This is a genomic window from Pyxidicoccus trucidator, from assembly GCF_010894435.1.
Taxonomy (GTDB): domain Bacteria; phylum Myxococcota; class Myxococcia; order Myxococcales; family Myxococcaceae; genus Myxococcus; species Myxococcus trucidator.
The window spans coordinates 127,164-184,834 of sequence record NZ_JAAIXZ010000018.1; the positions used below are offsets into that span (position 1 = coordinate 127,164).

General features: G+C 70.7%; 43 protein-coding genes (1 of these 43 only partly in view). 23 read left to right on the top strand and 20 right to left on the bottom strand.

Annotated features, from left to right (window positions below; translation table 11 throughout):
- Positions 1 to 470 (bottom strand): hypothetical protein (locus tag G4D85_RS37590; protein WP_164018933.1); only part of this gene is annotated, 470 nt, incomplete at its 3' end.
- Between the two features lie 146 nt (positions 471 to 616).
- A complete protein-coding gene (locus G4D85_RS37595; RefSeq protein WP_338052930.1) occupies positions 617 to 1,342 on the bottom strand; it encodes an RNA polymerase sigma factor in 726 nt (241 codons plus the stop codon).
- A gap of 90 nt (positions 1,343 to 1,432) precedes the next feature.
- Between G4D85_RS37595 and G4D85_RS37600 the strand changes: the two genes are divergently transcribed.
- Complete coding sequence (locus G4D85_RS37600) at positions 1,433 to 1,570, top strand: hypothetical protein (protein WP_164018935.1); 138 nt, start codon at positions 1,433 to 1,435, stop codon at positions 1,568 to 1,570.
- Positions 1,571 to 1,600: 30 nt separating this feature from the next.
- Here the strand turns inward: G4D85_RS37600 and G4D85_RS37605 are convergent, their stop codons facing one another.
- The 4 genes from G4D85_RS37605 to G4D85_RS37620 form a co-directional block, all read right to left on the bottom strand.
- On the bottom strand, positions 1,601 to 3,013 hold the full coding sequence (locus G4D85_RS37605; RefSeq protein ID WP_164018936.1) for a glycosyl hydrolase family 18 protein: 1,413 nt from the start codon (positions 3,011 to 3,013) through the stop codon (positions 1,601 to 1,603).
- Between the two features lie 32 nt (positions 3,014 to 3,045).
- On the bottom strand, positions 3,046 to 4,311 hold the full coding sequence (locus G4D85_RS37610) for a family 16 glycosylhydrolase (RefSeq protein ID WP_164018937.1): 1,266 nt from the start codon (positions 4,309 to 4,311) through the stop codon (positions 3,046 to 3,048).
- 118 nt (positions 4,312 to 4,429) lie between these two features.
- Positions 4,430 to 6,046 (bottom strand): CotH kinase family protein, encoded by a 1,617-nt coding sequence (locus G4D85_RS37615; protein ID WP_164018938.1) that lies wholly within the window; start codon positions 6,044 to 6,046, stop codon positions 4,430 to 4,432.
- A 190-nt stretch (positions 6,047 to 6,236) separates the two neighbouring features.
- Entirely contained in the window at positions 6,237 to 7,484 is a 1,248-nt protein-coding gene (locus tag G4D85_RS37620) for an MFS transporter (protein ID WP_240359730.1), read from the bottom strand.
- 68 nt (positions 7,485 to 7,552) lie between these two features.
- Between G4D85_RS37620 and G4D85_RS37625 the strand changes: the two genes are divergently transcribed.
- On the top strand, positions 7,553 to 7,798 hold the full coding sequence (locus G4D85_RS37625) for a hypothetical protein (protein ID WP_164018939.1): 246 nt from the start codon (positions 7,553 to 7,555) through the stop codon (positions 7,796 to 7,798).
- Here the strand turns inward: G4D85_RS37625 and G4D85_RS37630 are convergent.
- The 6 genes from G4D85_RS37630 to G4D85_RS37655 all read right to left on the bottom strand — a co-directional run bounded on the left by G4D85_RS37630 (position 7,795) and on the right by G4D85_RS37655 (position 12,503).
- Positions 7,795 to 8,001 (bottom strand): hypothetical protein, encoded by a 207-nt coding sequence (locus tag G4D85_RS37630; protein WP_164018940.1) that lies wholly within the window; start codon positions 7,999 to 8,001, stop codon positions 7,795 to 7,797. The genes G4D85_RS37625 and G4D85_RS37630 overlap by 4 nt on opposite strands.
- On the bottom strand, positions 7,998 to 8,618 hold the full coding sequence (locus tag G4D85_RS37635) for a hypothetical protein (RefSeq protein WP_240359731.1): 621 nt from the start codon (positions 8,616 to 8,618) through the stop codon (positions 7,998 to 8,000). Before G4D85_RS37635 ends, G4D85_RS37630 begins: the two co-directional genes overlap by 4 nt.
- Positions 8,619 to 8,738: 120 nt before the next feature.
- Positions 8,739 to 9,887: a S1 family peptidase gene (locus G4D85_RS37640; protein ID WP_240359732.1), complete on the bottom strand. Its 1,149-nt coding sequence runs from the start codon at positions 9,885 to 9,887 to the stop codon at positions 8,739 to 8,741.
- Between the two features lie 5 nt (positions 9,888 to 9,892).
- A complete protein-coding gene (locus tag G4D85_RS37645) occupies positions 9,893 to 10,486 on the bottom strand; it encodes a toxin-antitoxin system YwqK family antitoxin (RefSeq protein ID WP_164018941.1) in 594 nt (197 codons plus the stop codon).
- On the bottom strand, positions 10,486 to 11,241 hold the full coding sequence (locus G4D85_RS37650) for a hypothetical protein (RefSeq protein ID WP_164018942.1): 756 nt from the start codon (positions 11,239 to 11,241) through the stop codon (positions 10,486 to 10,488). Before G4D85_RS37650 ends, G4D85_RS37645 begins: the two co-directional genes overlap by 1 nt.
- Before the next feature lie 254 nt (positions 11,242 to 11,495).
- The gene (locus G4D85_RS37655; RefSeq protein ID WP_164018943.1) at positions 11,496 to 12,503 is read right to left on the bottom strand and encodes a hypothetical protein; all 1,008 of its coding nucleotides are present in this window, start codon (positions 12,501 to 12,503) and stop codon (positions 11,496 to 11,498) included.
- 141 nt (positions 12,504 to 12,644) lie between these two features.
- On the opposite strand from G4D85_RS37655, the gene G4D85_RS37660 reads away from it, so the two are divergent.
- The 9 genes from G4D85_RS37660 (at position 12,645) to G4D85_RS37700 (ending at position 22,089) form a co-directional block, all read left to right on the top strand.
- On the top strand, positions 12,645 to 13,280 hold the full coding sequence (locus G4D85_RS37660) for an RNA polymerase sigma factor (protein ID WP_205525878.1): 636 nt from the start codon (positions 12,645 to 12,647) through the stop codon (positions 13,278 to 13,280).
- The gene (locus G4D85_RS37665) at positions 13,277 to 13,870 is read left to right on the top strand and encodes a PH domain-containing protein (protein WP_164018945.1); all 594 of its coding nucleotides are present in this window, start codon (positions 13,277 to 13,279) and stop codon (positions 13,868 to 13,870) included. Before G4D85_RS37660 ends, G4D85_RS37665 begins: the two co-directional genes overlap by 4 nt.
- Positions 13,867 to 14,430 (top strand): hypothetical protein, encoded by a 564-nt coding sequence (locus tag G4D85_RS37670; protein WP_164018946.1) that lies wholly within the window; start codon positions 13,867 to 13,869, stop codon positions 14,428 to 14,430. Before G4D85_RS37665 ends, G4D85_RS37670 begins: the two co-directional genes overlap by 4 nt.
- Positions 14,427 to 16,235, top strand: coding sequence for a tetratricopeptide repeat protein (locus G4D85_RS37675; RefSeq protein ID WP_164018947.1), 1,809 nt, complete (start codon positions 14,427 to 14,429; stop codon positions 16,233 to 16,235). Before G4D85_RS37670 ends, G4D85_RS37675 begins: the two co-directional genes overlap by 4 nt.
- Before the next feature lie 183 nt (positions 16,236 to 16,418).
- Positions 16,419 to 17,063 (top strand): (2Fe-2S)-binding protein, encoded by a 645-nt coding sequence (locus G4D85_RS37680; RefSeq protein WP_164018948.1) that lies wholly within the window; start codon positions 16,419 to 16,421, stop codon positions 17,061 to 17,063.
- The gene (locus tag G4D85_RS37685) at positions 17,063 to 19,540 is read left to right on the top strand and encodes a xanthine dehydrogenase family protein molybdopterin-binding subunit (protein ID WP_240359733.1); all 2,478 of its coding nucleotides are present in this window, start codon (positions 17,063 to 17,065) and stop codon (positions 19,538 to 19,540) included. Before G4D85_RS37680 ends, G4D85_RS37685 begins: the two co-directional genes overlap by 1 nt.
- Positions 19,541 to 19,556: 16 nt before the next feature.
- Positions 19,557 to 20,546, top strand: a complete 990-nt coding sequence (locus G4D85_RS37690) for an FAD binding domain-containing protein (protein ID WP_164018949.1) — start codon at positions 19,557 to 19,559, stop codon at positions 20,544 to 20,546.
- A gap of 9 nt (positions 20,547 to 20,555) precedes the next feature.
- Positions 20,556 to 20,813, top strand: coding sequence for a hypothetical protein (locus G4D85_RS37695; protein ID WP_164018950.1), 258 nt, complete (start codon positions 20,556 to 20,558; stop codon positions 20,811 to 20,813).
- A gap of 79 nt (positions 20,814 to 20,892) precedes the next feature.
- Positions 20,893 to 22,089: an alpha/beta hydrolase gene (locus G4D85_RS37700; RefSeq protein ID WP_164018951.1), complete on the top strand. Its 1,197-nt coding sequence runs from the start codon at positions 20,893 to 20,895 to the stop codon at positions 22,087 to 22,089.
- A 27-nt stretch (positions 22,090 to 22,116) separates the two neighbouring features.
- Here G4D85_RS37700 and G4D85_RS37705 read toward each other — a convergent pair whose 3' ends face one another.
- Entirely contained in the window at positions 22,117 to 23,952 is a 1,836-nt protein-coding gene (locus tag G4D85_RS37705; protein WP_164018952.1) for a S1C family serine protease, read from the bottom strand.
- Positions 23,953 to 24,158: 206 nt separating this feature from the next.
- Positions 24,159 to 27,719, bottom strand: a complete 3,561-nt coding sequence (locus G4D85_RS37710; protein ID WP_164018953.1) for an endopeptidase — start codon at positions 27,717 to 27,719, stop codon at positions 24,159 to 24,161.
- A gap of 367 nt (positions 27,720 to 28,086) precedes the next feature.
- Here G4D85_RS37710 and G4D85_RS37715 point away from each other — a divergent pair, with 367 nt between their 5' ends.
- Genes G4D85_RS37715 through G4D85_RS37745 form a run of 7 tightly spaced genes read left to right on the top strand, consistent with a single transcriptional unit; the run spans position 28,087 to position 37,824 of the window.
- Complete coding sequence (locus G4D85_RS37715; RefSeq protein WP_164018954.1) at positions 28,087 to 28,278, top strand: hypothetical protein; 192 nt, start codon at positions 28,087 to 28,089, stop codon at positions 28,276 to 28,278.
- Between the two features lie 32 nt (positions 28,279 to 28,310).
- A complete protein-coding gene (locus tag G4D85_RS37720; protein ID WP_164018955.1) occupies positions 28,311 to 29,066 on the top strand; it encodes a ferritin-like domain-containing protein in 756 nt (251 codons plus the stop codon).
- A gap of 42 nt (positions 29,067 to 29,108) precedes the next feature.
- Positions 29,109 to 30,350, top strand: coding sequence for an enterochelin esterase (gene fes / locus G4D85_RS37725; RefSeq protein ID WP_164018956.1), 1,242 nt, complete (start codon positions 29,109 to 29,111; stop codon positions 30,348 to 30,350).
- Position 30,351: 1 nt separating this feature from the next.
- Positions 30,352 to 31,542, top strand: a complete 1,191-nt coding sequence (locus G4D85_RS37730) for an HlyD family secretion protein (RefSeq protein WP_164018957.1) — start codon at positions 30,352 to 30,354, stop codon at positions 31,540 to 31,542.
- Positions 31,539 to 34,358, top strand: a complete 2,820-nt coding sequence (locus G4D85_RS37735) for an ATP-binding cassette domain-containing protein (protein WP_164018958.1) — start codon at positions 31,539 to 31,541, stop codon at positions 34,356 to 34,358. The genes G4D85_RS37730 and G4D85_RS37735 overlap by 4 nt, the downstream gene beginning before the upstream one ends.
- The gene (locus G4D85_RS37740) at positions 34,355 to 36,559 is read left to right on the top strand and encodes an ATP-binding cassette domain-containing protein (protein ID WP_164018959.1); all 2,205 of its coding nucleotides are present in this window, start codon (positions 34,355 to 34,357) and stop codon (positions 36,557 to 36,559) included. The genes G4D85_RS37735 and G4D85_RS37740 overlap by 4 nt, the downstream gene beginning before the upstream one ends.
- A gap of 11 nt (positions 36,560 to 36,570) precedes the next feature.
- Complete coding sequence (locus tag G4D85_RS37745) at positions 36,571 to 37,824, top strand: cupin domain-containing protein (RefSeq protein WP_164018960.1); 1,254 nt, start codon at positions 36,571 to 36,573, stop codon at positions 37,822 to 37,824.
- Here G4D85_RS37745 and G4D85_RS37750 read toward each other — a convergent pair.
- Both G4D85_RS37750 and G4D85_RS37755 read right to left on the bottom strand, forming a co-directional pair.
- Positions 37,818 to 38,696 carry an alpha/beta hydrolase gene (locus G4D85_RS37750; RefSeq protein WP_164018961.1) on the bottom strand — a complete coding sequence of 293 codons (879 nt, stop codon included), beginning with the start codon at positions 38,694 to 38,696 and terminating at the stop codon, positions 37,818 to 37,820. The two genes, G4D85_RS37745 and G4D85_RS37750, sit on opposite strands and share 7 nt — an antisense overlap.
- 169 nt (positions 38,697 to 38,865) lie before the next feature.
- The gene (locus G4D85_RS37755) at positions 38,866 to 44,316 is read right to left on the bottom strand and encodes a hypothetical protein (protein ID WP_164018962.1); all 5,451 of its coding nucleotides are present in this window, start codon (positions 44,314 to 44,316) and stop codon (positions 38,866 to 38,868) included.
- 274 nt (positions 44,317 to 44,590) lie between these two features.
- On the opposite strand from G4D85_RS37755, the gene G4D85_RS37760 reads away from it, so the two are divergent.
- Together G4D85_RS37760 and G4D85_RS50445 are read left to right on the top strand one after the other, a co-directional pair.
- The gene (locus tag G4D85_RS37760) at positions 44,591 to 46,507 is read left to right on the top strand and encodes an alkaline phosphatase family protein (RefSeq protein WP_164018963.1); all 1,917 of its coding nucleotides are present in this window, start codon (positions 44,591 to 44,593) and stop codon (positions 46,505 to 46,507) included.
- Between the two features lie 65 nt (positions 46,508 to 46,572).
- Entirely contained in the window at positions 46,573 to 49,944 is a 3,372-nt protein-coding gene (locus G4D85_RS50445; protein WP_164018964.1) for a protein kinase domain-containing protein, read from the top strand.
- Here the strand turns inward: G4D85_RS50445 and G4D85_RS49025 are convergent.
- Positions 49,910 to 50,446 carry a hypothetical protein gene (locus G4D85_RS49025; RefSeq protein WP_205525879.1) on the bottom strand — a complete coding sequence of 179 codons (537 nt, stop codon included), beginning with the start codon at positions 50,444 to 50,446 and terminating at the stop codon, positions 49,910 to 49,912. The genes G4D85_RS50445 and G4D85_RS49025 overlap by 35 nt on opposite strands.
- A 32-nt stretch (positions 50,447 to 50,478) precedes the next feature.
- Entirely contained in the window at positions 50,479 to 52,101 is a 1,623-nt protein-coding gene (locus tag G4D85_RS37775; RefSeq protein ID WP_164018965.1) for a sigma 54-interacting transcriptional regulator, read from the bottom strand.
- Positions 52,102 to 52,299: 198 nt separating this feature from the next.
- Between G4D85_RS37775 and G4D85_RS37780 the strand changes: the two genes are divergently transcribed.
- A complete protein-coding gene (locus G4D85_RS37780) occupies positions 52,300 to 53,385 on the top strand; it encodes an acyl-CoA dehydrogenase family protein (protein WP_164018966.1) in 1,086 nt (361 codons plus the stop codon).
- Between the two features lie 18 nt (positions 53,386 to 53,403).
- Here the strand turns inward: G4D85_RS37780 and G4D85_RS37785 are convergent, their stop codons facing one another.
- Positions 53,404 to 54,333 (bottom strand): LysR family transcriptional regulator, encoded by a 930-nt coding sequence (locus G4D85_RS37785; protein ID WP_164018967.1) that lies wholly within the window; start codon positions 54,331 to 54,333, stop codon positions 53,404 to 53,406.
- Positions 54,334 to 54,436: 103 nt separating this feature from the next.
- On the opposite strand from G4D85_RS37785, the gene G4D85_RS37790 reads away from it, so the two are divergent.
- Positions 54,437 to 55,075 carry a glutathione S-transferase C-terminal domain-containing protein gene (locus G4D85_RS37790; protein WP_164018968.1) on the top strand — a complete coding sequence of 213 codons (639 nt, stop codon included), beginning with the start codon at positions 54,437 to 54,439 and terminating at the stop codon, positions 55,073 to 55,075.
- Positions 55,076 to 55,219: 144 nt separating this feature from the next.
- Here G4D85_RS37790 and G4D85_RS37795 read toward each other — a convergent pair whose 3' ends face one another.
- Positions 55,220 to 57,040 carry a hypothetical protein gene (locus G4D85_RS37795; RefSeq protein WP_164018969.1) on the bottom strand — a complete coding sequence of 607 codons (1,821 nt, stop codon included), beginning with the start codon at positions 57,038 to 57,040 and terminating at the stop codon, positions 55,220 to 55,222.
- Between the two features lie 483 nt (positions 57,041 to 57,523).
- On the opposite strand from G4D85_RS37795, the gene G4D85_RS37800 reads away from it, so the two are divergent.
- A protein-coding gene (locus tag G4D85_RS37800; RefSeq protein WP_164018970.1) for a Vps62-related protein crosses the window boundary here: on the top strand, positions 57,524 to 57,671 show its start. Its footprint extends 455 nt past the window's final position; the window shows 148 of its 603 coding nt (coding positions 1-148); it begins with the start codon at positions 57,524 to 57,526; its stop codon lies beyond the right edge, outside the window.

The following is a 57,671-nucleotide window of genomic DNA, read 5'->3' on the forward strand; positions in this document are numbered from 1 at the left end:
ACGTTGCGCACCAGGCCCACGTAGATCTTCGGCGTGAGGCCAAAGGAGGCCTGGTCCCCGAAGCCCACGCCCGGCTGCTTCATCACCGGCTGGCCGTCCTTGATGAGCGTCACCTCGATGCCGCCCGGCGTGTGGATGTTGTTGGCGACATCAATCTCGTTGGACTCGGTGCTCAGGCCCGTCTGCATCAGCTCGTAGTCCTGCTCGATCTGGTTGAGGGCGTAGATGCTGCCCTCGTTGACGCTCATGGGCAGCACGCCGCTGGCGCCGCCGCCCCACGACACCGCCACCTCCGTCTCCACCGTATAGGTGAAGTTGTGGTAGCCATTGAAACCCACCCGGCTGATGACCTGCCACGCGGTGGGCGGCAGGGCGGTGAGGTCGGCGCGGCGGTTCTTGAGGAACACCAGGACGCTGCCGTCCTTGTTGTCCGAGAGGTTCTGGTACGTCACCTTGATGTCATTGGCCATGGGTCTGCTCCTCGTGTGGTGTGATTGGGAATGATTGCGCCAGGCCTGCTGGAGGAACCGTGAATCCCCCGCCCACGGCCCGTTGCACTCTCTTGGACTCGCGCCGGAAACCCGTGTGATTTCCGGAAAGCTTTAGCGGCGTGGATTCATCGCCGACGCTTGCCGCCGCGGGCCGGGGAGCCGCGCCGCGACGAGCTCTTCCCGCGGCCGGCCCCGGTGGTGGACCGCCTGCTCCTCAGCGTCACGCGCAAGATGCTGTAGGCGTGCTGGATGCGCTTGCGGACGTTGCAGTTCGTCAAGCCCAGGTGCGAGGCGATGTCGTCATAGGGCATGTCCTGCAGGAAGCGCATCACGGCGGGCTCACGCAGGTGCGGAGGCAGCGCCAGGATGTTGCCCCGCAGCTGGCTGCCCAGCTCTCCCATCAGCAGCGCGACCTCGGGCGAAGACGCGCCAGGCAGGAGTCCACCGGACTCGGCCCACGCGTCTTCCTCCAAGGAGGGAGTGTCCTGATAGCGCCGACGGACACGGTAGACGTCCACGCAGACGTTGTGGAGCACCCGCCCCAGCCAGGCCTTCTCATTGGCGATGTGACTGGCATGGCGTGGAAAGCTCTCACACGCACGGAGCATCGCGGCGCCGAGGGCGTCCTCCGCGTCGACCCGGTTGCCATTCATCAACCGCAAACTCTGACTGAAGAGGTAGTCCCGGTGGCGCTGCCAGATCGCCCAGAAACGTTCACGCACATTCGCGGTTACGAGGTGCAAGGCAGAAACCCGGGGATGGCCGAAGATCCGGCTGTATCCCCAGGACGAAGCATCCCGGAAACCGTGAATCCTTTGACAACTGGTGTACGGGCCCCTCTGGCGGCTCACAAATCCGCGCGGGCGACGTCTACTGGGAGCCCCGGCAACCCGGCGCGCTCTTCCTACTCCACCGCGCGGTCAACGAAACGAGACAAGCCAATGTCCATCCCCCTCATCTGCGGCCTGGGCGCGCTCATCCTCGCCATCCTCCATGCCATCAACGGCCGCTCGTCGCTGTGGCTGGCCATCGGCCTGCTGGCGCTCGGCATGGTGCTGCCCTCCGTCCGCTGGCGGTAGGAGGGCAGCACCCGGCTCCGGAGCGAGTGACTACAGCGGCTCCAGCAGGAACTGCTGGCAGTCGTTGTTGGACCACACCCACTGCTGGAGGATGGTGCCGTTGCCGCTGCTCCAGCAGTTGGCCACGTCCAGCACCTTGCCGCTGTGCCGCGCCTCCAGCCGGTGGTAGCCGTTGCCCAGCGACACGGCCCGGAACTGCTGGTTGGCGCCACCGCCATAGCCCCACTGGTGCAGGCGTGCGCCGTCGGCGGTGCTCACCTCGGCGATGTCCAGCGCCTTGCCGCTGTAGCGAGAGATGAAGCGCGCGTAGCCGCTGTCCGTCGGCTCCATCACCCACTGCTGGCTGGTGCCGGAGTGGCAGTCCCACTGGTGGATGGTGGCCCCGTCCGCGCTGCTCGGGCCGTCGATGTCCACGCACCTGCCGGTCAGCTTGTTCACCAACCGGTACGCGGTGCCACCCGACGACTGCAGCACCTGGGCGATGGCGCTCAGCAGCGACGTGGCCCCCTGCGTGTCCTGGGTCAGCTCCCAGATCATCACGCCCCCGCCCTGCTGGAGCCCCAGCCGCGCCTTCGCCTGGAGGGTGGGAATGCCGTTGTAATAGACGTCGCCGACGTTGTCCTTCCACGGCGCCTGCGAGTCCCACGCGACGAGCTGCGAGTAGGCGACGTAGGACGACGGCGAGCGCCCGTAGAACGGAACGCCCAGCACCGCCTTGGACCGGGGCAGCCCACGGCCCACCCAGTAGTTCAGCGCCTGGACGGCGAAGTCATACGTCGAGTGGGGCTGGCCGCCGTCGTAGGCCATGATGTTGAGGAAGTCCAAGTCGCCGAACGCCGACGCGGGGATGCCCTCGCCGTAGTAGCCGTTGGCGACGACGGCGGCGGTGAGCAGCTTGCCCCGGCTGTGCATCGCGGCGCCCAGCTCGCGCGCCAGCGCGCCGAAGTTCTGCGCGGAGGCACCGGGCTCCGGGTACTCCCAGTCCAGGTCCACGCCGTCCAGCCCGGCCGCGTTCACGAAGGCCACCAGCGTGTTGACGAAGTTGGTGCGCGCGCCGGCGTTGGCGGCCATCTGCTCGAAGGCGCTGTCGTTGCCGTCGTTCCAGCCGCCCACCGCGATGAGCACCTTCACGCCCCGGGCATGCGCGGCCTGCACCAGCGCGCGCAGCCGGGCATCGCCGCTGCTCACCCCGGTGAGCCCGCCCTGCGCCGTGGGCAGCGCGAAGGCGTAGTTGATGTGGGTCAGCTTGTCGTACTGGATGGCGTTGACGTCGCCGGCCCAGGTGGGGAAGTAGCCAACCACGCGCGTCGCCAGCGCGTCGCCTTCCGCCGTGCCCACCGGCTCGTCGGCGGAAGCGTCGGGCGGCCCGGAGCAGGCCAGCAGGGTGGCGAGGCACGCGGCCCCGAGCGACAGCGGCTTCCAATGAGAGGCATTGAGGGACATGGGGGATTCCTTCCAGCGGAGGGAGGGGAGCATCAGCGCCACTGGTAGACGCGGACCCAGTCGACTTCCAGCTGCTGCGGCGTCTGGCGGATGAGGTCCAGCGTGGACTGCGGCACGCCGTAGTAGGGCGTGGCCGCGCCGTTCGCGCCGAACGGGTAGGTGCCGCCGACCGCCAGGTTCAGGATGATGAAGTAGGGCCGGTCATACACCCAGGCGCCGTACCGCTCGACCTCGGCGCGCGTCACCGTCTTCACCAGCGCGCCGTCGATGAACCACTTGATGTCCGCGGTGGAGAACTCCGTGCGGTACACGTGCCAGTCGCTGACGGGGCTGCTCGGGAAGAACTGGCCGTTGATGGGCGTGTTGCCGGAGTACCCGGGGCCATGCAGCGCGCCGGAGGTCCAGTTCCCGTAGCCGACGTTCTCCATGATGTCGAGCTCACCGCAGGCGGGCCAGCCCACCTGGCCGATGTTGTTCCCGAGGAGCCAGAACGCCGGCCACAGGCCCGGGCCCACCGGCATCTTGAGGCGCGCCTCGATGCGGCCGTGGCCGAACTCCCGCAGGCCAGCGCTCTCCAGGCGGCCCGAGGTGAAGGGATAGCCGTTGTTCCACTCGTTGCGCGCGATGAGCTTCAGCGTGCCGTTGCTCACCTGCACGTTGTTCGGCGAGCTGGTGTACTGCTGCTGCTCGCTGTTCACATGGACGCCGGTGTTGTGGGACCAGTTGGACGTGTTGACGCTGTTGCCGTCGAACTCGTCACTCCAGACCTGCACCCAGCCGCCACCGCCGCCGATGGCGGCCCAGGTGAACGACTCCCAGCACCCGCCGACGGCCGCACGGCTGGCATACAGCGGCGCGGAGGCGCCACGCTCCAGGTCCGCGGACACGAACAGCCCGTTGCTCCGGGCCTTCAGCGCGATGGAGCCATTGCCCAGCTCCACCCACTCGAACCGCTCCCAGTCCTGGATGCCAGGCCGGTTGGCGACGAGCTGTCCGCCCAGGTTCGTGTCTGCCGACACGTACAGGCCCGAGCCGGTGGCGCGCAGCGCGATGGAGCCGCTCCCCGCGTCCACCACCTGGAACTGCTCCCAGCCCTGCACCGTCGCGCGGTTCGCCACCAGGGGCGCGGTGGCCCCCAGGTTCTGGTCCGCCGACACGTACTGCTGCGACGCGCAGGCCCGCAGCCAGATGGTCTGCCCGACAGGCGCCGCCACTGCCTCCAGACTCAGAAGAAAGCACCCGGCGGCGAGCGCCAGCATCCAGCGGCTCGCAGCCACACTCCTCGAATTCGAGGCCATTCAGTCCTCCCCGTGGCCCACGATGCGAGCCAGGGGGTTGGCGCGGCACGTAGGCGTGGAACTCCGTTAGCACGGGGAAAGCCTGAATTGGCAATCTTTGTTTCTCTTCTGGAGAAAGTCAGGGCGCGGTGGACAGTTGTGCGTCGAGGAAGACCCAGCGCAGGGTGAGCCACTCGCGCAGGTACGTCACCTCCTCGTCGAAGGTGGTGTAGTCCGTCCGGAAGGACCAGAGCGGAAAGTTGCGGTACTGCTCCCCCCACCGGAGCTCGTCCCTGCGGGCGCTCGGGCCCACCTCCTGGGCCATCGCGTCGAGCCGCGCGTGGAGGAGCGCCGGGGCCAGGTCCGTGTAGAGGGCGGCCTTGAGCCGGGCGCGGAGCGGCGCGGAGAAGGTGGGCTCGGCGAGGATGCGCCCGAACATCCCGTTCTCCGCGCCCGTGTCGAGCGCGGCGGTGGGCCTCAGACGCTGCGTCTTCCACGTCTGTCCGAAGGTGCCGTCCAGGTCCCAGGGGATGTAGCGCCAGGGGCCGCCCTGGGGGTCATGGTAGTGGTAGGCGTTCTTGATGTCCGAGTCGATGGCCACCAGCAGCGTGACGAAGGCCCACCAGTCCGCGTAGTCGCGCAGGCGGATGCGCTGGGGCCCCTGGGCGCGGAACTCCTCGTCGCTGGCGGTGGCGACGAAGGTGACCAGGGCATCCAGGTCGTCGAACGCGCCCGGCTCTCCCGCCTCGGGCTTGCCGTCCTGCTTCTCGAAGCCGAGGTGCGGGTTGCGCTTGGGCACGCCGTCCGCGTCCACCAGCTTGAAGTTCGCGGCCCCCGTGTCCGCCTTGTAGAGGTTGCCGTTCCGGCTCAGCCCCTGCGCGGCCATCAGGTGTTTGTTCACATGGTCGGCCACCGTGTAGAGCCCGTGGTAGGCGCCGTCGAGGAACACCACCGCGCTGAAGGTCTTCACCTGGAGGGCTTCGGGTGAGAGCCGACCCCACAGCTCGAAGCCCAGCCTCGCGCGCAGGTAGGAGTTGTCATTGAAGGTGTTGATGAGCACCAGCGAGCGCCGCTGCGTGAAGCCGCCCCCCAGCTCGGGCTCGTTGAACAGGTCCTCCTCGGTGAACTTCACGGTGTAGCTGTTCTTGGGGAAGGCCAGCGAGCTGCTCCCGCGCAGCTTGCCCTCGGCGGCATGCGTGTGGCCCCGGTACGTGACGGCGATGGGGACATGCGCGTCGGGATTCATCTGCGAGGCGCCCTGGATGTGGACCACCGGGAGCCCGTACTCCTCGGTGTAGCGGCTCAGGTCCACCACCGGGACGTTGCCGGGGTCCGCCCAGTTGTCCGCCACGCCAATCTTCACCGTGCCCTCCTCTCCTCCGGGCGCGCGGAGCTTGAGCGTGTACACGGCGGCCTGGTCCAGCGCTGGCGTCCAGTGCAGCGTCGCCGTGTGCTTGTCGTAGCGGGCCCCACGCGGCAGCGACTCGATGCGGAAGGCCGCGCCGCGAGCGCGCCGGCCGGAGGCGCAGGAGACGGTCAGCGTGAGGGGCTCGCCCTCCTTCAGCCAGTGCGGGCCTCCCGCTGTTGGAGTGCAGCGTGGCTTGTCACGCTTCTGCTCGGCGCCGTCCGGAGCCGCGTCCTCCGCGGGGAGGACTTCCTCCGGAGCGTCCAGGACACCGGCCTCCTGCACACCGCACCCGGACCCTCCCAGCAGCAGAACGGCCACCAACCCGCGCACCACGCTCGCTCGCGCCATCAATTCCTCCCAGGGCAGGGAGGGTGGGCGTGGGAAGTCTCACCAGCCATTGCCCCCAGGCGTGTCGGGCCTGTGCTGCCGCGCACAGGCCCGGGACACGCACGCGGCGCACACCTTTGAAGACAGGTGCGTCTGGAGTTCAGCGCCGGGACAGCCCGTGGAGGGACATGAGCCGCTGCTCAGTGCCGGGTCAGGACTTCACCGTGGAGGGAGGCGGACTGCCTGCCGGTTGACGCCCGCGCAGCGACGCCGCCACCACCAGGGACAGGCCCGCGGCGGCGACGCCGCTCACGAAGGGCGCACCCGGAGAGATGGACGAATAGAGGAAGCCGCTCCACACCGGACCCACCACCCGCGCGAGTCCCCCCGCGGACTGGGCGATACCCAGCACGCCGCCCTGCATGTCCGGCCCGGCCAGCGCGGAAGCCAGGCTCGCGAGCACCGGCTGGAGCATGCCCATGCCCGTGCCCACCAGCAGCATGGCGACGACGAGCAGGGCGGGATGGGGCGCCAGGGCAATGCACGCCAGCCCCGCGCCCATGAGCGTGGCGCCCAGCAGCACGAGCGTGAGGCCTCGCGCCACGCGCGTCAGCCAGCCGATGGCGAAGGCCTGCAGCACGAAGGTCATCAGCCCCATCAACGCAAACAGACGCCCCACCTCGCGCTCCCCCCAGCCGAACCGCTCCTGGGCCAGCAGCCCGAAGGACACCTGCAGGTTCGTCATCCCGAAGAAGGTGAGGAAGAAGAGCGCGAGCACCGGGGCGATGCCCGGCTGGGCCAGGGCCTGGACCAGCCGCACCCGGGGCCGGCCCGGTGTGGCGGGTTCGCTCGCGAGGCCATGGCGCGGATGCGTCTCCGGGAAGAGGAGGAAGACACCCAGCATCGCCGCCGCCGCGAGCACCGCCGCGGCGAGCGGAGGCGCCCACTCTCCCCAGACATGGAGCTGGCTGCCGATGACGGGCCCCAGCACCATGCCCAGTCCGATTCCGGCGCCCACGCGGCCCAGCCCCGCGGCCCGGGACTTGGCGTCCGTCACGTCCGCCACGGCGGCCTGGCAGGCGGCCAGGTTGCCCGCGGTGGCGCCCGCCAGCAGCCGCGACGCGAAGAGCACGGGCAGCAGGTGGACGTGGGTGGCGTACGCGAAGAGGGCCATTGAAATGGCGTTGCCCAGCAGGCTCAGCAGGATGACGGGGCGGCGGCCCACGCGGTCCGACAGGCGCCCCAGCACGGGCGTGGCCACCAGCTGCGCGGAGGAGAACAGCGCGAGCAACACGCCCGCCGTCGTGGCCGAGCCACCCATGGACTCCACGTAGAAGGGCAGCAGCGGGATGATGAGCCCGAAGCCCACCAGGTCCAGGAACACGGTGATGAAGACGAGCGCCCGCACCCGGCGCTGGACGGCGATGGGCACGGGCTGCGCTGGCGAAGGCACGTCCATGTGGCGATGATTGACGCCAGCGGGCGCCCAGGGAATTTCTAATCGCGCGCGAGCGGGGCGACTGACCGATGAACCTCATCGAGCCGATGATGCTGGCCGGGGCGGTGCTGGGCGCCGCGGTGGGCGCGACGCTGGGCTTCTCCGCGGGCGCGCTGTGGGGCCTCGGCGGGTTGGTGGCCGGCGTCGTGCTGGGGGCCCTGGCAGGCCCCTTTCTCTTCATGTTCCTGGCGCTGCTCTTCGTCACCCTGCGCTACGGGCCGCGCCATACCCTGGGCCTGCTGCGCGAGCTTCGAGGCCCGCGCCCCAGGAGCTAACCAGGACGGCTCCAGCTCTTCGGCCAGTCGTCGAAGTCGCTGACGGCGTTGCCGTCGATGAGGAGCGAGTACATGGACTCCTCGGGGAAGTCGTTCAGGCGGATGGTCAGCGTGTGCCCGTCCACCTGCGCCCGGAAGGGGTGGAGGGGGTCACTCGCCTTGGCCCAGCTCAGCTTCCGGGTCATCAGCTCGTCGGCAGTCATGGGGTGGCTTGGGTGTTTCCGAGGATGTGCTGGTTCACGGTCTGGTTGGTCCGGTTCGAACTGCCCAGGAGCTCCTTCCAGACCTCATCGCCCTGGAGTCCCTTGGCCTCGGCCTTCTTCACCAGCTGGTTGAAGCTCGGTCCGTTGATACTACCGTACGTGAAGAAGTCCCGGGCGCGGAGCAGCGCGACTTCCAGCGGGTTCTTCATCATCTTCCGCGCCTCGAGCCGGGCGTCGTGCCGGATTTCCACCGCGCGCCGGGCCCGCTCCTGCAGCGGAACGCCCTCGGCGGCCCACTTCTTGTCCAGCTCGGGGATGGTCTTCACCTTGTCCAGGTACCACTTGCGGATGTCCGAGTTGCTGGTCGGCTTCTTCGCGCCGCTCGCGTCCGGGCCCCGCACCTGGTCCGTGTTGGAGGTGGAAAGCCGGCGCGGGCGCGTCCGGGCCGCGCCGGTGTCGAAGTCATCCTGGCGCCGCCCGGAAGACGACGGCCGGGAGGACGGGGAGTCCGTGCGCGACGGCTTGGGCGAAGACGAAGGGCTCCCCTTCGGCGACTTCGGCGGGGTGGCCGTGTCGATGCGGGGGGAAGAGGGGGGCGTCTTCCGGAAGAGCTTCATGGGGGGCGTGCCTTCGTTGGGACGGTGGAGGAACCGAATACTGGTTTATCGGAGCAGGCAGGGGAAAGTTGCGACCTTTGCCTACCTTCCCTCACTTTTCACTTCCTGAGAGCACGGAACTCACCGAGGGTGAGAGCGGGCTCCCCTGAAGCGGGAGCGGCGCGGGCCTGCGGCCAGCACGAGCAGCACCGCCCACGTCACAGCTCCCCCCTCGCCCGTGGCCGCGCAGCCCGCCTCCTCCGTGCCCTCCTCCTCCTTGCAGGGCAGCCACAGCCGGCAGGTGCCGCCCGCCTTCACGCACAGCCGTGTCCCGTCGGGTCCGGTACAGGCCTCGCCGAAGCGGCCTGCCTCCAGCCCCGCCGCCGCGCAGCTCCGCGCGCCGTCGGGCCGGGTGACACAGGCCATTCCCAGCGGACAGTCCGCATGGCCCTCGCACCGTGCGGCGCAGGCATCCACCGTCGCGTCGATGGGCGCCCTCTCGGGCGGAGCGCGCGCAACGTCGTCGAGCACCTGCTGGAGGAACTCCGCGTGCGCATCGACGCGCGTGTTGGTGCCCACCGTGCAGGCCAGGTCTCCAAACGAGGTGACGCCGATGAGGTGCTCGCTACCGTCGACTTCCAGGAACGAGGGCCCTCCGCTGTCGCCACCGCACGACATTCCGGGCGCGCGCTCGATGGAGTAGTTCCCCGCCGCCACCGCTGACACGCGAGCGGTGCCGCCGCGACGCAGGCCCGTCAGTCCCTGGTCGTCCAGGCCGAAGCCCACCACCCGCGTCGTCCTCCCCACCACGTCGCCGGGCAGCGACATGCCGCTCAGGGGCATGGGCGAGACGGGCGCATCGTGGGCCAGGATGAGCACGCCAATGTCATGGGCTCCCGCGCGCCAGTCGGGGTGGAGCCGCCCGTCGATGACGCGCACGCGCTCGGTGCCGAGCGCCCGGGCCGTCTCGGCCGCGAACACCACCGAGAGTACCTGCGGAGCGTCGGCGTTCTCCACGCAGTGCGCCGCCGTCAGGACGACCCGGGGCGCCACCAGCGTGCCCGTGCAGGTGACGGGTGACGCCGCGTCCGGCTCGCCGCAGATGGGCGACACCGGGACGATGGCCCCCACGGCGGGAAAGCCCGGCTCCAGCTGGCCGCCCATCACCGGCTGCTTCCGCTCCGACGTCGACGTGGCGGAGACGGGCGCGTGCGGCACCTCGCACGCGCCCATTGCCGCCGCCACGAGGAGCAGCGCGGCGAGAGGCCCCGTTCGAAGAAGGCCGCTCACGAGAGTCAGTCCCGGGAGAAGTCGCCCTGCGGCGCGGCCGAGGCCTGGCCGTTGAGGTCCCAGTACTTCCACTCGCCGGTCCTCGCGCCGTTTTCGTAATGGCCCTCGACGGCCAGCGCGCCGTTCGGGTGCCACTCCGAATAGGGGCCCTGCGCCTGGTGTCCGACGAGCGTACCCTCGGCCCACTTCTGGCCGTCGGAGCGCCACGCCGTCCACTTCAGCTCCTTCGAGCCCGCGGTATGGACCTCCTCGCGGTTCTTCTTTCCCTCCTCGTAGTAGAGGGTCCACAGGCCGTGCTTGAGGCCGCCCCGGTATTCGCCTTCGAGCTGCTTCACGCCATCCTCGAAGTAGCTGACCCAGCGGCCTTCCATCTTTCCGTCGACGTACTGCCCTTCCGTCTTGGACTTGCCGTTGGAGTGCCACTCCGCCCAGCGGCCATGCTTCACGCCGTCGGACTTCGCGCACCACTGCACGGTGCCCTCCGGCGGCGCGCGGCCGTTCAGCCGCGCGCCATCGGGACAGGGACCGGAGGACCGGCTACAGCCTTGCGCCAGGCCCAGGACGGCGGCCAGCGCGAGCAATGTCCTGGAGGAAGCCATCAGCCGCAGGTACCCACGCCGCTGCAGCTGCAGTTGTTGCCGGCGAACGTGTAGTCATCAGAAGCCGCGGCGAAGCTGCCCAGGCCGTAGTCGTGCTTGGCGCAGTCCTGCGTGTACACCGTCGTCCCCACGCACGGGGGCGTGCTGGTGATGCCGCAGCCCTGGCCACAACGGCCCTTGCAACCACCGCCCGAGCCGCCGGTGCAGCCGCAGCCCCGGCCCGCCTGACGGTAGTAGCCGGAACCGATGTTCTGGTTGCCGCAGGTGCAGGAGAGGTGCGTCCAGCCGCGCTCGGAGACGAACTCGTAGCCCGTGAGGAGCTCTCCCACCGGGACAATCTGCATGAAGCTCGTCTGGCGCATCGCCACGTCCTCGACGCGGGTGCGCTGGGCCTCGTCCTTCTCGGCCACCAGCTTCGTGATTCCCTCCAGCAGCGGGCCCATCAACCCGGCCTGCGCCGCGTCGAGCGGAGCGCCGCTCGGGTTGAAGCTGCCGGTGCCCTGGTTGAAGTCGATGTGGAAGCCGATGACCGGCTCACCGAAGTCGTAGGTCGCCTCGACGACCTTGGACTCGGTCTCCACCACCAGCACGCGGACCGAAGCGCCGCCGGCCCGGTACGTGGCCTCGAGCGTCGTCTCGTCATGCTGGAGGAGCGCGAAGCCTTCCGCCGCTTCCTCCCGGGCCGCGGGCCCGTCCGAACAACCCAGCGTCAGCGACATCGCCACCGTGATTCCGCACAGCCAGAGCGCCTTCATTCCATTCTCGATTCCGCGCGTCGGGTTCACGCACGAGTATTGAGAAAGTAGGAAAGCTCAACAGCGGAGGTCAAAGCGAAAAGCCAGAATTCGAGAATCATCCCGGCCGATGTTGCGAGGGCGGAGCTGACCCGTGGGCGGGTCTGAAAGGACTGGAGCCGACGCGAGGTGCTCGCGCAGTGAAGATGAGGCCGCGGCCCGGGGTGGCGAGGGGGAAGACGAGTCTCCCCGGGCCGCGGTACCTCAGGGGCGCCTCAGCGGCGTCCCCCACCTCTCTCGCCGCGCTCGGGCAGGCTCAGCGTGGTGCCATCCAGCGTCGCGTCACCGCACTCCGGACCGAAGACCAGCACATGGGACTCTCCGTCCGCGCTGGCGCGCGTCAGCGTCCCGGACGTGGGCCACGGGCAGACGTTGCGCGGCGGCCGGACGATGGCCTCGAGCGTGACGGTGCCCTGCGTGCCGTCGAGGAACTCCTCCGTGTAGGAACCGTCGAGCGTGCGCACCGGCGGCGTGTCGCTGGAGAATGAGACAGACAGGGAGCCGGTCAGGTGTACCGAGCTCACCACCGCGCCCGAGGCATCCGTCCGGGTGCGCGTCACGTCCGCCTGCGTGGACTTCTGCCGCGGCGGAGCCCCCAGCGTCAGCTCCGACGTGGAAGAGGTGGTGCCCTGCGACGTCGAGACATCGCCCGCGTCGTTCGTGCGGGAAATCTGGAAGGTGACCGACTGGCTCTGCGTCACGGCACCCTCGCAGTTCTCCGGCGCCTCGTAGGTGGACGCGATGTCCACCGTGCCGCTGGAAGGTCCGCCCCGACCCGAGCCACCACCACCGGGCGGGCCGCCATCGCGCCCCTGCGTGGAGTGCTCGCGCACCGTGCCTTCGCCACCCTCCGGGGGAGGAGGCCTGCCACCGCCACCACCGCCGTGGCCGCCGCCGCGCCCTCCGGGCCGCTCCGGCGCCGCGCAGTCCGTCCACTCGAGGTGCACCGTGGCCGGCAGGCTCTGACCGCAGACGTCCACGTAGGTGATGTCCGGCGTGGCGTCGCAGTGGAAGCCCTCCACCGCCTGCGGGCGCAGCTTGTCCATGCCTCGCAGCAGACTGGAGACCTCCACCGCGTCACTCGAGTCCGACGCGGCCTCCACGGCCTGGGAGACCTCCGCCGTGGCCTCATCCGCCGTCTTGTCCGAGCTGCAACCCACCGTCATCGCGCCCGCTGCGAACGCGAGTGCTCCCAGCCACTGACTGCTCCTGCTGCGCGTCATTTGTGCTCCCCTGGTATTCAGGTGCCCGGCCGCTTCCCACTGCGCCCAAGAGACGAGACGAATTGATTTCGTGTTCCCGGCACTGGTTTTTTCCGCGCTTGCGGAGCGTGCCGCACGGACCGCTACACTGGTGCCTTGACCGTGAACGACGAGCTGCGCGCACTCATCCTCGAGGCCCAGGACGGCAGCGTGCGCGCCTTCGAGCTGCTCATTGCTTCGCACATGCCGCAGGTGCGCCGCTTCGCGCGCGCCTTCGCCGCGTCGGACGCGGACGTGGATGACCTGGCGCAGGAAGCCCTGGTGAAGGTCTACAAGAGCCTGCGCTCGTTCCGCTTCCAGTCCGCCTTCAAGACGTGGCTCTACTCCGTGGTCCGCAACGTCTTCTTCGACGCCACGCGCAGCCGCGCCGGCCGGGAGCGGGCCTTGGAGGAGCCGCTGGAGCAGGACCACGCCCGCGCACCCTCCACCACCGAGTCCGCCGACGAGGGACTCGCCCGCGCGGAGGAGCGCGAGCGGCTGTGGCGCGCACTGCGGACCCTGCCGGCGGAGTTCCGCACGGCGGTGGTGCTGTTCGACGTGGAGGGACACAGCTATGAAGAGGTGGCCGCCATCGAAGGCGTGCCCGTCGGCACGGTGAAGTCGCGCCTCTCACGGGGACGGACGCAGCTGCGCACCCTGCTGGCGGGGGAGCAGGCGCCCGCGGGCCCGGCTGAATCCGGAGCGGTGGGAACATTCCATGGCGACGTTTCGTCTCAAGGTTCCAGGAGTGGGAAATGAGTGAGCCCGAAGAGACCGAGGACCGCGCGCTGCGCGAGCGCCTGGGAACACTGCGGGAGGAGACGCCCTCACTCGACTTCCAGTCCGCGCTCCATCGACGGTTGGTGGAAGCGGGCCCGCCGGACCCTGCTCCCGGGTGGGACCGGGTGCGCTGGCTGTTCCGCCACCGGGCCCCGGTGCTCTGGCCCTCGGTGGGCGTGGCCGCGGGCGTCGCCGCCTTCCTGGTGCTGAGCGCGGTGCAGGAGCCCCCTGCCCCGCCGCCCACCGTGGCCTCGCGCCCGCTTGCCGTCCCCGGCACGCAGGTCCCCGTGAGCAAGGTGGCGGTCATCAAGCTGGACTTCACGGCGGACGTGGCCGTGGAGCAGGCGGACTTCCAGGTGAGCCTGCCGGAGGGGCTCTCCTTCTGGGCGGACGGCGAGGAATTGCCGCTGCGCTCCTTCCAGTGGACCCAGGCACTCAGTGCGGGTAGCAACGTCATCCCCATCGCGGTGCGCGGGCAGCGACCGGGCCGATACCTCGTGACGGCCCAGGCACGCGCCGGTGAGCAGCGCATCGAGCACGACGTGGTGCTGGAGGTGACGGACGGATGAACAGGTACCCGCCAGGAATTGCCGCCGTCCTCGTGGCGCTCGTCCTGTTCTCCTCCGGCGCCGCGCGTGCGCAGGAGCAGGTCGCCCCTCCGCCCATGGAGACCGGTGCGGCGCGGCCTCCGGCGGCGCCCACGGCCGCTCCCGCCCCCGCGACGCCTCCTCCCGCGGAGACCGGCGCGGCGCGGCCACCCGAGTCCTCCACCGGTGCGGCGCGCCCGCCCCAGGCACCCACCTCCGCGCCCCCGCCGCCCTCCGCGAACGAGCCCGGGGCCCGCGTGCGCAGCTCCCACACGGTGGACGTCATCGCTCCAGGCGAGAAGGTCGACACCATCATCGGCCGGATGAGGACGGACCGCCCGGCGCCGCCGCCCCGCGGTGACGCTGTACGGCCGCCTCCTGGCACGGAGTCTCGCGAGCGGCCGTCAGGCCGGGGACCGGGGCGTAACGACGGACAGCCTCCGCCGGGCGGTGACGGGCGCACACGCCCCTCGTCGCCACGCACCGACGGCGCGCCACCGCCGCCCTACTCGCAGCCGCCGCCCCCGCAACCGCGACCATGACGGTCGTCCCAGCGCTCACCCTCGTGGCGTTGCTCGCCACGGGAGACCCGCTCGAGCTGGCGCGGGAGGCCTTCGCCGGAGGCCGGTACGACGAGGCGGAGCAACTCGCTCAGCAGGCGGCCTTGCCGCCAAGGCTCGGCACCGCGCTCTACCTCGTGGGGCTTGCCCGCTTTCGCGCGGGGCGGCCCGCTGAAGCCCTGGAGGCGCTCGACGCCGCCATGCTCGCGGAGGACGCGCCCGAGCCCGGCCAGTGGAGCTTCAACCGCGCCGCCTGTCTCTACGCGCTCGGCCGCTTCGACGAAGCCGAGCAGTCCTTCGCCAACGCCGCCGTCGACCCGGCACTCGCGCGGGTGGCCTGGGCCAACGCGGGCTTCGCCGCGCTGGATGCCGGCGCCCCCGAGCGCGCCGCCACGTGGGCGGACCGCGCGGCCCCCGGCGCCTCCGAGCGGGAGGCCGTCCTGGTGGAGGAGCTACGCGCCCTCATCGCCCAGGCCCAGGGCCGCACCGTGAGCGAGAGCGACGAGGCGTACCGCCAGGGCCTCGTGTCCTTCGACGCGGGACGCTTCGACGAGGCGCGCGCGCACTTCCTCCGGGCGGCAACGCTCGCCCCGGACTCGGGCCGGGCGAAACTCATGGCCGGCGCCTCGGCCTGGAGAACCGGCGCACGCACCGTGGCCCGGGAGGACATCACCGCGGCGCTCTCGCTCACGCTGGAGCCGGGGGACCGGAGCACCGCGCACCAGTACCTCGACCGCCTCTCCTTCGGGTTGCGCGCGAGCGGCCCGGGCCTGCGACTGTCGGCGGGAGCGGGCCTGGGCTTCGACAGCAACGTGCTGCAGGTCGGCGTGGCGGCGCGCGAGGTGTCCGACACGAGCAGCGACACCGACACGGCGAGCGTCTTCGCGGAAGCCGGGGTGGGGCTCGCGGCCCGCTTCCGCCTCTCCGACACGCTGTTCGCGCACCTCTCCTATGGCGGAATCCAGCGGGCCTACACGCAGGACTCGCTGCGTGACTACTCGCTGCAACTGCACCGTGCGGCGGCCTCGGTGGAGTGGGAGGCGGCCCGCCGGGTGCGCGTGGGCGTCTCCGCGGGAGGGGACCTGTTCTTCACCGGCCTGTCGGACTTCCGCGGGCTGCAAGCCTCCGCGAACGGCTGGGCCTGGCTCGCGGTGGACGAGAGCGAGCTCACGAGCACACGGCTGGACCTGACCTTCGCCCAGAAGACCGGCCTGGCCAGCGAGTTCGACTACCTCACCGGTCCGCGACTGGATGCGACCTTGTCCCAGGAGCTGCGGCTGGCGGCGCAGAGCGTGACGGCGTGGTACCGCTACCGGCAGGACCGCATCGGGACGCTGGTGCAGCTCGCGTCGCCCGACTCCTCCGGGGCGTCGCAGGAGTACGTCATCCCCTTTGGCTGGGCGGGGCACGCGGCGGGCGCCTCCACGCGTCTCGTGTTCGGCCGACGCTTCGACGCGAGCCTCGAGGCCGAGGTGGAGCGGCGCGACTACCTGCACGACAGCTACCTGCGCGTCACGGCGGTGGATGGGAGCGTGGAGGAGCTTGGACGGCGGAGACGCCAGGACAGGCGCTTCGTGCTGGGCACTGCCTTGAGCACGCGGCTGTCCGCGCGGCTTCAGCTCTCCGCGCGCTACGAGCTGCTGGTGAACCGGTCCAACGTGGACACGCGACTCACCGATGAGCCCGGGACCTGCGTGGCGCCGGACTACGTCTGCCACGCCTACGACTACACCAACGGCAACTACGAGAAGCACGTGCTGATGCTCGAGCTGGGCGCCTCCTGGTGAGCGGGTCGTCACGGGTGTCGGACGAAATCCCCTGGGAATTTGTTCCCGCGCACTGTCCGGCAGCGAGCCCCGGGCCGTCGCGCTTCGTTGAGAAGGCGAAACTGGTTCCGGAACCGTCACCCACGGGTTTGGAGGAAACGTAACGGCTTTTGTAACGATGTGGGCCGAGAGGAGCACTCGACCTTGGCCCCACCCGATGATGATTCCGACCCCAAGCCGTTGCTTCCCAAGCTCAGCCGCCGCGCCTTCTTCACCGGCGCGGGCGCGTCCGCGCTGACCGCCACGCTGGCGCAGACCGCCGCGCAGGCGGCCGGCACCGCGGCTCCTCCCGTCCTGGGGCCCGAGCCGTCGACCCTGCAGCTCTCCATCAATGGCCGCACCGTCTCCGTCCAGGCGGACCCCGGCACCACGCTGGCGGAGCTGCTGCGCCACCAGCTCGGCATGACGGGGACGAAGGTGAGCTGTGACAGGGGCGCCTGCTCGGCGTGCACGGTGTGGCTCGACGGCGAGGTGGCCGCGAGCTGCATGACGCTGGCCTTCGATGCCCGGGGCCGGAAGGTCACCACCATCGAAGGGCTCGCGAAGGGCGACGAGCTCCACCCCGTGCAGCGCGCCTTCGTGGAGAACGACGCGCTCCAGTGCGGGTTCTGCACCCCCGGCATGGTGATGAGCTGCGCCGCGCTGGTGGACCGCAATCCGAAGTGCACGCTCGACGAGGTGAAGCAGGCGGTCAGCGGCCATCTATGCCGGTGCGGCACCTATCCCAACGTCTTCAAGGCCACCCTCGCCGCGGCCAAGGCGAGCGGCAAGGGCAAGGGGAAGAGCTGATGCAGGACGTCAAGGACACCACGGGCACCCAGGCCCCCAGCAAGCCGGCCGAAGGCGGGAAGCAGGCCGCGGGCCCCCAGAAGCCGCCGCCCCCCAACCCGGGCCCCGCGCGGCAGCAGGTCATGGCCTACGGCATCGTCGGCGAGGGGCTGAAGCAGGTCACCCGGCGGGTGCCCGAGGACGAGCCCCCTCCCCTGCCGGAGAACGCGAAGCTGAAGTCCATCGGCAAGCCCATCTCCCGCCTGGACGGCGTGGAGAAGGTCACCGGCCGGGCCCGCTACACCTTCGACATCCAGCTTCCCGGAATGCTCTGGGGCCAGCGGCTGCTGTCGCCGTACCCCCATGCGCGCATCAAGTCCATCGACACCTCGGCGGCCGAGCGCTACCCGGGGGTCCGCGCCATCCACATCATGGAGCGGGTCTTCTCGGCGGCGCGGCTCCGGGACCCGAAGGCGGAGCAGGGCAGCCGCTACCCCACCATCCGCTATGCGGGCCAGCCCATCGTCGGCGTGGCCGCCGACTCGCCCCGCGCCGCCGAGGCCGCGGTCCGACTCATCAAGGTGGAGTACGAGCGCCTCCCCCATGTCAGCGGGCTCGAGGATGCGATGAAGGAGGACGCACCTCGCGTCTTTCCCGGCCCCACCGAGCAGGCATCCACGGCGGGAGGCGGAGGCGCGCCCCCGGGCCTGCCCCAGAAGGGCAACGTGCGCGGCCCCGATACGAAGCCGCGAGGCGTGGGCCCTCGCGGGGATGTCGAGAAGGGCTTCCGCGAGTCCGACGTCGTGGTCGAGACGGAGTTCCGCACCCAGGTGCAGACCCACGTGCCCATGGAGCCGCATGGGCTCGTCGCGGACTGGAAGGACGACGTGCTCACCCTCTACGCGTCCACCCAGCACGTCGGCAGCGTCCGGGACGAGGCCGCCGAGTACTTCGACCTGCCGAAGAGCAGGGTCCGCGTCCTCAGCGACTTCACCGGTGGCGGCTTCGGCGCGAAGTACGGCATCGGCAGCTTCGGGCTGCTCGCCATCCACCTCTCGCGCAAGGCGGGGGCGCCGGTGCGGATGGTCCTGGACCGCCGCGACGAGCATGTGTCGGGCGGCAACCGGCCGAGCAGCATCCAGCGCCTCAAGCTCGGCGCGAAGCGTGACGGCACGCTCGTGGCGCTCCAGGTGCAGGCCCATGGCACCGGCGGCGTGGCCGGAGGCGCGGGGGTCGGCTTCTGCCACTCCACGCTCTACGAGTGCCCGAATGTGAAGGTGGAGCAATACGACGTCTTCACCAACGCCGGCCCGTGCGCGGCCTTCCGTGCGCCCGGCCAGGTCCAGGGCATCTTCGCCCTCGAGCAGGCCGTCGACGAGCTGGCGGAGAAGCTCGGGATGGACCCCATCGCCCTCCGCACGAAGATTGACGTCTCGGGGACTGACGACAGCCTGGCCCGCGCCTACGAGCGCCGGATGGGCGCCGACCGGTTCGGCTGGAGCAAGCGGCGGCCCGCGGGCTCGGACAAGGGCCCCATCAAGCGGGGAATGGGCTTCGCGCAGTCCCAGTGGATCTACCTGGTCCACCGCAACACCGCCTGCGAGGTCCGGGTGACGGGAGATGGCTCCGTCGAGGCCTTCAACGCCACCCAGGACATCGGCACGGGCACGCGGACCATCCTCGCGCAGGTGGTGGCGGAGGAGTTCGGCCTGCGGCCCGAGCAGATTGGCGCCCACGTCGGAGACTCGCGCTACCCGATGGGGCCCGCCTCCGGTGGCAGCCGGGTCACCAGCTCCCTCACGCCGGCCGCCCGGAACGCCGCGCACCGCTGCGTGCGGGACCTGGCCTCACGGCTGGCGCCCCACTTCCAGGCGAGCGCGGACGACATCGTCTTCGCTGACGGGAAGGTCCTGGTGAAGGGGAAGCCCGCGACGGCGATTCCCTTCAAGGAGGCCGTCAAGAAGGCCGGGGTGGTGGAGCTCTCCCACCGCGCCGAGCGCCGCGACGACTACGAGGGCTACATGATGGTCACCCCGGAGATCAGCATCAGCCGGCACGGCATTGGCGGCGTGCAGTTCGCCGAGGTCGAGGTCGACACGGAGACCGGCATCGTCAAGGTGGAGCGGGTCGTCGCCGTGCACGACTGCGGGCGCCCCATCAACCCCAAGCTCACGGAGAGTCAAATCTACGGCGGGGTGATTCAGGGGGTGAGCTATGCCCTCTACGAGGAGCGGCACCTGGACCTCGCCAGCGGGCACCAGCTCAACGCCAACGTCGACCAGTACAAGATTGTCGGCTCGCGCGAGGTGCCAGGCATCGAGGTCATCCTCCTGGAGCAGCTCGGCGCGCAGTCCTCGACGGATGCGCGCGGAGTGGCCGAGCCCGCCAACGTGGCGACAGCGGCCGCGGTGGCCAATGCCTTCTACAACGCGACGGGCAAGCGCATCCGCACGCTGCCCATGACACCCGCCAACGTCCTCGCGGCGCTGCGCGCCTGAGCGGACTGGAGGATTCATGCAGAGCTTCGAGTGGGTGGATGCGGAGTCCGTGGAGCAGGCCGCCTTGCTGCTGGGTGAGACAAGCGACCGCAAGCCCGTCCTTGCAAAGGCCGGCGGGATGGACCTGCTGGACTTGATGAAGAACGGCGTCGTCGCTCCCCAGCGGGTGGTCAACCTCAAGAGCATCAAGGGCCTGGACGGGGTGCGCTTCGACGCGAAGCAGGGCCTGGAGCTCGGCGCCCTGGTGACGCTGGCGCGACTCTCGCGGGAGTCCGACGTGCGCGGCCGCTTCGTGGCGCTGGCGGACGCGGCCGAGCACGCGGCGACGCCCCAGGTGCGCAACGCCGCCACCATCGGGGGGAATCTCCTCCAGCGGCCCCGCTGCTGGTACTTCCGGAATGACTTCTTCCACCAGGCCGGGGGCGATGACGCCGAGCGGGTGCGCGAGGGGCAGAACCAGTACCACGCCATCTTCGACAACCAGCGCACGGCGATGGTGCACGCGTCCACGCCGGCCACGGCGCTCGTGGCCTACGGGGCGACGGTGGAGCTCACCGGGCCCGGCGGAAAGACGCGGGTGGTGCCGGTGTCCGAGCTCCTGCTGCCCCCGGACATGAAGCGCCCGCGCGACACGGTCATTGCGCCGAACGAGGTGCTGACCCGCGTGCGCATCCCCGTGCCCGGAGCGGGAACGAAGGCGGCGTACCACAAGCAGGGTGAGCGCGAGAGCTACGACTGGCCCATCTGCGACGTCGCGGTGGTGCTGCGGATGGACGGCAGGGTCGTCCGTCAGGCGTCCATCGTCATGGGCTGGGTGGCGCCGACGCCCCGGCGCGCGACGGAGGCGGAGAAGCTGCTGGTGGGCAAGCCGGTCGACGAGGAACTCGCACGGCAGGTGGCGAAGGCGGCCGTGAGCGGAGCGACGCCGCTGTCCAAGAACGCCTACAAGGTCCCCGTCCTCGAAGCGGTGGTGCGCAGGACGGTCCTCGCCGCGTCGAAGGCCTGAGGGGCACGCATGGACTCGAGCAGCGAGCAGAAGCCACCTCCCGTCTGCCGGCGCCTGCGCTCCAAGGGGACGCCGGGCTTCCGGTACGACGCGGCGGTGGAGTGGGACTCGGGCTTCGTCTCGACGGCGACGTTCTGGTGCGTCTCGACGGGGGAGAGCGTGGGGCCGGATGACGACCTCGTGCACCCGCATTCCTGCGGAGGGGCCCGCGCCTGCTTCCGTGAGCCCCTGGAGGAACCGGAGGAGGACTCGCGGATTCTGGAGTGAGGTGTTCCCGAAGGCGGCGCTGCCAGCCAGGATGGGCTCGCGGGTTCCCTGAACCGCGAACCGCCTGGCCGCCTTCCGGATGAAACGACCGTTCCGCCTCTCCCGCCTCCTTCCACTGCTCGCCTTCCTGGCGCTGCTGAACCCCGTGGGCGGCCTGCTGCTGGTGGCGGTGTTCTTCGCGCCTTCCGGGACACCCCCGCTCCTGCACTTCCTCAAGGGCATCCTGCGCGAGTACAGCCTCGTCCTGCTGTTGCCCGCGCTCGTGACGGCGCTGCTCACCGTCTATGTGACTCATTCCGGGAGGTGGACCTGGCTGCGCTGGGGAGCATGGGCCGTCGTGCTCCTCCTCCTCTACGCCGCGTTGACGCCCGCGCTCTCCGCGTGGCGGATGGCCCGGACGCACGGAATCCCGCTCAGCTTCCGCGAGTACTTCCGGCCCCTCGTGGCCGACCGGCCGCTCCCGAGCCAGACGGTGCGCTTCGCCACCGTCGAAGGCGTCGACCTGCATGCCGACATCTTCCTCCCCGACGTCCGGACCTCCGACGCCCGGCCGGCCGTGCTGTACCTCCACGGCGGTGGGTGGAGCGGAGGGGAGCGCGGCTATGCCCGAGCCTGGGCCGACTTCCTCACCTCGCGCGGCTACCCGGTCATCAGCCTGGACTACCGGCTGTTCCCTCCCGCCACCGGCCTGAAGGCGCCAGGGGACGTCCAGTGCGGCATCGCCTGGGTGAAGGCGCACGCGGCCACCTACGGCATCGACCCGGCCCAGCTCGTCCTGTTCGGCGAGTCCGCGGGCGGGCACCTCGCCACCCTCGTCGCCTATGCCACGGGCGACTCGCGGCTCCCCTCCTCCTGCGACGCCGGAGACACGTCCGTGAAGGCGGTCATCAGCTTCTATGCCCCCAGCGACCTTGCCGGGCACGCCACACGCTCCGGTGCGGACTCGCGGCGGAACCTGGAGGGCTTCACCGGGGTGCCCCTGGAGGGCCATGAGGACCTGTACGCCCTGCTCTCCCCGCTCACTCACGTCGGCCCGGAAGCCCCTCCCACGCTCCTCGTCCACGGAGGGGCGGACAGCGAGGTGCCGCTCGACGCCTCACAGGCGCTGGCCACCCGGCTCGGTCAGGCCCGCGTGCCGCACCAGCTCTTCACGCTGCCGTACGCGGAGCATGCTTTCGACGTCTGGGATGGCGGCTTCGGCCGCCAGCTCGCCCAGGCCCTCGTCGGACGGTTCCTCCAGCAGCACGTGCCCGTCGGAGACCACCCCCGTCCTTGAGTCAGCGTGGCACCCCGGCCCGGCGGCCTACTGGCGCCACGCCTGGGGCACCTTCTTCTCGGAGGCGTACCGCTCCAGGTCCGCGAGCTGGCCGGTCGCCAGCTTCAGCTCCACCTCCACCTCCCAGCGGCGCTTCGAGGCCGTTCCTCCGGCCTCCGCTTCCAGCAGACGGCGCTTCTCCTCCTCCAGGCGGGAGATGCGAGCCCGCGCCTGGACGAACTTCGAGCGCCACTCGTCGGCCTCCTGCCGCGAGCGGTCCTCCTCCACGCGCTTCTTCCAGAGGGCCTGCTGCCACAGCTGGATGCCCCCCTTGTTGCGCTTGTACTCGTCGCGCGCGGCGTGGACGTCCTTGAGCGGCACGTCGAAGCGCTCGGTCTCCTCTCCCGCCGGCTCCAGCTTCAGCGAGGCGTTCCCCGCGCCGGACAGCGTGCAGTCCTCCACCGGCAGCCTCGCCGCGCCCACGTGGATTCCCTCCGTGAGCCCTCGCGCCATGAGCCAGCGCAGGCGCCGGGAGTCATCCTCCTGCGACATCGTGTCCCGCACCGGCCGCCAGTACTCGAAGTCCACGCTCAGCGAGCACGTCCTGCCCTCCGCCTCCAGCGCCATGCGGCGCAGCACGCGGCGCGGCGCGGCGTCGAAGCGCTCGACGACCAGCGCCACCAGCCCCAGTCCGTCGACATGCCGGACCGAGAAGAGCACGGGCTTCTCGGTCTCCTGCTGGAAGCGCTGGATTTCCCGCTGCTCGTCGCGAGCCACGCGCGTCAGCAACGCGTCCCAGCGCGCCGTGGACTCGGGCGTGGTGGGGACGGTGATGAGCTTGCTCGCGTAGGGAATGGGCAGCGCCAGCCCCATGCCGTCCGCGTTGTTGATCTTCATGGAGACGACGCCCACCACCTCGCCGCGCCCGTTCAGCAGCGGCCCTCCGCTGTTGCCCGGGTTGACCGAGGCGTTGAACTGCACGTAGCCGGTGCCCAGGTACTCGCGCCCCAGGAAGCCCACCTTCCCCTCGTGCACGGTGAAGTCCAGCCCCTTGGGGCTCCCGATGAAGACGAGCCGGTCTCCCGGCTGCAGGCTCGTCACGTCGCCAATCTTCAGGGGCGTCGCATTCGCCCCCACCACCCGGACGGTGGCGAGGTCCAGGTCCACGTCGGTCTTCAGCGTCTCCCCGAGGAGCTGGCGCCCGTCCGGCAGCAGCACCGTCATCATCTTCCCGGGCGGACAGACCACGTGCTCGTTGGTCAGCACCCGCTCCGGCTCCACGAAGAACCCGGAGCCCGTCTTGCCCTCGCACCGCAGGCTCACCGTGCTCGGCGAGGCGAGCCGGGAGATGTCCTGCGTGGAGAGCGCCCCTTCCGCCGCACCCTCCCTGGGTGACGGCGCGGGAGAGCCCGGGTCCCAGCCGGAGAGCTCCCGAGTCGCGCTCCGGAGCGTGGGAGAGCGGGCCGCCCAGACACCGAATGCGACACCGCCCAGCACCAGGACGGAGAGCGCCGCCACCAGGGCCCCTCGCGACGAGCGCGGGGGAGTGGCCACTGGCACCTCGGAAGGCTGGAGGTACGCGTCGGCGCCGTGCTGCGAGAGCACCGCCAGCAGCTTCTGGGCGAAGGCGCTGGAGACACCACGGACCAGGCGGTCTCCCTGGATGCCGAGCACCACCCGCGCCTGGGAGAACGAAGGGGCGGGGGGGCCCAGCAGGGCCACCGCCCGCGCGAGGCCGAAGCGCTGGCGCTCGTCGAGCACGGCTTCCTTCAGCACCACATCCAGCAGGAGACTCGCCCCGCACGCGCAGCGAGCCTTGTCCCCCGCATCCGGCGCACCACACCGGAGGCACCTCACCTCGACCGCTTCGGACATCTTCGACATGACCCCGCTACCGCACGGCAGAGGGCCGCCTCCCCAGAAGCGGGCCGCCCGTTCACCGTGTCAGGCTTTGCGCCAAGCATACCCTCGCTCAGCGTTGGAAGCCGAGAGGGGCAGGAAGGGCCCACCCGGTCTTGGCGGACACCCCGCTGCTCACGAAGCCACCGGCCCTGGCGCACCTTCCGCCAGGGCCGGGGAGCTGCCCACACTCAGCGCGTTGCTCGCGCCCGTCCCTGGGGTGACGACTTCGGCTGCGGGCCGGAGGCGACCGCCGCCGCCACGCCGAAGACGACGTCGTCATTCTCGTCATAGAAGCCGAAGGTGCAGCTCGACTGGGGGCTGCTGGCCTCCACGAACTGCGCCCGGAGCACGTGCTGCCCGGCGCCGCTACCCACGGTGAAGGTGTGGGTGAACGTCTGCGCGCCGCTCGCGGTGCACGTCAGGCCCTGGACGAGCGACGTCCACAGCGGGAAGCCCCCCGCCGTCGGCGTGTAGTACAGGTTCAGCCTGTCGGTCGCGTCGTAGCACCACACCTTCACTTCCACGCGCACCTGCTTGCCCGGAGTGATGACGCCACCGTCCACGCTCTTCAGCGTGACGCGGTCGATGCTCTCGTCGAAGTGGTAGAAGCCGAAGGGCCCATCCGGGCAGCCGTCGAGCGTGTTGGGCTCATTCGGCTCGGCGGTGGGGAACTGGCTCCCCCGGCTGTTCACCAACGTCCCCGTGTCACACCCACAGCCGTTGCCGCAGGCGGGCGTCCCGAGCGCGGCATCGAAGGCCGCGAGTGTGGGCTGGCAGGTTCCACCGCCCGTCTGGGTGGTGAAGCGGAAGGTGCCGCTGTAGTTGCCAGCGCCGCAGCTGTTCACCGCGCGCGCCCTCCAGAAGTACTGGGTGTTGGCGGCGAGCGCGGCAGAGACGGTCCACGTGCTGGTGCCGAGCGCCGTGGCCGAGCGCGCCACGCTGGTGAAGTTGACGTCGGTGGCCACCTGCACCTCGTAGGAAGTGGCACCCGTCACATCACTCCAGTCGAGCACCGGAGCGAGCGCGACGCCCGTCGCCGCGTCCGCGGGGCTCGTCAGGACGGGGCCCGCCACCGGCTGGCAGCTCGCTTCCGTGGTGTTGAAGCTGAAGGGGGTGCTGTAGGCGCCGTTGGCGCAGTTGTTCACCGCGCGGACGCGCCAGTAGTACCGGGTGCCGTTGGCGAGCGCGGGAGACACAGTCCACGTGCTGGCCCCCAGTGCCGTGGCCGAGCGCACCACGGTGGTGAAGGTAGAGTCGGTGGCCACCTGCACCTCGTAGGAGGTGGCCCCGGCCACGTCGGCCCAGTCGAGCACCGGTGCCAGCGCCACGTCCTCCGCCGTGTCCTCGGGGGCGGAGAGGGTGGCCACGCCTGGAGGCGTGCAGGGGCCGCCCGGCGTCGCGCAGACACACGCTGCGGCGGGACCGAAGCAGGCGCTCGTGCTGGCCGGGACGACCGAGTAGCAATACCGCCTGTCATTGGCGACCTCGCCGTCGGTGTAGGCCGTCCCGGTGACGGTGGCCACCTTCGCCTTGCCAAAGTCGCAGCCGGCGTAGCCCTCCGTCTTCATCACCCAGTACTCACTCGCGTTGGGCACCGCGTTCCAGCTCAGGGCCACCTGTCCGTCGCTGCCGGTGGCCGTGGCGGTGGGCGCCGTGCTCGGGCCGCTCGCGCAGCCCGAGTTGGCGGGCGCGGGCGTCTGGCAGGCGATGCCGTGGCGGTTGAAGGCGGCATGGATGGCCGTCATGTGCGGCGTGCCGTCGCTCAGGTTGCCGTTGTCGTCGTCCGCGGCCAGCCACTGCATGTAGCCATGGCTCGCGCCGCAGCCGTCCGACGTGCCGGCGGTGCAGTTGCAGGCGTGCCACGCGCCGATGTTGCCGCTGCCCTGGTAGAAGAGCTTGTTGCCGAGGATGAAGGCGGTGTCGGAGTCGTAGTTGAACGGCGCGGCCCGGAGGTCCCTGGCCACCAGGTCCCACGCGGCCTGACGGGCGGGCGCGGCGGCGCAGTGCACCTGCCGGCCGCACGGCCCCGTGCTGGAGCTGCACTTCGTGCACACGAAGTTCTGCGGCGTGGCCGGCGTCTGGTTGGCATGCGCCAGGTAGTCCGCGTCGCGCACGCCCGAGCAGCGGGTGTTGCACCACGCCGCGCCCGACTGGGCCTCGTTCTGGTTGTAGCCGGTGCCGTCCGGTGTCTTGCCGCAGCCCCGGTCGCTGGTGTGGAAGAAGCCGTAGCCCACGCACGAGGCCTGCAACCGGTAGATGGACGCGATGTCCGCGTAGCCCTCGCTGGAGTTGCTGAGCGCGCCGCCGGAGTCGAAGTCATCCATGCCGTGGCCCCACTCGTGGTCGAACACGGCGGCAATCTCACCGGTGTTCCGGCACCCGCCGCCGCTCCGGTAGAAGTTGATGGTGGAGCCGTTCCAGAAGGCGTTGCAGGTGCTGTTGATGTTGACGTTGGCGGTGAGCTGTCCCTTCAGCCAGGTGTTGTTGGGAAGCCAGCCACGGGCCAGCTCCGCAATCCGGTTCACCTCGTAGAAGGCCGAGCGCGACGCCGGCGTGTTGCCCGCCCCGCCGCCCCCGGTGGCGCAGTCGTGCTGGCCGTTGGTGCCCCCCAGCTGCATGTTGCCCGTGGAGGAGCTGAAGCTGATTGCGCCGCAGGTGTCGCTGATGCGCACGTACTTGCCGGCCAGGGTGGTGCTGACGCTGCCGGAGCTGTAGTTGAAGACGCCTGCGCCGTCCGTGAAGTTGTTGGGAGCGGCCAGGCCCGTGTTGGCCCACGGCATCGGCGAGTCGACCTGCATGGAGCCGCACATCTCGTTGTTCGCGCAGATTTCCGTGCTGGTCAGCGGGTAGATGCCGCCCTTCACGGTGGCGTCGAGGTAGTGGTTGTCGTCCTCCAGGGCCAGCACCTCGCCCGTCTCGGCATCCACGGTGACCTTCCAGCGCTCAGACTCCCCCGGGTTCTGGAAGCCATAGGTCCACACGAGGTGATGGCGGTAGCCCTCGCCCACGCCCGGTGCGTCGGCACGGGCCATGGGGGCGAGCTCCAGCGTGGGCTGCATCCACAGCTGGCCGGGCGTCTCCAGGAGCCCGAAGCGCTCGCCGCCCGCGGTCAGCGCCTGCTGCGCGTCGAGCGTGGGCCGCGTGGAGGTGGTGACGTTGCTCCAGGCCTCGGTGCCCAGCAGCACGAGGTTGCCGTGGCTGAGCGTCGCCACCAGCCGGCCGTGGCGAACCGGAATGCCCTCCACCCGCTGCGGGATGAGGACCTGCCAGAGCGTGTCGGTGACCTGGGAGACACGAGGCTCGCCCAGCTGGAGCATGTCCACGCCCAGCGCGGCCTGGTTGTCGCTGATGAACTTGAAGAGGAGGTCCGCGACGACGGCCTCATCCACCTGCCCCACGGAGCGCCCGAGCTGCTGATGGACGGTGGCGAGAGAGACCTTGTTGCCCACGCCCGTGCCCGGGATGAGGGGAATGGCGCCCTGGATGGCGGAGGGCGTGCCCGTCAGCGGGTCCAGGTAGACGTGGAAGTCACGGCCGTTGCGCGCGAAGAAGTCGTCCCACGCGCCCGGCGCCGCCCCCTTCAGCTTCGGCAGGGCTTCCTCCAGACGGATGTTGGAGATGGGCAGATACAGCTCGGGCTTGAAGAAGGCCTGACTCGCCAGCGTGCTCGGCTGGGAGGGCTGGAAGGCCCACCCCAGCGCGCTGACACACAACACGAGACAGGCGACCCACTTCGACGCATGGCGCATACGGCCCCCAACGGAGTCGGTGGAAACGGCTTGGCGGCGCCCCATACCCGGAGCGCGTCCCCAGTCGAACCCGGCGTGCGTCCCCGTAAAACCATTACTTCCTGGAAATGTTAGCCAAACAGACAAATCTGCTTTGCCAACTCTTTACGCTATCCGCCCGTGAACAAAGCCGCGCTGGGGCCCGAGGAGCTGGCTGCGGAGAACGCTCCCTCCGCCTTCCAGGCAGGCGACCCGGGCCCCCACGCACCCGATGTGCCCCGGCATCACACGTCTCCGCTCCCGCACTCAAGAAGAGTGAGGGGACGCGGAGGCCATGCCGGCTACCGAGCCCCTCGAACCCAACCCAGACCCAAGAGGAGCAACCCGCATGCGCACCCAGAACGATCCCCAGATCTCCTTCGAGCTGAAGGACACCCAGCTGAAATCCATCGAGGAGTCGCGCCAGTCGTCGAACGGCAAGCTGACCATCAAGACCGCGGTCCGCGCCGGCGCCGCCTCGACGGGGTTCGACTGCATCTACTTCGCGCGCAACGCTCCGTTCGCGCCCGAGCACGTGTAACGGCCCCGTGAAAGGACAAGGAGGATGCGCCCATGAATGTCGTTGCTGAAATCACCTTGAAGGAGCTCGAGGAGCACCAGCTCGGACCGCTCGAGCGTTACAGTGAATGCCTCAGGAACACCTTCGAGGCGCATCCTCCTCCCTTCAGCACGGACTGGTACGGCGACCAGTTCCGGGAGATGGCACGAGACCCGGAGTGGTTCGCGAACATCATCGTGGGCAATGCATCCACCGAGGGATGGGGCTCCGGGAAGCTCTGGTACCTCGCGGGGAAGACCCCCGACGCCCACGTCTCCACGCTCATCCAGCAGCACGCGATGGATGAGGCGCGACACTCGCGGATGTACTCGCACATGGTCGAGCGCATCTTCCCGGGCACGGTGAATGACACCCTCCGGGAGGAGCTCAAGGGGCTCGCGCCAGCGTACCGGCTTGGAGACAAGCCGGACCGGCTGCCGCCCTACAGCGACACGGACATCCTGGACAACCTGCTCCAGATGAACCTGGCGGAGATCCGCACCCTGGTGAACCAGCTGCTGGCCCGGCCAGTGCTGCTGACGTACTGCCCGCGGGAGTCGCGGTCCCGGCTGGAGCACATGCTCGACCGGCTCATGTGGGACGAGTCGAGGCACGTGGGCTACACGGGCCAGCTCCTGGACCAGGCCCTGGCCACCCGGGACGCCGCCTTCGTGCTGGATATCGCCCCCACCCGCATCGTCCAGCTCAACGAGCTGACCCTCGACGAGGTGGGCCGCGCCAGGGCGAATCCACAGACGGCCTTCGCCTGAGCCGCGGCAGTAGCCGTTGTTGCACCCAAGGGGGGATTCCAATTGAGCCGACCTGCCATCAGTCCGCGCCTCACCGAGCTCCGCCGTCGTGTCGACTCGGGCGACACCGCCGCCGTCGAGGCGTTCTGGCAGCGGCTCACCCGTGAAGGCGCCCCGCTGCTCGAAGCGCTGGAAGAGGACCGGGAGCACCTGCTCCTCACCCTCGTCTGGCGGACGGAGGCGCCGGTGCGGAACGTGGTGGTGGTGCCGGGGCTGGAGTCCACCTGGAACCCCGGACAGAACCAGCTGGAGCGGATGCCAGGGACGAATCTCTGGCACCGCACCTGGCGGGTGAGGCGCGACCTTCACACCACCTACTGCTTCTCTCCCGACGAGCCGCTCCGCGCCCTCCATGAGCTGGAGCGCGAGGAGGAAGCCCTCTACCTCCAGGAGCGGATGAAGGTCTGGCACCCCGACGCGCTCAACCCGCGCCGCTTCTCCCCCCACCCGTCGCTGCCACCCATGTCCGTCATCGAGCTGCCAGAGGCGCCGGGACGGCGCTGGCTGGCGCGCCGTGAGGATGTCCCGGCGGGCCGGCTCGACCAGGGCGTGTTCCGGGACGCCCGCTCCGGCCGGGAGCGGGGCTTCTGGCTGTACCAGCCGCCCGGCGACTTCATGGAGGACGCCCCCGCGCTCCTGGTGCTGTGCGACGGCGCGGGCCACCTGGAGCTCGGTGTCACGGAGGTCCTCGACACCCTCGTCCACGAGCGCCGCATTCCGCCGCTGGTCTGCCTCCTGCTCGAGCACACGGACCGCAACGTGGAGCTGCCGTGCAACGACGCGTTCGTGGAGGAGCTGGCGACGGGGCTGCTGCCTTGTGTGCGGAGCGAGCTGCGGCTCCCCGAGGACGCGGCCCGGACGGTGGTGGGGGGCTGGAGCTTCGGCGGGCTCGCGGCGGCGTTCGCCGGGCTCCGCCATCCGGAGGTCTTCGGCAACGTGCTGTCGCAGTCCGGCTCCTTCTGGTGGGCCCCGGACGGAGCGGAGGAGCACGAGTGGCTCGCCTCCGAGTTCGCCCGCGCCCCCCGCCAGCAGGTCCGCTTCCACCTCAACGTCGGCCTGCTGGAGAGCGGCCCCTCTCCGAAGAACAGCCCGAGCCAGCTCGTCGCCAACCGCCACCTGCGCGACGTGCTGCGGGCGCGCGGCTACGACGTCTCGTACCGCGAGCTCAACGGAGGCCACGACTACATCGGCTGGCCCGGGGGCCTCGCGGACGGGCTGATTTCCCTGCTCGGAAGAGAGGCCTGACGTGTCGGCGAACTTCTCCCACTCCCTGCGCGCGCTCCGTGAGGACGGCTTCCGGCGGCCCGGTCAGGTCCTGCTCATCCTGGCGCTGCTGGCCTGCGGCTGGCTCGCGTGGTTCGTCTTCGCGCGCGTCACCGTGTACGAGGTCTCCGAGGACGCGCGGCTCGAGGTGGACCGGGCCGTCTATCCGGTGGAAGCGCAGGTGGACGGCCGCATCCTCGTAAGCCGGCTGGACATCGGCCGGAACGTCCAGCAGGGCGAGGTGCTGCTGGAGCTCGATTCGAGCAACCAGCGGCTCAAGCTCCAGGAGGAGCAGACACGCCTCGACACCCTGCTGCCACAGCTGGACACACTGCGGAGCGAGCTCGCGGCGCAGCGGCAGGCCCTGGATTCGGGCCAGCTGGCGTCGGGCTCGGAGCTGAACGAGGCGCGGGCCCGGCAGCGGGAAGCGCGGGCCGCGCTGTCCTACGCCGTCGAGGAGCAGGCCCGGCTGGAGCCCCTCAAGAAGAGCCAGGCCATCGGTGAGCTGGAGTTCCTCAAGGTCCAGGCCGAGCGGGAGAAGCGGCGGGCCGCGCTGGACGCCGCCGAGCAGCAGGCCGACCGCCTCAAGTCGGAGCGCCTGAACCGACAAAGCCAGGGGTTGGCCCAGGTGGCGCGGCTGGAGCGGGAGCTGGCCTCCATGGAGGGGCTCATCACCACCTCCAAGGCGCGCATCGCCTCCCTCACCCACGAGCTGGAGCAGTTCGTCCTGCGGGCCCCCGCGAGCGGACAGGTGGGCGAGGTGGCGCGGCTCCAGCCCGGCTCGGAGGTGAAGCGGGGAGACCGGCTGGCGGTGCTGATACCGCCCGGCCAGCTTCGCATCGTCGCCGACTTCCCGACCTCCCATGCGCTGGGGCGCATCCGCCCCGGACAGACGGCCCGGCTGCGCCTCCAGGGCTTTCCGTGGACGGAGTACGGCACCGTCAACGCCAGGGTGAGCAGGCTCGCGTCGGAAGCGCGCGACGGAAAGGTCCGGGTGGAGTGCGAGCTGTTGCCCGACGCGGGCTCCACCATTCCCCGCCAGCACGGCCTGCCCGGCACGCTGGAAGTCGCGGTGGATGACCTGTCGCCAGCGCTGCTGATTCTTCGCGAGGCGGGACAGAAGCTGGGCACCGCCGCGAGCCCACCTGCGCCCGCCCCGGGAGCCGCGTCATGATTCGTCTTCGCCCAACGGGCGGCCCCCGCCGCTTCGCACCGGAGGTCATCCAGTCCTCTTGGATGGACTGTGGCCCCGCGGCCCTCAAGTGCCTGCTGGAGGGCTTCGGCATCCCCGTCAGCTACGGCCGGCTGCGCGAGGCCTGCCAGACGGATGTCGATGGGACGTCCATCGACACGCTGGAGGAGGTCGCTCGACGCTGCGGGCTCGACGCCGAGCAGACGCTCGTGCCCGCGGACCACCTGCTGGAGCCGGCGGCTGGAACGCTGCCCGCCCTCGTCGTCGTGCAGCTCCCGAGCGGCTACACCCACTTCGTCGTCGTCTGGCGGCGTCACGGCAAGCTCGTGCAGGTCATGGACCCCAGCCGGGGACGCCGGTGGATGACGCTTCGAGCCCTCATCGGAGAGCTCTACCTGCATACCACCGCCCTCCCCGCTCCGGTCTGGCGTGACTGGGCGACCTCGAAGAACACCCTCGCCGTGCTGCGAGGCCAGCTCCGCGACCTGGGGCTGGGCGATGAAGAGATTTACGGGCACCTGCGCGTGGCGCTCGCGGACCCGGACTGGCATTCCCTCGCGGCGCTGGACGCCACGCGGAAGATGGTCGGCTACCTCGTGCGCTCGGGAGGCCTGTCGGCGGGGCGCCCGGCCGTCCGGGCCGTGGAGACCTTCTTCACCCAGGTCCTCCGCGAGCCACGGCTGGAGCCCGTCACCGTGCCCCGCCCCTACTGGTCCGTCATCCCCATCCCGGGTGAGGAAGAAGGAGAGACGCGGCTCGTCTTCCGAGGCGCCGTGCTGGTCCACGCGTCCGGCCGACGTGAAGCCCCGCGCGCCGAGTCTTCCGCGGAGGCGGCCTCATCGGCCGACACGCTGCCCGCGCCCCCCGTCCGCCAGGACCTGCCTCCGGAGCTCGCCGCCGCCCTGGCCGAGCCCCCTCCCCGGCCCGGCCACGAGCTGCTGCGGATGTTGCGCGCGGATGGCCTGCTCGCGCCGCTCGCGCTGCTCGCCAGCATGGCGCTGGCCGCCGCCGGCACCGTGGGAGAGGCGCTGCTCCTGCGGGGACTGCTCCAGGTGGGCGACCGGCTCAACCTCGTGTCCCAGTGGCTCCAGGCCCTGCTGGCGCTCTGCGTCTTCCTCGTCATCTGCCTGGGACTGGACCTCCTGAACGGCCTCTCCCTGCGGCGGCTGGGACGGCGGCTGGAGGTCCGCTTCCGGATGGCCTTCCTGGAGAAGCTCCCCCGGATGCATGACCGCTACTTCAGCAGCCGCCCCCACTCGGACATGGCGGAGCGCTGCCACAGCCTCCACCGGCTGCGCCTGCTGCCCGGGCTGGGAGGCCAGCTCGTCCTCCTCGCCTTCGAGCTGCTGCTGACCACCGCCGGCCTCATCTGGCTGGACCCCGCCAGCGCGCCGCTGGCCGTGGGCCTCCTGCTCCTGGCGCTCCTGACGCCGCTGGCCCTCCAGCCGGTGCTCGCCGAGCGCGAGCTGCGAGTGCGCAGCCACTCCGCGTCGCTCTCCCGCTTCTACCTCGACGCGCTGCTCGGGCTGGTGTCGGTGCGGGCCCACGGCGCGGAGCGCTCACTTCGTCGCGAGCACGAGGGCCAGGTCGTGGAGTGGGCGCGCTCGGGCGCGGCGCTCCAGCGGCTCTCCGTGGTGGTGGAGGGACTGCTGGCGCTGGCCGGGCTGGGCCTCGCGGTGGCGCTCGTCTTCGGGCACCTGTCGCGGAACGGCGCGCAGAGCAGCTCCCTGCTGTTCCTCTACTGGACGCTCAACCTGCCGCTGCTGGGACAGCAGCTCGCCCAGGTCGCGCGGCAGTACCCGCTGCACCGCAACGTGACGCTGCGACTGATGGAGCCGCTCGGAGCGCCCGACGAAGCGCAAGACACCCCGAGCCACACGGGCGCGGACGTCCCCACGCACGTCCCCCACGGGGAGCACGGCGTGGCCGTGGACTTCAAGCAGGTGGCCGTCCTCGCCGGTGGGCACACGGTGCTGGAGGACGTGGAGGTCTCCATCGCCCCTGGCACCCACGTGGCCATTGTCGGCCCCTCCGGCGCGGGCAAGTCCAGTCTCGTCGGGCTGCTGGTCGGCTGGCAGCGGGTCTCCGCGGGCACGCTCCTCGTCGACGGCCTGCCGCTGGATGGCGCGCGGCTCGAACGGCTCCGGCGAGAAACGGCCTGGGTGGACCCGGCCGTCCAGCTCTGGAACCGCTCCTTCCTCGACAACCTCACCTACGGCGCCGCGTCGGAGCTGCCCCCTTCCTTGAGCCCCGTCATCGCCGCGGCGGACCTGCACTCCGTGCTGGAGCATCTGCCGGACGGACTCCAGACGGCGCTGGGTGAGGGAGGCGCGCGCGTCTCCGGCGGAGAAGGCCAGCGGGTGCGCTTCGGCCGGGCCTTGCTGAGGCACGACGCCCGGCTGGCCATCCTCGACGAGCCCTTCCGAGGCCTGGAGCGTGGCAAGCGCCGCGAGCTGCTGGAGCGGGCCCGAGAGCTATGGGCGGGAGCCACGCTGCTGTGCATCACCCACGACGTCGGAGAGACGCGTGGCTTCGACCGGGTGCTGGTGGTGGAAGCCGGACGCGTCGTCGAGCAAGGCGAGCCCGCCGAGCTGGCCTCCCTTCCGGACTCCCGCTACCGCGCCCTGCTGGAAGCTGAAGCGCAGGCGAAGGCAGAGGTCTGGTCCGACGCCTCGTGGACGCGAATCCGGATGGAAGACGGCCGGCTCGTCACCGCGCCACGTGCGGCACCGGAGCCGGAGGAAGCGGACGCCCCGGAGGTTTCCCCCGTCCTCGACACCTGGAAGGAGGCGGTATGACGACTGCTCTGTCGGCGCACTGCTGGCCCGCAGCGAGGCTTGGCGAGGCACTCCAGCGGCTCGCGCACCACTCCGGCATGCCGGGCCGGGCCGTCTCGCGGATGCCCGTGCCCGATGCCTCAGTACAACGTGGCAACCAGCCCATCGGCCCGTGGATTGAGTCCGCCGCCACCTTCCTGGGCTTCGAGGCGGAGCCGGTGGGCACGCGCTACTCGGAGCTGCCCGGACTGCTCCGCCGCGCGGGGCCGGCGTTGGTACAGCTCCCCGGAGAGGACGGACCGGAGGTGCTGGTCCTGCTGGGAGAGCGCCGCGGCCGGCTGCGGGTGCTGACCCCGACCTCGCGGGTGGAGTCCCTCGAATGGGAGACACTGCATGCCGCGCTCTGCCAGGAGCTGGAGGCGCCAGTGCGGCCCTCGGTGGAGGTGCTGCTCGACCAGGCCGAGGTCCCCGGCCGCCGCCGCGCCCGGGTCCGTACGCTCATCCTGGGCGAGCGACTGGGCACGCTGTGGCTCGACGTGGGCTGGCTGCTGCGCCTTCCTCCGGGCCAATCGTTCCGCACCCAGCTCAAGCACGCGCGCATGGACCGTCAGGCCGCGCTGCTCATCGCCGCGCACACCACGCAGTACGCGCTGGGCCTGCTGTCGTGGTGGCTCCTCGGGAAGGGCCTGCTCCTGGGCCGGGTGGACCGGGGGTGGATGCTCGCCTGGGCCATGCTCCTGCTCACGCAGGTGCCAGTGCAGATGCTGGCCCAGTGGGTGGCCGCGAGGCTGAGCCTCCAGGCCGGTGGGCTGCTGAAGCAACGCCTGCTCGTCGGTGCGCTGCGGATGGACGTGGAGCAGGTCCGCAGCCAGGGCGCGGGCCAGCTCCTGGGGCGGGTGATGGAGGCCGATGCGTTCGAGGCCCTCGCCCTCAACGGCGGACTCGCGGGAGGCCTGGCGCTCATCGAGCTGCTCTTCGCGGCGGCGGTGCTGGCCGTCGGAGCTGGACCGGTACCCGCGCTGCTGCTGCTCGGGTGGACCGCGCTCACCCTGCTGGGCGGCTGGCGCTGCATCCAGACCCGCCAGCGGTGGAACGACGCGCGCGTGGGGATGACCCATGACCTCATCGAGCGCATGGTCGGTCACCGGACCCGGCTGGCGCAGGAGTCACGGGAGCGCTGGCACGACGGTGAGGACCAGGCGCTCGAACACTACCAACGCGTCTCGGAGCAACTGGACCGGAGGGAGGTGCTCCTCACCGGGTTGATGCCACGAGGCTGGCTGTTGATAGGGATTATCGGCCTGGTCCTGTCGTTCGCGCTCGGTGGCGCCTCGCCGGTGGCGCTCGCCGTCGGCGTCGGTGGCGTGTTGCTGGCCTGGCGCGCCTTCAGCCGGCTGGTGATGGGCCTGTCCGCGCTCGCGGAGTCGGGCTGCGCCTGGAAGCAGATTGCCAGCCTCTTCCGCGCCGCGAGCCGGACGGAGGACGCCGCTCTGCCGCCGCTGTCCGCTCCCGCGCCGGTGCGCGGCGGCGCGGCCGGGGAAGCGAACACCCTCGCCTTCCCGCCCGGCCTGGGAGCTTCTTCGCGAGGACGGGGCGCGCGCGCGGAGCCGGAGGTGCTGCTCGAGGCGCAGCGCCTGGTCTTCCGTTATCCGGAGCGCGGCGAGCCGGTGCTGCACGGCTGCGACCTGCGGGTCCACCGGGGTGAGCACCTCCTGCTCGAAGGCCCGTCGGGTGGCGGCAAGTCCACCCTGGGCGCGCTGCTGGCCGGCCTGCGCCAGCCCCAGGCAGGGCTGCTGCTGCTGCATGGGCTCGACCGGCGCACGCTCGGCCCTGACCGCTGGCGGGCCGGAGTCGTCGCCGCGCCCCAGTTCCATGAGAACCATGTGTTCTCGGGCACGCTCGCGTTCAACCTGCTGATGAGCCGGGCCTGGCCACCGAGCCCGGAGGACCTGGAGCTGGCGACCTCCATCTGCGAGGAGCTGGGGCTGGGAGACCTCCTCGCGCGGATGCCGGCGGGCATCATGCAAATCGTCGGGGAGACGGGCTGGCAGCTCTCGCATGGGGAGCGGAGCCGGCTGTTCATCGCCCGGGCGCTGATTCAACAGGCGGACCTGCTGGTGCTGGACGAGAGCTTCGCCGCGTTGGACCCCGAGACGCTGCGCCGCTGCTACCGGTGCGTCGCGGCCCGCGTCCCCAGCCTCCTGGTCATCGCCCACCCTTGAGGAGCCACACCATGTCCGACCTGGACCGTGTCATCTCGAAGCTGCTGGACCCCATCTCCCTCCCCACCTTCCTGGAGGCGTACTGGGAGAAGCAGCCGCTCCATGTCCAGCGACAGGCCCCCGACCACTACGCCGGCCTCTTCGGGCTGGAGGAGGTCGAGCAGTACCTGTTCACCGTCAAGCCACGCGGCAATGAGCTCCGGCTCGTCGCTCGCGGAAGGCCCGACATCGTCTTCCACGAGTACGAGGAAGCCCCGCCGCGCGTGGTGTTCGAGGCCTTCCGGGAGGGCTACACCCTCAACCTGAACGGCGTCCATCGCCGCTGGCCCCCGGTGCACGCGCTCGTCGAGGCCGTGCAGCGCCGGCTCCGGTGCTACGCCAACGGCAACGCCTACGTCACCGGCCCGGCGTCACAGGGCTTCGACACGCACCACGACGGCCATGACGTCTTCGTCCTCCAGACGCGCGGCCGGAAGCGCTGGCGCCTGTACGCGGTGCGGGAGGAGCTCCCGCTCGAAGGCCGTGCGACGAGCCCCGAGGACAGTGGCTGGGGCGAGCCCGTGCGGGAAATCGAGCTGTCCGCGGGCGACCTGCTCTATCTGCCGAGGGGCGTCCCGCACTCGGCGACCACTGATGACTGCTGCTCCGTCCACCTGTCCATCGGCATCCGGCCGCTGCTCATGGAGAGCGTGCTCTCCGAGCTCATCCGCACCGTGGTGCGCGAACATGCCCACTGGCGTCGGGCCGTGGCACCGGCGGGCACCCGCGCCGCGCGGCATGCCCCCTCGCTCCAGTCCCTCGTGGCGCGGCTGTCGGAGGACCTGGGCGCGCTGGGCCCGCTGGAGCCGCTGCTGGAGTCCCTGGAGGAGAAGCTCCTGCGCCCCGAGGAGGCAGTGGGCGTGGGGCCGGGAGGCTACCTGCACTCCCTCGAGCGGCTGGAGGCGCTCGACCTGGACAGCGAGCTCGAGTGCCGGCCGGGCCACGCCAGCGTGCTCACCCGGCGTGGCGAAGAGGTGGTCCTGACCTTCATCGGAGGCTCGCTCGTGGCGCCGGCCTTCTGCGAGCCCGCGCTCCGGTACGCCCTGGAGCAGTCCCGATTCCGCGTCGGCGGGCTTCCCGAGTCGTTGACCGGGGAAGCCCGCGTGACGCTGTGCCGCCGCCTCGTCCGCGAGGGACTGCTGCGGCTCGTCGACGGAGCCGCGCAGCCTCTGGAATCCGACTTCCGGGAGCCGGGCACCTGGCTGGAGGGACACGCCCCTCAGTGAGGCCTGGGGCCCTGGGTCCGGGGGCCGGGGGTGGCGCCCTGGAACGGCACTTCGCCCCTCGCGGCGGAAGGGCCCTGCCCCTTGCTCACGAGCCACTCGAGGGCCGTCTCGGCGACCTCCTTCCAGCCGTGGTCGATGATGAGGGAGTGGCCGCGGTCGTCGAACACCTTGTAGTCCGTCACGGTCGGCGACTTGCGGTACAGCTTGTACTCCGCCCGGGAGACGACCTCCGGCACCGTCCTGTCCCGCCCGCCACCGATGATGAGCAGGGGTCCCCGGTCCGGGTTGCGGGTGTCGACCCGCGCGGCCGTCCTCCAGTTGAGGTTGGCCAGCGCCGCTTCGAACAAGGGACGGCCGGGCGACGGAATCACATACTTCGCGTGCAGCGCGTCGGACTCCTCCTCCGAGACGGCGTTCGCGAACCCCCAATGGAACTCTTCCGGCGTCTGCATGACCGCGCGCCTGTAGTTGGCCGGATTGCCGAGCACCGGAAGGGCCGCCTTGAGCTGGACGAGGGGCAGCGGGAGCACGCCCCGCATCTGCGCGGGGTCGATGGCCACGCAGGCCGAGGCGAGCTCCATGCCAAGCAGCTTCTGTGCAATCAGTCCGCCGAACGAGTGACCGATGACGATGGGCTTCGCCTCGAGCGAGGCGATGAACCGGGCATAGTGCTCCGTCACATCGGCGATGCCGTACGGGGCGACGCGCTCCGGGTGCTCGCGGGCCTCTTCCACGGTGCGCGAGTCGCCCGGCCAGCCCGGATTCCTGGCGTCGTAGCCGACGTCATTGAACAGGTCGACCCAGGGCTTCCAGGAGTCCGGGTGCAGCCAGAGTCCATGGATGAAGACCACGGGAATGCGGGTGGTTGGCATGATGTCCCTCCTCGTCCTGGCCAGGCAGGGCCCTGGTCCAGCCGCAAGATGGGAATGCCTCTCCTCCCACGCAGGGAGGCCCGGCCAGGCTCGCGAGCGGTGACCTGGCCGGTCCTTCGCGCTCGTCTGCTTCATGGAGCAGACGAGCGCGGCGCCGGACGGCGGACGGTCAGATGGGCTCGACGACCAGGTCCAGGAAGAAGGGCACGGCGGTGGTCACCCCCGTCATGCCCGTGGTGAACACGGTGAGGCCGGTGGAGGCGGCGAAGAGGACCGTCTTCGTCACCCCTTCGTCAATCAGCTTGGACGCGCCGCTGCAGATGGTGGAGACCCAGTCCACGACGGCGCACATGCCCTCCACCACGTCCAGGCCAATGAGCCATTTGTCCTCACCGCCCGCGTGGTCGACGATGCGGATGATGGCGTACGGAATGGCGAGCAACACGTCCAGGGTGGCGCCAATCATCCGGACGATGGGGCCCGCCTTCTCCAGCGGGTCCACCGCGCTGATGAACTCGGCCAGCACCGCCAGGCCGCTCACGGCCCAGCGCGCGTAGCGGACGGTGCCGGCGATGGGCTGGAAGGACTTCACCGCCTGTACGGTGAGCCAGATGGCCTTGCCAATCCACATCACCAGCTTGAGCACCACCATGAACGGCGCCAACAGCGGCGCCAGGAAGAACAGGAATGTCTTCAGCCGCTCGATGGCTTTGTACAGCGGCTCGACGATGGCTTTGCTCGTCGCCTGGAACAGGGACAGCACCTTGAGGAGGCCGTACCCCGCCGCGCCCACCACCAGGCCGGCGCTGCTCAGCGCCGTCCAGATGCCGGCGCCCACCAGGGTGTCGAACCCGAAGGTGCGCGGCTTCTTGCTGGCCCCCTCGTAGCGGGGGTGTTTCGACAGCTCGGACGGGTCCACCGCCTCCTCGGCCATGAGGGCCCCGGGGATGCCGGCCGCGCGCGGCGACGGGCCGACCTCGACGAAGGGGAACGGCGCCTCGCCCTTGAGCAGCTTGTACACGGTGGTGAGCGGCATGGAGATGAGCAGGCACACGGCGTCCAGCACGGACATGTCGCTGCCCACGTACTCCCGATACAGGGCGGAGATGACGGGCAGGTCCACCTTCTTGTTGATGAGGTCCTTCGCGCCCGTCACCAGCCGCTGGCCGAAGCCGATGAGCTTCACCAGGATGCTCTTGAACACGTCCAGCAGGCCCACCACCACGTCCGACGAGAGCTGGGTGATGAGGTCGTTGAAGGACAGCGTCCCCTTCAGCAACCCGTCCGACAGCGTGGTGCCGAGCTGCTCCACGTTGCCCCTAATCGTCTCCCAGACTTCCACCAGGTCATTCAGGGTGGCGCGCAGCGGGTCGCTCTCCGGCAGCTTGGGCACCGCGCCGGCGGCGCCCGACTTCAACGCCTGCTGGAGGTGGTAGCCGGCGAAGCCGCCCACCGGGCTCCGGCTGAACGCCTCCACCTTCGCCTCTTCGTCCCGCTGCAGCGCCTCCTGCGCGGCCCGGGCCGCCTGGAGGCCGGGACTGCGCACGGCCTCACCCGCCGCTGTAATGGGCGCGAGCGCGCGGACGCGCTTCTTCAGGTCCTCGAAGAAGCCGTCGATGGCTCCCGCCACCTGACCCATCGCCTGGGTGCCCTTGGAGATGGTCTGGTTGATGAGGTTCACCAGCACGTCGTGGGTGACGACGATGTCCTGCCAGGAGAAGAGGAAGCCGAAGTAGTCGACCAGGTCGTCCAGGTCCACGCCCAGCGTCTCCTTCAGCACCCAGTGCACCAGCGAGTAGACCTGCTCGACGGCGTGGAGCACCACCTGGAAGACCTTCTCGCCGATGGTCACCACGAGCTCGACCACGCCTTCGGCCACCCGCACCAGGAAGTCCTTCACCTTCCGCGCGCCATGCTGGAGGGCCTCCAGGAGGCTGCCCGCGTCCGAGAACCAGGTTGGCGCCGCGGCGAGCCCCGGCTGCGTCGCCACGTCCAGCGCGAGCGCGCCGGACATGACCGGCCCCCCCGGCATGGAGCGCTGACCGCAGGTGGCGAGCGCCTGCTCACCCCGGAAGAAGCCCGCGCCTCCGCCATCCAGCACCACGCCCCAGGTGCGCGGCGCGGGGACACTTCCCCCCGCCGCCCCGTCCAGGCGCACCGCCGGGCGAGACCCCGAGTGAGCCGCCGAGCGCGGCCCCGGGCCGCCCGGGCCACCTTTCCCCAGCGTGCCCGCCAGGCCCACCAGCTCCTTCACGGCCTGGGCCGCCGTGTCCCGCTGCCGGGGCGTGGCGCCGCCGCCGAGGGGCCGGCCGTCGCGCGCCTTGAAGCGCAGCAGGTCGTCTCCCTTCTGGATGCGGCCCAGCGTCTCCAGGACGCGCTGGGCCGGCTCGACGCGCAGCTCGTCCTCCAGGCCCTCCGCCCGGACGAAGAAGGTGGGCGTGGCGAGGCCGCTCACCCGGTTGATGAGGGTGAGCCGGCCCTCCACGTCCGTCTGCGCCTCCACCTCGCGGTCCGGGTCCAGGACATGGGTGGCGCCGTTGACGGTGACCTGCGTCCACTCCGACGCGCGCAGGCGCACGGTGGCCAGCGAAGCCGCGACGCCCGCCTCGTCGGTGAGGGTGACCTGGCTGGTGTAGCAGGGGAACTCCAGCAGCCGGCCGCTGTCCGGCAGCGGCAGCTCGCTCGACTCCCAGCGCCGCGTGCGCGGGTCCTGGTAGCGGTACTCGAGCGTGCCCGCGGACGTCACCACGAAGAGCGCGTTGGTGAGTCGCGACTGGTTGCGCAGCGCCGCCAGTTGCCGGGCGCCGCGGCCTAGCTGCAGGGGCGCGGACCACGCGGGCTCGCGGCCACCGTGGGACGCGCTCGTGTAGCTCAGGCCCCCGGCGGCATCCACCGTCCACACCGCCACGGTGTCTGCGTCGCGCCGCACCAGCAGCCGCTCCACGGCGCCCACGTCCCCGGCGGCGGCGACGGGGGACACCGCCTCGCGCGAGCCGGCGTAGAGGAAGACGCCCTCGCCGCCCACGTAGAGGTCATCCGACCGCGAGCCGTCCGGACCGGACGCCACGGCGATGCAGCTGGCGCGGCCCGGCAGCTTGAAGACGTAGCGGGCCCGCTTGCCGGACTCCGGGTCCGGCAGGCTGGTGAACTCCAGCGTCTGGTTGCGCCCGCTGGTGTAGAGCGCGTAGACGCCGCGGTCCCCCTGCATCCGGCCGATGGCCAGGTCCAGCAGCTCGCTGGCGTTCTCCGGCAGCTCGTACGGCTTCCAGCTCCAGCTCGCGTCCTCCACGTCCGCGTTGAACTGGTAGTGCTTCGCCTCCTTCCAGCGCGTCACCACCGCCACCAGGGCGAGCGGCGCGCCATCGCCGTCGTCTCCCGTGCCCAGGAGGATGCGGGTGATGCGCACCGGGCCCTCCGACTGGGGACGGTGCACCCACCGGGTCCCCACCTGGCTCCAGTCCGTCACCGCGTCATCGCTGGACAGCCGTGGCGACACGTAGAGCCGCGCGTCCTCCGGCCTGCCGGTCGGGCACATGGCGAGCGCGAGCGTGAGGGTGCCGTCGCGGTCCTGCGACACCTCGAAGGCGGTGGCCTCCATGTCCTTGCCCAGCGCGGCGGACAGGTCGTCCCGCCGCCAGCCGGTGGGGCCCGCCGCGTCGCGCCGCGTGACGAACAGGCGCCGGTCCTCGCTGAGCGAGAACAGCAGCGGCTCGCCCCGGGCATCCTGCGCCACCTCGAAGCGCTCCCCGGCGCTCACCACCGAGGCGCTGGCGTAGTTCTTCATCAGCTCCGTGGAGACGCTGGAGCGCAGCCGGGCGGGCACACCCGCGGTGCCCGGAACGCACTCCGACACCGGGAGCGGGTCCTTCGTCCCCTCCAGGTGCTCGGTCTTGTAGCTGATGTCGAGCAGCACGTTGTCCGCGCTGTCCCGGGAGAGGTTCTTGTAGAAGAAGACGTCACCGGCCGGCAGCACCACGCGCGTCTCCACCTCGCCGAGCGTGGCGCGAAGTGCCCCCTGCATGCCGGCCACCAGCGACGTCTGGAGCTCCAGTCCGTACCGGTTCATCTTGTCGAGCTGCTCGTTCAGGTCCCCGGCGATGGGGCCGACCAGGAAGTTGGCAATCTTCGCCAGCGGCCCCAGGTCGTGCTCCTTCACCGGCTTCGAATCGGCGAACTCCACCTGGAGGGTGAGCTTCCCATTCGTGCCCGCGAGCATCCGGACGGTGAAGCCGAAGAAGAGGGCCGTCCGGGTGTTGCAGATGCGGGTCTCCACGTTGAGCGGGTAGTGGTAGAACTCCTGCCGCTCCTCGATGGCGCCATAGCCGTGGAACGCCAGGTCGCGCCCATTGGCCTGCCAGAGGCTGCACATCGTGGAGCGGTACTTCCGCAGGAAGACGCGCGAACCCGCGGGCGCCCCCGGAGAGATATCCACACCGTAGCCATGGTTGGCGGGGTCCGGGTCGGCATACAGGTTGTTCACGGCGGCGCGCGTCAGCCACGCCGGGCCGGCCAGGCTGCCCGGGGCCTGCCCCAGCAGCCCGCTGATGATGTCCGGGTTCACCTCGCTCCAGTCCGGCAGGACGGAGCCACTCACCGCGCGGAGGGACTCACGCACGCGCGGCAGCAGCTCCGCCTCCACGTACTGCTTCCGGAACTGCCCGGCGGAAATCACCATGCGGCCGTCGTACTCACCCGAGGTGACCCAGTTGCGCGGGAAGACCCCGGCGCGCGGGTCCACGGGGAAGGGCTGGCCGCGCGTCATCAGCAGGAAGTTGAGGCTGCTCAGCCCCGGCTGCTCCGCGTCCTGGAAGCAGGAGAACGTCGTCCCGCTGGGCGCGAACAACGCCGGGGGGCCCTCGGCGGGATTCTTCCGCTCGATGCTGTAGCCGAGGATGTAGGGATTGTCCGTGTTCTTGAAGGACTTGAAGTACAGCTCCAGGGCCCGGGTGAACTGGAGCAGCACGCCGCGGCTGGCGTTGCCGCCGTCCTCCAAGGGCAGCTGGCTCAGCTCCGGCGCGTAGTCCGCCAGGTTGGCGCTCTGGAAGTCCATGAACAGCCGGCGGATGGAGAACAGGTCGTCGGAGAACGCCTCGAGCTTCTTGCGCACCTCCTCGGGCACGGCGGAGCCCGGCGCGTTCCGCTGGTGCTGCAGCATGTTCATGTTGACCCGGAAGGCGTACTGCCAGCCCTTGAAGCGGAGCTGCTTCTGCTGGGCCCTGGGGCCAAAGCCCTCGAAGTGCGTGAGCGTGCCGCTCTTCAGCCGCAGGATGAAGAGGACGGTGTGCGGCGAGGCGTCACCTCCGAAGCGCACCAGCGGCGCGTCCAGGGTGGCGTTGAGCTTGATGCCCGTCTCGGGGTCCGCGAGCTCCAGCGTGCGGTGGAGGACTCCGCTCTGGAACAGCTTCTTGAACTGGAAGTTGACGGTGTCCTGCGTGACGGCCGTCACCAGGTGATAGCCCATCAGGTCCGTCGGGGGCTCGGCCGAGGCGGCCGTCAGCAGGTCGCCCTGCATCAACTGGACTTGCCGCGCGAACGCCGGGCTCTGCTTCAGCGCCTGCTCGGTGAGGTCGGCCAGCCCGCTCGGCGCGCCGGTGAAGGGGTCCATCAGGTCCACGCTCATGAGTCACTCCGGGTAGAGCCCTGGTCCGCGCGAACACCATGTCCTCGCGGGCCGGGGAGTCTTCCGGGGCCTTGAGCACGCGGAGTGCCAGACCTCGCGGCCCGGGCTTCCTCTATGAAGCGCGCGGCGGGAGGCTCCGTCGAAGCGGTGCCCCTGACGTCGACGGAGGCGCTTCGACGCGTCGAAACCCGTCTCGACGGAGCGAGGGCCCCTTCCATATGGGGCGGCTTTCGAGGCGGCGCGCACGGCATGGTGGCTGCACTGCCTTCGCGGCATGCGCGACCACATCCAACACATCGTCCATGTGATGTTCGAGAACCGGGGCTTCGACAGCGTGCTCGGCTACCTGTACCGGCGCGACGAGCTGCCCCACCACCACCTCCCCCAGCTGCGCCCCGGTGAGCCCGCCTTCCACGGCCTGGACTTCCTGGAACGCGAGGCCCTGGCCAACACGCTGAAGGACGACTCGGGGCGCCCCGTGCGCACCACCGTCCCCGCCCCCGGCGTGCGGGCCATGAACAACCCCGGCGCCAACACGCACGAGGACTACGAGCACGTCAACGTGCAGCTCTACGGCAAGAAGGAGAACCCGGCCCCGGGCGCGGTGCCGGAGATGAAGGGCTTCCTCCAGGACTTCTCCACGCGCTTCAGCCTGAAGTGGGACGCGCGCATGCTGGAGCGCATCGACCAGGTGCTGCGCGCCTATACGCCCGCGGACCTGCCGGTGCTCAACGGCCTGGCGCGCCGCTACGCGGTGTCCGACGCGTGGTTCTCCTCGGTGCCCACCCAGACGAACGCCAACCGGGCCTTCGCGCTGGCGGGGACATCGCTGGGCCTGGTGGACAACGGCTTCCTGGCCCGAGAGCCGAAGGCCATCCACGCGCCGCTGGCGGATGACACCTTCGACACCGACACGGTGTGGAACGTCATGGAGCGCGCTGGCCGCCGGGACTGGTCGGTCTACTGCCACGACAACTTCCCGCCCCTGCTCAGCAGCGTCCCCTACACCCGGCGCATCTTCCCCCGGCTGGAGAAAATCGAGCGCATCGACTCGCACTTCCAGCCCATGGCCCGCTTCTTCGACCATGCGCGCTCCGGCCGCCTGCCCGCGTTCACCTATCTGGAGCCGTCGTGGGCCGGCGAGGTCATGGGCCACATCGTCAACGGCAACGACTACCACCCGCCCGTGAATGTCACCCGCTCGGAGCTGTTCCTGCGGCAGGTGGTGGACGCGCTGAGCACGAACCGCGCGGCCTGGGAGCAGACGCTGCTCATCATCACCTTCGACGAGCACGGCGGGACGTATGACCACGTGCCGCCGCCGTGGGGCGCCAGGCCACCGTGGGGCCGGGAGCCCGCGCCGCACGCGCTGCAGCACGGCTTCGGGTTCGACCGCTACGGCGTGCGCGTGCCCGCCATCCTCGTGTCACCCTGGGTGGAGGAAGGCACCGTCTTCCGCGCGCCTGGCGGCGTGCCCTTCGACCACACCTCGGTGCCGGCCACGGTGCTGGAGTGGATGGGCATTCCCCGGGAGCAATGGACGCTCGGCCAGCGGGTGCTCCAGGCCCCGACGTTCGACTTCGTCCTCACCCGCGCCACGCCCCGCCAGGACGCGCCCTTCGCGCCGACGCCCCACCTCCCGCCGGGCACACCCCTGCGCTACGGCCAGCCCTTCCGCCTGCGCCACTCGAGCGGCGCGTACGTCACGGCGGCGCAGACGTCCTACGGCTACACGTACCCGAGCCTCGGCGCGGGGCCGCCGGTGAGCCTGGAGCTGCGCCTGGGCTTCGGTGAGGTGCAGGACGGCGCCACGGTCCAACTCCTCTCCACCGAGAACGCTCTGGAGCGCAACAACTGCCTGGGGGCGTGGCGGGACAGAAAGGACTGCTACTACTACCAGACGGATGACTCGCGGGACTTCCAGCAGCAGCAGTGGGAGGTCCGGCGGGAAGGCCCGGGCAGCGGGCCTCTTCGCTACGGGGACACCGTCACCTTCGCCAACCGCTTCTCCGACTTCGCCGGCCAGCGGCTGGCCCGGCACGAGGGGTGGCTCACCACGCGCAGGTCCGCCGCGGACACGTGGGTCCTCGAGGCACCCGCCGTCACCTTCACCGGAGATGCGAGTGAGGCGTGGGAGGGCGGCGCCTTCGGAGAGGCCCCGGGCCGCGCGCCCCGGCGTCCGCCGGAGTAGGCGCCGGCCCTCGCGCCCGCACGCACGCGTCGGACATGGTCTGATGCGGAGGGTGGAGGTGGGGCATGAGGGAAGCGCATGAAGCCGAGCTGGGCCTCGCCCTGACGGAGGGGGTGCTGAGGCGCGACGAAGCGGACGCGCTGGGCGCCGAGGCCCGCCGCCTGGGGCAGTCTCCGCTGGAGCTGCTCGTGGCCCGGGGGAAGCTCTCCGAGGAGACGTTCCTGTCCCTGCGGGGCCGGCTGCATGGCGGCACCGCCCGGGAGGGCTCCGAGCGCGAGCCCGCCCCCGCTCCCGACGGCCCTCCCACGGAGCACGGGGTGACGCCCACCGCGGAGGCGGATGCGCGGGCCCTGGACTTTCCGGTGCCCGACTGGGACCGCTACCAGCCCGTGCGACTGCTCGGCCAGGGCGGCATGGGGCGGGTGTTCCTCGCGTATGACGTGCGGCTGCGCCGCCACGTGGCCCTCAAGTTCGTCCGCGGTGACGACTCGGAGCTGGCCCGGCGCTTCGTGGCCGAGGCCCGCGCGCAGGCGCGGGTGAGTCACGCGTGCGTGTGCCAGGTCTACGAGGTGGGCGAGGTCCGGGGGCGCGTGTACATCGCCATGCAGTACGTGGACGGACAGCCGCTGGGCGCGCTGGTGCGCGCGCTCACGTCCGAGCAGAAGGCGCTGGTGCTGCGCGACGCCGCCGAGGGCGTGCATGCCGCCCACCACGCCGGCCTCATCCACCGGGACTTGAAGCCCTCCAACATCCTGGTGGAGCGCGCGGAGGACGGCGCCCTCCGCACCTACGTCCTGGACTTCGGGCTGGCGCGGGACTGGAACGACGGCCACACCGCCAGCGGCACGGTGCTGGGCACGCCGCACTACATGGCCCCCGAGCAGGCCCGTGGCGAGACGGCGCGGCTGGACCGGCGCGCGGACGTCTACGGCCTGGGGGCCACGCTGTACCACCTGATGACGGGCCAGCCGCCCATCCCCGGAGACAACGGCCTGGAGGTGCTCGGCAACGTCGCCACCGTGGAGCCACGCCGCCCCCGCGCGCTGGACGCGGACCTTCCCGCGGACCTGGAGGCCATCGCCCTCAAGTGCCTGGAGAAGGACCGCTCGGCCCGCTACGACTCGGCGCGCGCGCTGGCGGAGGACCTGGAGCGCTTCCTCTCCGGCGAGCCGGTGCGCGCGCGCGCCACGGGCCTGGGGTACCGGCTGCGCAAGCGGCTGCACCGCCACCGGCACCTGGTGGCGCTGACCGTCGCCGCGCTGGCGGTGGTGGGGGTGGCCGTGACACAGGCCACGCTGGCGCGCCGCGAGGTGGCCGAGCGCGAGCGGCTGGCGCGCCGCTTCACGGAGCGGGTGGAGAGCATCGAGTCCCTGGCGCGATACTCCGGCCTGGCGCCGCTGCATGACACGCGCGCGGACCGGCGGCTGCTCCGCGAGCGGATGCGGGAGCTGGAGGCGGAGATGGCCACGGCTGGCGCCCCCGCGCTGGGGCCCGGCCACTTCGCGCTGGGCCGGGGACACCTGGCCCTGGGCGACGAGACGGCGGCGCGCCACCACCTGGAGGCGGCCTGGGCGCACGGCTCCCGCGAGCCCCGGCTGGCCTACGCGCTGGCGCTGGTGATGGGGCACCTCTATCAAGCGCGGCGGCTGGAGGCGGAGCGGCTGCGGGAGCCCGGCCCGCGCGAGTCGCTCCTCGAAGAGCTGCGCCGCCGCTACCGGGACCCGGCGCTCGCGTACCTGCGGCAGGCAACGGGCGCCGAGACGCCGTCCCCCGCGTACGTGCCGGCGCTCATCGACTTCTACGAGGACCGCCTGGACGAGGCCCTGGCGCGGCTGGCCGGGGACAACGGTGCCCCGTGGTCCTTCGAGGTGCCCCAGCTCCAGGGCGACATCCTGCTGACCCGTGCCACCCGGCGCTGGAACGAGGGCCGGACCGAGGAGGCTCGCGCCGACTTCGAGGCCGGGCGCCGGGCCCAGGCCGCAGCCGCCGCCATCGGTGAGAGCGTGCCCGCGGTGCACCTGGCCCAGGCCCAGCTCGAATACGCCGCCCTCGTCATGGAGCTGTATGGCCAGGGCGACGTGGCGCCTTCCCTGGCCCGTGCCACCGGGGCGCTCTCACGCGTACTCACGGCGGCGCCGGACCACTACGAGGCGCACGTGCTGAAGGCCAGCCTCCACCGCCGCCTGGCCGAGCAGCGCACCGGCCGGGGGGAAGACGCGGAGGCCCCGCTGGAAGAGGCCGTGACCTCGGCGCGGGCCGCGCTGGCGCTCGCGCCCGGACGTCCGGAGGCCCGGCTGGAGCTGGGGCTGAGCCTCTGGCAACGCGCGCGCTACCAGTTGGGACGCAGCGAGGACCCGCGCGAGGCCCTCCAGCAGGCGGCCGAGGCGTTCGAGAGCATCGACCCCGGGGAGCGCGACTACCACTTCCACGCCAACCTCGGCCTCGTCTTCAAGCTCCGGGCGGACCATGAGGACCAGACGGGCGGAGACTCGTTGCCGTACCGGGACCGCTCCATCGCCGCCTACCGCGCGGCGCTCCAGCTCGACGCGCGCGTGCCGGATGCGTTCATCAACCTGGGCGCCGCGTACCTGCGGCGGGCCTCCCACCCGCGAGGTGGAGCCGAGGAAGACCTGGGCCGGGCCGCGGAGGCGCTCGCCAGGGCGCGAACGCTCAATCCCGGTCAGCTCGTGCCGTACTTCTACGAGGGGCAGGTCTTCGAGGAGCTGGCCCGGAGGAAGCGCGCGCGCGGCGGAGACGCACGGCCGGACCTGGAGCGCGCTCTCTCGCTCTATCAGCAGGGCATTGCCATCAATCCCTCGCTCGCACCGCTCCACTTCGGCGTGGGGGCCATCCACATCGCCCAGGCGCGCGAGGTGAAGGAGCGCGGCGAATCACCCTTCCCGTTGCTCGACCAGGCCCAGGCCGCCTACGTGCGGGGCCTCGCCCTGGCACCGAAGGGCGGCCTGGGCGACAACAACCTGGGCGAGGTCCACGCCTGGCGCGCCCGCTACCGGCGCGAGCTGGGCGAGGACCCGGGCCCCAGCGTCCGGGCGGCCGTCGAGTCCTACCAGCGGGCCATCCAGCGGCTCCCCCGGCACGCGGTGCCCCAGGCCAACCTGGGCCGGGTGCTCCACACGCTGGCGGCATACCAACTGGAGCATGGAAGGGACCCGGGCCCGGAGCTGTCCCGCTCCGAGGCGGCCCTGCGTGGCGCGCTGGCGCTCAACCCGCGCGAGGCCCAGGCCTGGCGCTACCTGGGAGAGGTGCACGACGTGCGCGCCCGCTGGCTCGGACGTCGGGGGCAGCCCCCCGACGCGGAGCTCGACGCGGCGGAGCGCGCCTTCGAGAAGGCGCTGGAGCTGGCGCCGGACGACGAGGAACTGCGAGAGCGGCGGAGAGCGCTCAGTCCTTCGAGACGACCTCTATCTCCCCCTTGATGTCGGTATGGGGGTCGCCCTTCCTGGGAGCCTGGATGGGGTACGTGTCCAACTGGGCACCTTTGATGACCTGCAGCTTGAGCAGGGCCCCCCGCTTCTTCAGGAGCTGCGGCCCCATCAGGCCGAAACACTCGGGCACTTGCACCGGCACATTCTTGTCATCACGTCCCGACGTCAGATGGACCCACTGGCCCCTTCGGACGATGACGTTCTCGGGCTCGAAGCGGTCCTCGTGCACGGTGAGCACCTTGGGGAGATTGCGGGGACGACGAGGCGCACGCGCCTTCTTCTTCGCCGAAGCCCGCTTCGCCGGAGCCCGCTTCGCCGGAGCCTTACGCGCAGCCTTCTTCGCCGGAGCCTTCTTCGCCGACGCCTTTCGAGCGGCCTTCTTCGCGGGTGCCCTCTTCGCCGGCGCCTTTCGAGCGGCCTTCTTCGCGGGCCCCTTCTTCGTCGGAGACTTCTTCGCCGGAGCCTTGCGCGCGGCCTTCTTCTTCGTCGCCATGGATGTTCCCCTCGTGTTGATGCGAATGAAGACTACCCTGCCCGTGGGGCCTTCGGAGCAATGCCCAGCTCCTTGAGGCGGCGACTCAGCGCGCGCCGGGAGACCTCGAGCCGACGCACCATGGCCTCCAGGTCGCCCTGGCACTCACGGTGGCAGCGGAGGATTTCCTCCGGGCTCAGGTCCCCCGCGGTGCGGATGTTCGGGCTGCGGTCCACGAGGTCGTAGACCGAGGGCCGGGGAATGCCGAGCTGGTCCGCCGCGGCCTGGAAGTCCCACGCGTTGTCCCGCAGCGCTGCAATCAGCTCCGGCTCGGTGATATCCGAGGGCTTGCGCCGCGAAGCGGACTTCGGAGGCGGGGTGACAGGCTCGGAAGCCTCCGCCACGGTGAAGGCGGGCTCCGGCACGGCGCCGGAGTCCAGCTCCCGCAGCAGCCGGGGCTCGGCGCGCAGGAAGGGCAGGCCGCGACTGCCGATGATGAGCTGCCGCGTCACGTTGCGGAGCTGGCGGACGTTGCCGGGCCACCCGAAGCGCAGCAGCCGCACCGCCAGCGGCACCGGCAGCCATGGCTCGGCGCGCGGGTCCTCGGAGTCCAGACGGTGCGCCTCGCCGAGTGTCCGTAGCTCCTCGCGGGCGAAGTGGAGGAAGAGCGGGCCGATGTCCTCACGTCGCTCGCGGAGCGGCGGCAGGTGGACCTCGTAGCCCGCCAGGCGATGCAGCAGCGGAGCCTTGAAGTGGCCCGCGTCGATTCGCGCCTCCAGGTGGGCATCCGTCGCGGCAATCAGCCGCACGTCGGTGGCGATGGGCGCGCTGGCTCCCACGGGAAAGACCTCGCCCGTCTCCAGCACGCGCAGCAGCATCACCTGCACCTCGGGTGGCGCCTCGCCGACTTCGTCCAGGAAGAGGGTGCCCCCATGGGCGGCGCGGAAGTAGCCCTCGCGGTCCCGAGTGGCGCCCGTGTATGCGCCCTTCTGTGCGCCGAAGAGCTCGGCGGCGGCCAGCTCGCGAGGCAGGGCGCCCAGGTTCACACTGATGAAGGGCCCGTTGCGCCGCTGGCTCTGCTGGTGGATGGCCTGCGCCACCAGCTCCTTGCCCGTTCCTGTCTCACCCCGGATGAGCACCGGCACGTCCAGGTCGGACACCTGCGCGATGTGTCGGCGCACACGCCGAAGCGCCACGCCCCCGCCCACCATGCCCAGGGGCTCCGGCTCCGGTTCCAGCTCCACCTCTTCCAGGTGAAGCAGCAGCACGATGCGCTCGGCGAGCTCCAGGGGAACACCGGCGGCCAGCGCCTCGGGGCCAAGCTCCAGGACGCCCTCCACGGCCTGGCCCACGGACACTGGCGTTCCGTCCGCCTCCACGTGCAGTTGGACTCCGCCGTCGCGCCCCTGGGTGAGCCGGAGGGGCTTGCGGCTGAGGAAGGGAGCCGCGAGCGGGAGACCGAGGGCCTTCCCGGGCGGCATGAAGTCCGGCGCGTTGCGCGACAGGAGCACCTCGCCGCCCGAAGCCAGCGCCTCCAGGAGGAGCCGCTCACCGGCCCGGCCGGGCACGGGGTGGGAGACGATGGTCAGTGCTGGCACGACGCGGAGCGCCGGCTCGGGGCCGCGCCGTCCGCGACCGGCCAGCGTGGACTCGTCAAGGAAGGTCTTCTGCGTCATGAAGCCGCCATGTCCTCTGGAGCGGCCAGACAGTTCACACGCGGCATGGCCCGACTCTAGCGCTTCCGTCAGCAGGAACGGAGCAAGGCCCTCCCCTGCTCCCCTGCTCCGCGGCACAGCCTCCCTTGAAGGCGGAGTGAAGGGACGACAGCGCTCCTGTTCCCGATAGAATGAACGGGCACCGGCATAAGGAGAGAGATGACCGATACGGACCTTCTGGGCGAAGCGGAGCGAATCTCAGCGCTGCTGGCGGAGCACGCGGCGAAGCATGACCGCGACACCACCTTTCCCGGGGAGGGGCAGGCCGCCATCGTCCGCTCCCCGCTGAACACGGCGCTCCTGGAAGGCACCTCCTGGCTGACCTTCGGGCGGGTCCTCGCCATCCTCAGCAGGGGAGATGCCGCCTTCGGGACGGCCTGGCTCATGCACCAGGGCGCCGGACTGAGCTACCTGGCCCTGATGGACCCCGCGCAGCGGGCCTTCTTCGATGCCGAGTTCCGCCGAGGCACCTGGTTCGGCAACGCCCTGGGCGAGCCCACCAGCGGCAACCAGTTCCTGATGCCCCAGCAGCAGGCCCGCCAGGTGGAGGGCGGCTGGCGCATCAGCGGCGCCAAGCGCTTCGTCTCCGGCGGCGAGCAGGCGAAGTACCTCGTCACCGGCGCCCTCTGTGAGGGCCGGCCCTCCTTCTTCATCATCGACAAGGATGACTCCGTCCGGGTGGAGGAAATCTGGGACCCCATGGGCATGCGGGCCACCCGGAGCCAGCTCCTGCACCTCCAGGACACGCTGCTGCCGGAGTCTCGCAGGCTGGGCTTCGACCCCACCCAGCCCAACCCCATCTCCCTGGGCCTGCCGTGGATTTCCGTCGGCCTCGCGGAGGCGGCGCTGGGCTTCGCCATCAGCTACGCGAAGGAGCGCCGGCTGCCCCCGGAGAACCGGCCCCTCGCCGAGCTGCAATGGGTCCAGTTCTCCGTGGCGGACATGAGCATCCGCCTGGAGGCGGCCCGCGCGCTCGCCATGCGCGCCGCCACGGCCACGGACCAGCGCGCGCCGGACTTCCCCCTCCTCCAGATGCAGGCGAAGGTCGTGGCCAACGAGGCCGCCGTGTCCATCGCCACCGCGGCCCTGGAGGTATCGGGAGGCTCGGGCTACCTCCGGAGCCGCCCCATTGAACGCTACGTCCGGGATGCCATGAGCGGCCCGCTGATGGCCTGGTCTCCGGCCGTGGTCAAAGACTTCCTCGGCAAGGCCCTCCTGGGGCTCCAGCAGCCTCCGCCGGGCTGACCTCCTGGCCCGCCCCGCTCAGCCCACCGCGAGCCCGCGCGGGGCCGTGGACTCCAGCGCGGCCAGGAGGCGGAGCGCGGCGTCTCCGACCTCCCGCCGCCAGGCCATGCGCCAGGGCCGCCGGAGCGGTCCGGACGCGAGCCGCTTCACGACGAGGTCTCCCCGGCCCAGGTGAGGGCTGGCAATCCACTCGGAGAGCACGGCCACACCCATGCCCGCACGCGCCACGTCCAGGATGGCCTCCGTGAGTGGCAGCCGCTCGAAGCGCAGCCGTGGCCGCTCACGGCCGAACACCTGCGTCATGAACCAGTGCGCCTCCGCCTGGGGGGTCTGCCCCGTCAGGAGGGTGCTCTCGCGGACATCCTCCCGCGAGAGCGCCTTGCGGGACGCCAGCGGGTGCGCCGCCGACATGACGAAGACAATCTCATCCGAGAAGATCTGCCGCTCCTCGAACCCCGAGCGCGGGACGGGTGACGTCGTGACGAGCGCGACGTCGAGCTCTCCGGCCACGAGCGCGGGGACCGGCGCCTGGGTGTGCTCCACCGCCAGGGCCAGCTCCAGCCCCGGCAGGCTCCGGCGAAGAGTCGCGAGCACGGAGGGGAGCCAGTGGTAGGCGGTGTAGCACTCACAGACGAGGCGGAGGCGAAGGGGCGGAACCCTCGGCGCGCGCACGCGATGCTCCAGGTCCCCCAGCTCGACGAGCAGCCGCGTCGCACCGGAGACGAGCTGCTGCCCCGCCTCGGTGGGCACGAGCCCGCGAGGTGACCGGTCGAACAGCCGCGTGCCCAGCTTGTCCTCGGCCGCGAGGAGCGCACGGCTCACCGCCGGCTGCGTCAGGTGCAGCACCGTGGCGGCCTGCGCCGTGGTGCCGGCGGAGGCCAGTGCGAGCACGACGCGCAAGTCCCGGACGTCCAGGCGGGGGGTGGGTGGAGGGGCTATGTCATCCATGCATCGAGTCTATGCCAACGATGCGTTGGATGCATTCCCCAGGAATGCGCAGAGTGTCCCCGTTCCCACGAGGGGAATGAGACCGACACCCTGGAGTCAATCCATGCAGCTCTACTTCCTGCCCATGGCCTGTTCGCTGGCGACCCGCATCTCCCTCTACGAGGCGGGCGCGGAGGCGACGTACATCGAGGTCGACGCGAAGACGAAGCTCACGCGCGACGGAAGGAACTTCCTGGAGGTCAACCCGCTGGGCCTCGTCCCCACCATCCGCACCGGGGATGGCGAGGTCCTGACGGAGAACGCCGCCATCCTGCAGCACGTGGCCGAGTCCTTCCCCCACGCGCGCCTCGCCCCCACCGACAGCCGGGGCCGGACGCGGCTCCAGGAGTGGTTGTGCTTCATCGGCACCGAGCTGCACAAGGGGCTCTTCTCGCCACTGCTCGACGCGAAGGCCCCCGAAGGCGCGCGGGCCTATGCGCTGGAGAAGGGCCAGTCGCGCCTCGCCCACCTGGAGAAGCACCTGACGGGCCGGGAGTTCCTCCTGGACGGCTTCAGCGTCGCCGACGCGTACCTCGTCACCGTGCTGGGCTGGTGCGTGGCGACCCCCGTTGACCTGAAGAAGTGGCCGGCGCTCAGCGCCTACGTCGCGCGCCTGTGGAAGCGGCCGAGCGTCGCGAAGGCCCTCTCGGAGGAGCGGGCGCTCTACGCCGAGGAATTGGCGCGGCACAAGGCCAGCGCGTGAGCACGACTCCTGGCGGCGCGGGAGGCCGGACACCCGGAAGGAGTGTCCGGCCCCGCCGTGGCTCACGCCAGGCTGAAGCGGAAGGCCTCGTCGACACCCCGGGCGGCGCCCCGAGACAGGGGCCGCCGGGGCGTCACGACAGCATCAGTGCACGGCCAGCATCGGCAGCGTGAACGCGCTGCGGATGAGGCAGGACTGGTTCGCCGTGAGGTCCAGGTGCTGCGCACGGTCCCGAATCTCGAAGAACTGGCGGGACGTCAAGGTGGCGACCGGGTCCGTCACGGTGAAGGGGTTGTTCACGTTGACCATGCCCGCGTTGAGGAAGCCGGAGAGGCCGCCGAACTGATTGATGTGGGTGAAGTTGTTGGTCCCCGCCTCACGCCCGTGGCAGCCGTCGCAGGTGTTGAGCGAGACCTTGTGCCGCGCGTTGTTGTTGAGGATGCCCGTGGCCCGCCAGAAGGCGTTCGCCGGCGAGGGAATCTCGGGCCGCGCGCCGAGGAAGTTCGTGCTGATGATGGGGAAGGTCAGCGGAACGCCATAGCTGTTGGCGAGGATGGCCGCCTGGTTGGTGTTCACGAAGTCGCGGAAGATGGTGGTGTTGTTGCGCGAGGCGCCCGGCGTCAGCACCGTCGTGTTCCCCGCTAGGAAGTTCGGCGTCGGGCCCGAGGCGGAGAGAGTGAACTCCCTCAGCTGCCACGGAACGGTGATGAGCATGTTCTCGTTCGTGCGGATCTGGTTGATGGCGCTGCCGTTCGCCTTCGTGGGCGCCGCGTTGGCCACCACCACCTGCTGCGTGAGCGCCTGGAGCGAGGCGTTGTACGCGGCGCTGCCCAGGACGACGCCCGTGTTCGACAGGGCCTGCCACTGCTGCGCCCAGGTCTTCACATCCGTGCACGCCGTCTTGGGCACGCCGAACTCGAAGATGACCAGGAAGGGGCCGATGGCGCAGCCGGAGCTCTTGTCAGCCGCGGCGAAGACGAAGCGCAGCTCACCACCGCTGGAGCCGCGACCGCTGTAACCCACCGGGCCCGTGCCCTTGCCCAGGTCCAGTCGGTTGACGATGGCCACCAGCTTGAACGGCGACTTCGTCATGTCCAGCTGCCCGCCAATCCGCGGCCACGGATTGAGGATCTTGGTGTTCATGGCCGTACGCGCCGGAACGCTCCAGGAGTTGATGACCTGGGCGGAGTTCCACTGGTTCAGCCACTGCTCGGTGAAGTTCGCCGGGGTGATGCCGGTGGCCGCGGTGTTGGCCATCTGGGTCATCAGGTGGTTGAACGTCCACACGCCGCTCGCGTTACCCGTGTTCGTGCAGGGGTTGTACGTGCGCGTCGGGTCATTGACGACGTTGGTGTGGGTGATGAGCAGCGACTGGGCCGGCTTGACGGCCGTGGTGATGCCCACGGGGAAGATGGGGATGGAGATGCCGGGACGGAAGATGTCCGAGGACAGGGCCGTCACCGCGCGCTCAGCGACAATTTCGCGGTTGTTGAAGGTGGCGAACGTGAGCCGCTCGTTGGGGTTGTCCTTCTCGAAGGAGAGGATGCGCTCCTGCGTCTTCTTGTGCGATTCGAAGTCGACGTTCGCGATGGCGGAGAAGATGAGGTCGCCCGCCTTCTCGTCGCCGTTGTTGCCGTCGTCACGCAGGGTGACCAGCGCGCCGGTGTCGTCCTCCAGGGGGAACTCCCGGTGGATCTGCTCCTGACCCTTCACGAGCCGGGCCTTCAGGAGGCTCTTCGTCTTGTTGCTCAGGACCCCGTCGAGCGGGACGGCGTCGAGCGACTCAATCTGCACCGCGGGAAGGCCCGAGGGCTCCTGCGGCTCCGCGGTAGCCGACTGCTGCTGGTCCTGCACGGGGGCGGAGGGGTCCATCGACCCTTCTCCACCGCAGCCCGCCAGCAGGGATACGGCGACGACTCCGGACCACGTCAGGCCCAGAAACTTCTTGGATGACCACTGCGCCATGGATGACTCCTCGGGGGTGTACAACCCCGGAGGAAGCTGCACCGGACGGGCCAGGGCCGAGGAAATCGGGCTTCAGACACAATCCGGGACCGCGCACCCCGCGCGAGTAGCGTGGGATGTCACAAAATGCCTGGATTTGTAGCATCGGACGCTACAGCCCCATGCACTGGAAGCGCCGGGTCGGCGTCGCAACCGCCGCCAGCGACGCGCATTCCCGAACCGCGCGGCGGGTGAAACAACACCCGGCCCCGGCCTCCGGGCCCACTCGCCGACACGGGCCCGACATGTCGCCCGACGTGTCGGAAGCGTGAGACATCCCTGTGATTTCAATGGGTTGCCTCGGGAGCAAGGCCACCTAGACGCGGCATGACGCTTGCTCAAGCCCCCCACGACCCCGGCGGCGCCGCGAAGACATACGCAGGCCAGCGCGACGGTGCCGTGCCGGGTTCCTCCACCCAAAGCCATACAGAAAGGCAGTCTCCCATGGGAAACCACCAGGCCCCCAAGGCCATCCGTCTGTCCGCGCAGGGCGAGCCCACGCTCATCATCAGCACCACCGGCACGTACACGTGGATTGCCAGCGACGTCGGCTCCGGCGCCGACCTGGACCTCACCCTCTACCGGCCGAAGC

Bases quoted from the DNA above. Each gene is read 5' to 3' on its own strand.
- G4D85_RS37605 (WP_164018936.1), bottom strand. From the start codon at position 3,013: ATGTCCCTCAATGCCTCTCATTGGAAGCCGCTGTCGCTCGGGGCCGCG.
- G4D85_RS37615 (WP_164018938.1), bottom strand. From the start codon at position 6,046: ATGGCGCGAGCGAGCGTGGTGCGCGGGTTGGTGGCCGTTCTGCTGCTG.
- G4D85_RS37670 (WP_164018946.1), top strand. From the start codon at position 13,867: ATGAACAGGTACCCGCCAGGAATTGCCGCCGTCCTCGTGGCGCTCGTC.
- G4D85_RS37735 (WP_164018958.1), top strand. From the start codon at position 31,539: ATGATTCGTCTTCGCCCAACGGGCGGCCCCCGCCGCTTCGCACCGGAG.
- G4D85_RS37775 (WP_164018965.1), bottom strand. From the start codon at position 52,101: ATGACGCAGAAGACCTTCCTTGACGAGTCCACGCTGGCCGGTCGCGGA.
- G4D85_RS37710 (WP_164018953.1), bottom strand. From the start codon at position 27,719: ATGCGCCATGCGTCGAAGTGGGTCGCCTGTCTCGTGTTGTGTGTCAGC.
- G4D85_RS37650 (WP_164018942.1), bottom strand. From the start codon at position 11,241: ATGAAGGCGCTCTGGCTGTGCGGAATCACGGTGGCGATGTCGCTGACG.
- G4D85_RS37600 (WP_164018935.1), top strand. From the start codon at position 1,433: ATGTCCATCCCCCTCATCTGCGGCCTGGGCGCGCTCATCCTCGCCATC.
- G4D85_RS37720 (WP_164018955.1), top strand. From the start codon at position 28,311: ATGAATGTCGTTGCTGAAATCACCTTGAAGGAGCTCGAGGAGCACCAG.
- G4D85_RS37685 (WP_240359733.1), top strand. From the start codon at position 17,063: ATGCAGGACGTCAAGGACACCACGGGCACCCAGGCCCCCAGCAAGCCG.
- G4D85_RS37620 (WP_240359730.1), bottom strand. From the start codon at position 7,484: ATGGACGTGCCTTCGCCAGCGCAGCCCGTGCCCATCGCCGTCCAGCGC.
- G4D85_RS37690 (WP_164018949.1), top strand. From the start codon at position 19,557: ATGCAGAGCTTCGAGTGGGTGGATGCGGAGTCCGTGGAGCAGGCCGCC.
- G4D85_RS37750 (WP_164018961.1), bottom strand. From the start codon at position 38,696: ATGCCAACCACCCGCATTCCCGTGGTCTTCATCCATGGACTCTGGCTG.
- G4D85_RS37700 (WP_164018951.1), top strand. From the start codon at position 20,893: ATGAAACGACCGTTCCGCCTCTCCCGCCTCCTTCCACTGCTCGCCTTC.
- G4D85_RS37790 (WP_164018968.1), top strand. From the start codon at position 54,437: ATGCAGCTCTACTTCCTGCCCATGGCCTGTTCGCTGGCGACCCGCATC.
- G4D85_RS37745 (WP_164018960.1), top strand. From the start codon at position 36,571: ATGTCCGACCTGGACCGTGTCATCTCGAAGCTGCTGGACCCCATCTCC.
- G4D85_RS37695 (WP_164018950.1), top strand. From the start codon at position 20,556: ATGGACTCGAGCAGCGAGCAGAAGCCACCTCCCGTCTGCCGGCGCCTG.
- G4D85_RS37755 (WP_164018962.1), bottom strand. From the start codon at position 44,316: ATGAGCGTGGACCTGATGGACCCCTTCACCGGCGCGCCGAGCGGGCTG.
- G4D85_RS37625 (WP_164018939.1), top strand. From the start codon at position 7,553: ATGAACCTCATCGAGCCGATGATGCTGGCCGGGGCGGTGCTGGGCGCC.
- G4D85_RS37665 (WP_164018945.1), top strand. From the start codon at position 13,277: ATGAGTGAGCCCGAAGAGACCGAGGACCGCGCGCTGCGCGAGCGCCTG.
- G4D85_RS37610 (WP_164018937.1), bottom strand. From the start codon at position 4,311: ATGGCCTCGAATTCGAGGAGTGTGGCTGCGAGCCGCTGGATGCTGGCG.
- G4D85_RS37795 (WP_164018969.1), bottom strand. From the start codon at position 57,040: ATGGCGCAGTGGTCATCCAAGAAGTTTCTGGGCCTGACGTGGTCCGGA.
- G4D85_RS37785 (WP_164018967.1), bottom strand. From the start codon at position 54,333: ATGGATGACATAGCCCCTCCACCCACCCCCCGCCTGGACGTCCGGGAC.
- G4D85_RS37635 (WP_240359731.1), bottom strand. From the start codon at position 8,618: ATGAAGCTCTTCCGGAAGACGCCCCCCTCTTCCCCCCGCATCGACACG.
- G4D85_RS37780 (WP_164018966.1), top strand. From the start codon at position 52,300: ATGACCGATACGGACCTTCTGGGCGAAGCGGAGCGAATCTCAGCGCTG.
- G4D85_RS49025 (WP_205525879.1), bottom strand. From the start codon at position 50,446: ATGGCGACGAAGAAGAAGGCCGCGCGCAAGGCTCCGGCGAAGAAGTCT.
- G4D85_RS37645 (WP_164018941.1), bottom strand. From the start codon at position 10,486: ATGGCTTCCTCCAGGACATTGCTCGCGCTGGCCGCCGTCCTGGGCCTG.
- G4D85_RS37740 (WP_164018959.1), top strand. From the start codon at position 34,355: ATGACGACTGCTCTGTCGGCGCACTGCTGGCCCGCAGCGAGGCTTGGC.
- G4D85_RS50445 (WP_164018964.1), top strand. From the start codon at position 46,573: ATGAGGGAAGCGCATGAAGCCGAGCTGGGCCTCGCCCTGACGGAGGGG.
- G4D85_RS37675 (WP_164018947.1), top strand. From the start codon at position 14,427: ATGACGGTCGTCCCAGCGCTCACCCTCGTGGCGTTGCTCGCCACGGGA.
- G4D85_RS37760 (WP_164018963.1), top strand. From the start codon at position 44,591: ATGCGCGACCACATCCAACACATCGTCCATGTGATGTTCGAGAACCGG.
- G4D85_RS37715 (WP_164018954.1), top strand. From the start codon at position 28,087: ATGCGCACCCAGAACGATCCCCAGATCTCCTTCGAGCTGAAGGACACC.
- G4D85_RS37630 (WP_164018940.1), bottom strand. From the start codon at position 8,001: ATGACTGCCGACGAGCTGATGACCCGGAAGCTGAGCTGGGCCAAGGCG.
- G4D85_RS37705 (WP_164018952.1), bottom strand. From the start codon at position 23,952: ATGTCGAAGATGTCCGAAGCGGTCGAGGTGAGGTGCCTCCGGTGTGGT.
- G4D85_RS37655 (WP_164018943.1), bottom strand. From the start codon at position 12,503: ATGACGCGCAGCAGGAGCAGTCAGTGGCTGGGAGCACTCGCGTTCGCA.